Origin of the sequence: Nocardia colli, from assembly GCF_008704205.1 — a bacterium.
Taxonomy (GTDB): Bacteria; Actinomycetota; Actinomycetes; order Mycobacteriales; family Mycobacteriaceae; genus Nocardia; species Nocardia colli.
In genome coordinates this window covers 111643-161229 of record NZ_VXLC01000029.1, presented here as the reverse complement: position 1 = coordinate 161229, position 49587 = coordinate 111643, and the positions used below count along the sequence as shown (strand labels likewise).

At 66.2% G+C, this 49587-nt stretch carries 46 protein-coding genes (1 of these 46 only partly in view); 16 read left to right on the top strand and 30 right to left on the bottom strand.

The features are described 5' to 3' along the window. The first annotated feature begins 799 nt into the window (after window positions 1-799). Window positions 800-1189, top strand: a complete 390-nt coding sequence (locus tag F3087_RS39550; protein WP_150407284.1) for a nitroreductase/quinone reductase family protein — start codon at window positions 800-802, stop codon at window positions 1187-1189. On the opposite strand, the gene F3087_RS39545 is transcribed toward F3087_RS39550, so the two are convergent. Beyond that, window positions 1106-2536, bottom strand: coding sequence for a glycosyltransferase 87 family protein (locus tag F3087_RS39545; RefSeq protein WP_150407283.1), 1431 nt, complete (start codon window positions 2534-2536; stop codon window positions 1106-1108). The genes F3087_RS39550 and F3087_RS39545 overlap by 84 nt on opposite strands. A gap of 322 nt (window positions 2537-2858) precedes the next feature. Between F3087_RS39545 and F3087_RS39540 the strand changes: the two genes are divergently transcribed. Genes F3087_RS39540 through F3087_RS39530 form a run of 3 tightly spaced genes read left to right on the top strand, consistent with a single transcriptional unit; the run spans window position 2859 to window position 6590 of the window. Beyond that, window positions 2859-4253 (top strand): cytochrome P450, encoded by a 1395-nt coding sequence (locus tag F3087_RS39540; RefSeq protein WP_150407282.1) that lies wholly within the window; start codon window positions 2859-2861, stop codon window positions 4251-4253. After that, window positions 4250-5497 carry a sensor histidine kinase gene (locus tag F3087_RS39535; RefSeq protein WP_150407281.1) on the top strand — a complete coding sequence of 416 codons (1248 nt, stop codon included), beginning with the start codon at window positions 4250-4252 and terminating at the stop codon, window positions 5495-5497. Before F3087_RS39540 ends, F3087_RS39535 begins: the two co-directional genes overlap by 4 nt. Next, window positions 5487-6590 carry a hypothetical protein gene (locus F3087_RS39530; protein WP_150407280.1) on the top strand — a complete coding sequence of 368 codons (1104 nt, stop codon included), beginning with the start codon at window positions 5487-5489 and terminating at the stop codon, window positions 6588-6590. The genes F3087_RS39535 and F3087_RS39530 overlap by 11 nt, the downstream gene beginning before the upstream one ends. Before the next feature lie 31 nt (window positions 6591-6621). Here the strand turns inward: F3087_RS39530 and F3087_RS46935 are convergent, their stop codons facing one another. The 3 genes from F3087_RS46935 to F3087_RS47240 form a co-directional block, all read right to left on the bottom strand. After that, window positions 6622-6867 (bottom strand): NUDIX hydrolase, encoded by a 246-nt coding sequence (locus tag F3087_RS46935; protein WP_223885700.1) that lies wholly within the window; start codon window positions 6865-6867, stop codon window positions 6622-6624. Continuing rightward, window positions 6789-7049 (bottom strand): NUDIX domain-containing protein, encoded by a 261-nt coding sequence (locus F3087_RS46930; protein ID WP_223885698.1) that lies wholly within the window; start codon window positions 7047-7049, stop codon window positions 6789-6791. Before F3087_RS46930 ends, F3087_RS46935 begins: the two co-directional genes overlap by 79 nt. Window positions 7050-7125: 76 nt before the next feature. Beyond that, window positions 7126-7257 (bottom strand): hypothetical protein, encoded by a 132-nt coding sequence (locus F3087_RS47240; protein ID WP_263407273.1) that lies wholly within the window; start codon window positions 7255-7257, stop codon window positions 7126-7128. Window positions 7258-7795: 538 nt separating this feature from the next. On the opposite strand from F3087_RS47240, the gene F3087_RS39515 reads away from it, so the two are divergent. Genes F3087_RS39515 through F3087_RS39505 form a run of 3 tightly spaced genes read left to right on the top strand, consistent with a single transcriptional unit; the run spans window position 7796 to window position 9481 of the window. Then, entirely contained in the window at window positions 7796-8137 is a 342-nt protein-coding gene (locus F3087_RS39515) for a hypothetical protein (RefSeq protein ID WP_150407278.1), read from the top strand. Further along, window positions 8106-8636: a DUF6879 family protein gene (locus F3087_RS39510; protein ID WP_150407277.1), complete on the top strand. Its 531-nt coding sequence runs from the start codon at window positions 8106-8108 to the stop codon at window positions 8634-8636. Before F3087_RS39515 ends, F3087_RS39510 begins: the two co-directional genes overlap by 32 nt. After that, window positions 8633-9481 carry a helix-turn-helix domain-containing protein gene (locus F3087_RS39505; protein WP_150407276.1) on the top strand — a complete coding sequence of 283 codons (849 nt, stop codon included), beginning with the start codon at window positions 8633-8635 and terminating at the stop codon, window positions 9479-9481. Before F3087_RS39510 ends, F3087_RS39505 begins: the two co-directional genes overlap by 4 nt. 508 nt (window positions 9482-9989) lie before the next feature. Here F3087_RS39505 and F3087_RS39500 read toward each other — a convergent pair. Beyond that, window positions 9990-10202: a hypothetical protein gene (locus F3087_RS39500; protein ID WP_150407275.1), complete on the bottom strand. Its 213-nt coding sequence runs from the start codon at window positions 10200-10202 to the stop codon at window positions 9990-9992. Between the two features lie 577 nt (window positions 10203-10779). Between F3087_RS39500 and F3087_RS39495 the strand changes: the two genes are divergently transcribed. Then, window positions 10780-12030 (top strand): DNA sulfur modification protein DndB, encoded by a 1251-nt coding sequence (locus tag F3087_RS39495; protein WP_223885697.1) that lies wholly within the window; start codon window positions 10780-10782, stop codon window positions 12028-12030. 337 nt (window positions 12031-12367) lie between these two features. Here F3087_RS39495 and F3087_RS39490 read toward each other — a convergent pair whose 3' ends face one another. From F3087_RS39490 to F3087_RS39465, 6 genes are all read right to left on the bottom strand, one after another. Beyond that, complete coding sequence (locus tag F3087_RS39490; protein ID WP_150407274.1) at window positions 12368-13129, bottom strand: type 1 glutamine amidotransferase domain-containing protein; 762 nt, start codon at window positions 13127-13129, stop codon at window positions 12368-12370. A 29-nt stretch (window positions 13130-13158) separates the two neighbouring features. After that, window positions 13159-13704 carry a hypothetical protein gene (locus tag F3087_RS39485; RefSeq protein ID WP_150407273.1) on the bottom strand — a complete coding sequence of 182 codons (546 nt, stop codon included), beginning with the start codon at window positions 13702-13704 and terminating at the stop codon, window positions 13159-13161. Beyond that, a complete protein-coding gene (locus F3087_RS39480) occupies window positions 13701-14843 on the bottom strand; it encodes a hypothetical protein (protein ID WP_191094365.1) in 1143 nt (380 codons plus the stop codon). The genes F3087_RS39485 and F3087_RS39480 overlap by 4 nt, the downstream gene beginning before the upstream one ends. A gap of 58 nt (window positions 14844-14901) precedes the next feature. After that, a complete protein-coding gene (locus tag F3087_RS39475; RefSeq protein ID WP_150407272.1) occupies window positions 14902-15321 on the bottom strand; it encodes a FixH family protein in 420 nt (139 codons plus the stop codon). Next, window positions 15318-16871: a hypothetical protein gene (locus F3087_RS39470; RefSeq protein ID WP_317983956.1), complete on the bottom strand. Its 1554-nt coding sequence runs from the start codon at window positions 16869-16871 to the stop codon at window positions 15318-15320. Before F3087_RS39470 ends, F3087_RS39475 begins: the two co-directional genes overlap by 4 nt. Before the next feature lie 128 nt (window positions 16872-16999). Continuing rightward, entirely contained in the window at window positions 17000-17944 is a 945-nt protein-coding gene (locus F3087_RS39465) for a LysR family transcriptional regulator (RefSeq protein WP_150407270.1), read from the bottom strand. Window positions 17945-18026: 82 nt separating this feature from the next. Here F3087_RS39465 and F3087_RS39460 point away from each other — a divergent pair, with 82 nt between their 5' ends. Then, window positions 18027-18971 carry a Gfo/Idh/MocA family protein gene (locus F3087_RS39460; protein ID WP_150407269.1) on the top strand — a complete coding sequence of 315 codons (945 nt, stop codon included), beginning with the start codon at window positions 18027-18029 and terminating at the stop codon, window positions 18969-18971. A gap of 2 nt (window positions 18972-18973) precedes the next feature. Here the strand turns inward: F3087_RS39460 and F3087_RS39455 are convergent, their stop codons facing one another. The 14 genes from F3087_RS39455 to F3087_RS39390 form a co-directional block, all read right to left on the bottom strand. Then, entirely contained in the window at window positions 18974-19639 is a 666-nt protein-coding gene (locus F3087_RS39455) for a VC0807 family protein (protein ID WP_150407268.1), read from the bottom strand. A gap of 17 nt (window positions 19640-19656) precedes the next feature. After that, complete coding sequence (locus F3087_RS39450) at window positions 19657-20286, bottom strand: TetR/AcrR family transcriptional regulator (protein ID WP_150407267.1); 630 nt, start codon at window positions 20284-20286, stop codon at window positions 19657-19659. A gap of 294 nt (window positions 20287-20580) precedes the next feature. Further along, complete coding sequence (locus F3087_RS39445; RefSeq protein ID WP_223885695.1) at window positions 20581-21420, bottom strand: helix-turn-helix domain-containing protein; 840 nt, start codon at window positions 21418-21420, stop codon at window positions 20581-20583. A 32-nt stretch (window positions 21421-21452) separates the two neighbouring features. Continuing rightward, the gene (locus F3087_RS39440) at window positions 21453-21989 is read right to left on the bottom strand and encodes a DUF779 domain-containing protein (protein WP_150407266.1); all 537 of its coding nucleotides are present in this window, start codon (window positions 21987-21989) and stop codon (window positions 21453-21455) included. A 28-nt stretch (window positions 21990-22017) separates the two neighbouring features. Continuing rightward, window positions 22018-23541: an aldehyde dehydrogenase gene (gene adh, locus F3087_RS39435; RefSeq protein ID WP_150407265.1), complete on the bottom strand. Its 1524-nt coding sequence runs from the start codon at window positions 23539-23541 to the stop codon at window positions 22018-22020. A gap of 82 nt (window positions 23542-23623) precedes the next feature. Continuing rightward, window positions 23624-24901, bottom strand: coding sequence for a sigma-54-dependent transcriptional regulator family protein (locus F3087_RS39430; RefSeq protein WP_150407264.1), 1278 nt, complete (start codon window positions 24899-24901; stop codon window positions 23624-23626). A gap of 60 nt (window positions 24902-24961) precedes the next feature. Continuing rightward, window positions 24962-26080 (bottom strand): TerD family protein, encoded by a 1119-nt coding sequence (locus F3087_RS39425; protein ID WP_150407263.1) that lies wholly within the window; start codon window positions 26078-26080, stop codon window positions 24962-24964. Between the two features lie 110 nt (window positions 26081-26190). After that, on the bottom strand, window positions 26191-27132 hold the full coding sequence (locus F3087_RS39420) for a GNAT family N-acetyltransferase (RefSeq protein WP_150407262.1): 942 nt from the start codon (window positions 27130-27132) through the stop codon (window positions 26191-26193). Then, entirely contained in the window at window positions 27129-28322 is a 1194-nt protein-coding gene (locus F3087_RS39415; RefSeq protein WP_150407261.1) for a hypothetical protein, read from the bottom strand. Before F3087_RS39415 ends, F3087_RS39420 begins: the two co-directional genes overlap by 4 nt. Before the next feature lie 2 nt (window positions 28323-28324). After that, window positions 28325-28996: a hypothetical protein gene (locus tag F3087_RS39410; protein ID WP_150407260.1), complete on the bottom strand. Its 672-nt coding sequence runs from the start codon at window positions 28994-28996 to the stop codon at window positions 28325-28327. An 8-nt stretch (window positions 28997-29004) separates the two neighbouring features. Next, entirely contained in the window at window positions 29005-30204 is a 1200-nt protein-coding gene (locus tag F3087_RS39405; RefSeq protein WP_150407259.1) for an ATP-grasp domain-containing protein, read from the bottom strand. Continuing rightward, complete coding sequence (locus tag F3087_RS39400) at window positions 30201-31145, bottom strand: glycosyltransferase family 2 protein (protein ID WP_223885694.1); 945 nt, start codon at window positions 31143-31145, stop codon at window positions 30201-30203. The genes F3087_RS39405 and F3087_RS39400 overlap by 4 nt, the downstream gene beginning before the upstream one ends. Beyond that, the gene (locus F3087_RS39395; RefSeq protein ID WP_150407258.1) at window positions 31142-32095 is read right to left on the bottom strand and encodes an NAD-dependent epimerase/dehydratase family protein; all 954 of its coding nucleotides are present in this window, start codon (window positions 32093-32095) and stop codon (window positions 31142-31144) included. Before F3087_RS39395 ends, F3087_RS39400 begins: the two co-directional genes overlap by 4 nt. A gap of 207 nt (window positions 32096-32302) precedes the next feature. Further along, a complete protein-coding gene (locus tag F3087_RS39390; RefSeq protein WP_150407257.1) occupies window positions 32303-33925 on the bottom strand; it encodes an acyl-CoA synthetase in 1623 nt (540 codons plus the stop codon). Window positions 33926-34050: 125 nt separating this feature from the next. On the opposite strand from F3087_RS39390, the gene F3087_RS39385 reads away from it, so the two are divergent. Continuing rightward, window positions 34051-34476 (top strand): nitroreductase family deazaflavin-dependent oxidoreductase, encoded by a 426-nt coding sequence (locus tag F3087_RS39385; RefSeq protein WP_150407256.1) that lies wholly within the window; start codon window positions 34051-34053, stop codon window positions 34474-34476. On the opposite strand, the gene F3087_RS39380 is transcribed toward F3087_RS39385, so the two are convergent. Next, window positions 34463-34714 carry a helix-turn-helix domain-containing protein gene (locus F3087_RS39380; RefSeq protein ID WP_223885693.1) on the bottom strand — a complete coding sequence of 84 codons (252 nt, stop codon included), beginning with the start codon at window positions 34712-34714 and terminating at the stop codon, window positions 34463-34465. The genes F3087_RS39385 and F3087_RS39380 overlap by 14 nt on opposite strands. Window positions 34715-34946: 232 nt before the next feature. On the opposite strand from F3087_RS39380, the gene F3087_RS39375 reads away from it, so the two are divergent. The 4 genes from F3087_RS39375 (at window position 34947) to F3087_RS39360 (ending at window position 44327) form a co-directional block, all read left to right on the top strand. Then, window positions 34947-35801: a tryptophan 2,3-dioxygenase gene (locus F3087_RS39375; protein WP_150407255.1), complete on the top strand. Its 855-nt coding sequence runs from the start codon at window positions 34947-34949 to the stop codon at window positions 35799-35801. A 4-nt stretch (window positions 35802-35805) separates the two neighbouring features. Further along, window positions 35806-37041, top strand: coding sequence for a kynureninase (locus tag F3087_RS39370; protein ID WP_150407254.1), 1236 nt, complete (start codon window positions 35806-35808; stop codon window positions 37039-37041). Continuing rightward, window positions 37022-37894 carry a PaaX family transcriptional regulator gene (locus tag F3087_RS39365; protein ID WP_150407253.1) on the top strand — a complete coding sequence of 291 codons (873 nt, stop codon included), beginning with the start codon at window positions 37022-37024 and terminating at the stop codon, window positions 37892-37894. The genes F3087_RS39370 and F3087_RS39365 overlap by 20 nt, the downstream gene beginning before the upstream one ends. Window positions 37895-38060: 166 nt before the next feature. Further along, window positions 38061-44327 carry a non-ribosomal peptide synthetase gene (locus F3087_RS39360; RefSeq protein ID WP_150407252.1) on the top strand — a complete coding sequence of 2089 codons (6267 nt, stop codon included), beginning with the start codon at window positions 38061-38063 and terminating at the stop codon, window positions 44325-44327. Here F3087_RS39360 and F3087_RS39355 read toward each other — a convergent pair. From F3087_RS39355 to F3087_RS39340, 4 genes are all read right to left on the bottom strand, one after another. Then, window positions 44274-45599, bottom strand: a complete 1326-nt coding sequence (locus F3087_RS39355) for a lipase family protein (RefSeq protein WP_150407251.1) — start codon at window positions 45597-45599, stop codon at window positions 44274-44276. The genes F3087_RS39360 and F3087_RS39355 overlap by 54 nt on opposite strands. Before the next feature lie 190 nt (window positions 45600-45789). Beyond that, window positions 45790-46677 (bottom strand): 5-oxoprolinase subunit C family protein, encoded by an 888-nt coding sequence (locus F3087_RS39350; protein ID WP_150407250.1) that lies wholly within the window; start codon window positions 46675-46677, stop codon window positions 45790-45792. Then, the gene (locus F3087_RS39345) at window positions 46674-47333 is read right to left on the bottom strand and encodes a 5-oxoprolinase subunit B family protein (protein WP_150407249.1); all 660 of its coding nucleotides are present in this window, start codon (window positions 47331-47333) and stop codon (window positions 46674-46676) included. Before F3087_RS39345 ends, F3087_RS39350 begins: the two co-directional genes overlap by 4 nt. Before the next feature lie 10 nt (window positions 47334-47343). Beyond that, complete coding sequence (locus F3087_RS39340) at window positions 47344-48621, bottom strand: MFS transporter (RefSeq protein ID WP_150407248.1); 1278 nt, start codon at window positions 48619-48621, stop codon at window positions 47344-47346. Between the two features lie 157 nt (window positions 48622-48778). Here F3087_RS39340 and F3087_RS39335 point away from each other — a divergent pair, with 157 nt between their 5' ends. Then, a complete protein-coding gene (locus F3087_RS39335) occupies window positions 48779-49483 on the top strand; it encodes a GntR family transcriptional regulator (RefSeq protein ID WP_150407247.1) in 705 nt (234 codons plus the stop codon). Between the two features lie 103 nt (window positions 49484-49586). Further along, a protein-coding gene (locus F3087_RS39330) for a GAF domain-containing protein (protein ID WP_150407246.1) crosses the window boundary here: on the top strand, window position 49587 shows a 1-nt sliver of it. The gene runs 467 nt beyond the window's last position; a 1-nt sliver of its 468-nt coding sequence is all that appears in the window; the start codon is cut by the window's right edge — 1 of its three bases falls inside, at window position 49587; its stop codon lies beyond the right edge, outside the window.

Below are 49587 nucleotides of genomic sequence, written 5' to 3'. Positions count from 1 at the left end.
CGCCAAAGATCACTACCCTTACCGGGCTCCCCCTCGTTTTCCATGCCTCTTTGAACCGGACCACAGCCAAGTAACCACGCCGGAACTCCCACGTTGCCCATACCCACTGCGGGAGGTAGGTCGGGTACCCCACCCGACGCGCCCAGCACTATCGATCATCTCTGGGAGCAGGCGCACCTGACTGCTAGGTAAAGCCAAAGACATCCCAACGCGACCTGGCCATCGAAAACTGAAGACCTACCCAGGTTTTCACTGAAGCAGTGCTGGGCACGTCGTGTGCCGTACCCGACTTACCTCCGCAGTCAGGTGCGCAGTCTCGCGTTCGGGCGTGGTCATCTGGCTGTGGTGGCGTTGTCGAGATCTCCTTCGCACACCTGATTCATCCTGTGCATACCTGATGTCGTGCTGAGGCAGATGTGCCCGATGAATCACGGGTGCGAAGCTGACCTATCTGTCGCTTGGTCGAGGCTTGCCTCGGGGTGCCCAGCCGCGGGTTCTGTGGTCGTTCACGCCGACCCCGATCCCGAACCTGCCTGCGGATGTACCACCAGCCGGCCACGCCCAAGAGCCGCACTCCCTCTCAGGATCCGCACCGAAACAGGGCCCTACAGCCAGTGCGGATCCCGAGAGCGAGTGCGGGTTCTGCGGTTGCCGTGGGATCGGTCGCACCCAGTGGCGCGTGATCCGCTTGGCCCCGATGCGCTGGGTCTGCTTGGCGTCCTTGCCGCTATCGCGTCACCTCAGTACTGTCGAGACAGAAGTACAGTATTTGTCTCATGCATCTCAAGAGGGAGACATCATGTCGAACCTGGCTACAAAACAGCAGCTCATCGCCATCATGCAGCGAAACGTCGTCAACCCGGTCGCCCAGCGATTCACCCGCCAGACCCTACTGGAAACCACGGGACGCAAAAGCGGCGAACCCCGCCTCACCCCCATCGGCGGCAGCCGGACCGGCGATCAGTTCTGGTTCGTCTCCGAATACGGCGAGAAGTCTCAGTACATCCGAAACATCATGGCCGACCCCACCGTTCGAGTCCGGTTGCGCGGTCGCTGGCACACCGGGACCGCGCATCTGATGCCCGAAGACGACGCGCGCCGCCGCCTACGCACCCTGCCGCGCGTCAACAGCGCCGGCGTATTGGTCCTCGGCGACAATCTGCTCACGGTCCGCGTCGACCTCCACTGAGTCGATCAACGCCTCGACTTCGCGCAGGGGCGAGTCGGCTTCGGCGACAGCACGATTCCCGGACTTGAAACAGAGCAGCCACACACTCGCCGCCACCAGCGCACCGACGGCCAGCAAGGTGTACGAATCTCCGAGCAGGAATTGCCAGACGTTCCAACGGTATTCCCGCCCGTTGGTCTGCGGCACATCCCAGACCAACCCCTGCGGCAGCAGCGGCAGATCCGGATCCCACCAGCCGACCCGATCGACCCGCATCGGCCAGGCGAATACGAAGAGATAGAGGACCGCGGGCACCGCGATCCGCACCGCGATCGAACGATCACGCAGCGCGCGGAACACCCACATCAGCGCGGGCACGATCCACACCCAGTAGTGCGTCCAGGAAATCGGCGAGGCGAGCAGCATCACGGTCGCCGCGAGCAGAGCTCCGAGCAATTCGTCGCCGCGCAGGTAGGCGACCCGCGCCGCCGCGATTCCGATCAGTCCGAGCAGACCGGCGACCACCAGCGAGGAACTGCTGTCTTCCCAGGTCGACCATTGCAGCCGACCGAACAGCCCGTTGATCGATTGATTCTGCACATAGGCGAAGCCGATCCGGTTCTGCGACGTCATCGTCGTGGTCCAGAATTCGAGCGCCTGCGCCGGCCGATACCAGAAGCCGATCGCCACAGTGGCGGCGAAAGCGGCACAGGCCGTGGCCGCGGCTTTGAATTGCCGGGTGATCAGCAGATAGACGACGAAGACCGCGGGCGTCAGCTTCAAGCCGGTCGCGATGCCGATGAGAATGCCGCGATACCAACGGTTCTTGGGTATGGCGAGGTCGGCCAGGACCATCGCCATGAGAATCACGCTGAGCTGTCCGAATTGCAAAGTCTGCTGGACCGGTTCGAGCCAGAGCCCGGCGGCGGCGACGGCGATCGTGATCGCGACCAGCGCGAGTCCGCGCCGACGACGTTGCAGTACCCCGGCGCTCCATACGCTAATTCCGAGCGACATCAACGTCATGACGGTGACGCCGGTGCCGACGTAGTTGATCGGGAACTGTGCCAATTCCGCGCAGATCCACGCGGCGAATACCGGATACAGGAAGGGCAATCCCAGCGGCCCGCGTCCGTCGTACAGCAGCTCGGGATGTAGCGCGGCCATCGAGCCGCCCCACATGTAAACCTGCAGGTCGACCTGGTGCCAGTACATATCCCAGTTCGGCCGGATGAATACCAGCCAGGCGCCGACGGAAAGGCAAGCGAACACGATCGCGGCACTCAGCGCCGCGAACTTACGCGAGGTACGAGGCTTCTCGATCGCACCGGCACCGCGCTGTTCGCCCGTTTGCAGCATGACAGCCATGGAGTTGTTTTTCCTTCATCAGGTGAGGCAACACACGCAGACCAGCAACTGTTTAGCTAAACTAAGAGCAATCATCCTATCACTTAACTCACGAGTGTCGCGCGCCCCGAACTCCATGGTGTGGAACGCATCTCACGAATGCTGCCGACCTGCGAAAACAGCGCACTTTCGGCTTCCCGACCCCAATTCTGCGGGCATGACTACAGGCCGTCGCCCAAATACGATCCGGCACAGACAGACTGCTCGTCAGACGTCCTGATCACCGGGCGGCGGGGCTGACGAATCGCTCTGACTTCGATGACGACCACGGGAGGAATCGTCAGTGAACGATGATCGGGCGGGGGAAGTCGAGCACCTGGACCACGGACGTAGTGGTGTGCTCGGATTGGGTACGACGCTGCGCTGGTTCCGGGATCCGCTCGCGGTGATGGGCCGGCTGGCCGAGGAACACGGGCCGGTGGCCGGGTTCCGAATCGGGATGTTTCCGGCGGTGCTGGTGACCGGGCCCGCGGAGATCAACGAGGTGCTGGTGTCGCGGGCCGGGGAATTCCGGCGAGCGCGAGCGGTGACGGGAACGCTGTGGCCCGCGCTGCGCGAGGGTTTGATCATCTCCGAGGGTGAGGTGCACCGGACGCAACGCGCGATGGTCGCGCCGCTGTTCACCGCGCGGCGGGTGCCGAAATACGTGGACGTGATGGCGACCCGCATGCACGCGCACCTGCGCAGATGGCAGGCGGCGGGCGAGGTGGACCTGCTCGCCGGGGTGCAGGCGATGATGCACGACGTCGTCGCCGGGCTGCTGATCGATGAGCCGCTCGACGAGCACCAGGATGTGGTCGACGCGGCGACCCGGATCTTCGATTGGGAGATGCGGGCGATGTCGCGACCGATCGTCGCGCCGTTGAACATTCCGACGAAGCGCAATCGCGAGTTCATTCAAGACCTTGCCCTGGTTCGGGATTGGGCCGCGCGAGCGATCGATGTGCGCCGCCGCAACCCCGATCGCCACGACGACATCGTCTCGGCCCTGCTCGCCCAGCGCGATCGCGAAGGTGCGCCGATGAGCGAGGACCGGCTGGTCGACGAGGTGATCAACCTGTGGGCGGCCGCGCACGAGACCAGCGCGGACGCGATGTTCTGGACCACGTACGCGATGTCACGCCATCCCGCCATCGCGAACCGTGCTGCCGCAGAGGCGGATCGGGTGCTCGGCGGTGCGACGCCGACGGCCGCGGATCTCGCCCGACTCCCCTACTGCCTCCAGGTGTTCAAGGAGTCGATGCGGTTGTATCCGCCGTCGCCCGCGTTCCTGCGTGAGGCCGCGGGCGCGACCCGGATCGGCGACTACGCGATCGACGAGGGCACGATCGTGTTCGTCGCCCCCTACGTGATGCACCGTTCGGCGCGGCAATACCCGGACCCGCTGGCGTTCGACCCCGATCGATTCGCGCAGGAGGCGGACCGGTCGTGGGAGCGGATGTCCTACTTGCCGTTCGGCGCCGGCGAGCACGTGTGCATCGGTTCCGCCCTCGCCTTGCTCGAGGGGCAGATCTTCACCGCGCTGCTGCTCAACGGCGGCTCGGTGCACATCGACCGCAACGTCGGAATGAAGTTGACGATCAACCTGCGCCCGAAGCGGGAGGCGCGTGCGGTGTACGTGCCGCGGCGGGTGTCGGGCCGCGAACTGTCGAAGGTCGAGGTCAGCGAACCGCGATGACCTCGATGTCGCCGTCACTGTTCGGCCGCGTCGTGGCCATCCTGTCGGGTCGATGTAACCGGCAGACCTCGATCGGCCGGGCGGCCACCGACCGGATCGATCGCATCCTCGCCTTCGCGCTCGGCATCGGCGTGTGGATCTTTGGCGCGGGCGATGCCGCCGAGATGGCCGCGCAGTCCCGGCATTTCCAGACCTGGTGGACCGCCGTCGCCATGTTCGGGGTGTTCGGCACCGCGCTACTGCTGGCCGGGACCGCGCTCTATGTCGAGCAATCCGTCGTCCGGATCATCGCGGCGACGCACGCGGTGGTGTTCGCGGTGGCCGTCGGGTTGTCCGGGTTCGCGGTGCTGCCCGGCCAGATCACCGACGACGTGGCCTGGATCTATCGGCTGGTTCCGCTCGGCGGGGTCGCGGCCACGTTGGCCTGGCGCAGGTCCACGACCTCGATCTATGTGGTCGCCGTCGGGTTGCTCGCCGCGTCGTCGACCGGTCAGGCCACCGGCGACCTCAGCTGGACCGAGTTCACGCTCACCTCGCTGCGCATCCTCGGCATCACCGTCACCTTCGTCTACATCACCGAGACGGCGCGGCGCGCGGCCCGGCTGCTCGACAAGGAGCAGGCGCGCGCCCACCATCAAGCCTCACTCGCCGCGGCGGACGAGGCGCGGGCCAGCGAGCGGGCACGATTCGCCGGTGTGATCCACGACAAGGTGCTCGCCACCTTGCTCGACATGTCCCGCGGCGGTTGCACCACCATGCTTGCGCGCCAAGCCAATCAAGCCCTCGGCCAGCTCGCCGCCATCGGCCGCGCCAACGACATGTGCACCGACCTCGAGGCCATCGAGATCATCGCGCGCGAAGTGGTCGGCGCCACCGAAGCTCAACTGCGCGTGCAGGTTCGCCACGACTACAGCTCCGCCGACCTGCGCATCGAATCCGCCGCCGTCACCGCGCTCGCCCAGGCCGCCGCCGAGTCCGTGCGCAACAGCGTGCGGCACGCCGACGTGCCGGGGCGAACTGTCGCAAGACAATTGACGATCGTCGCGCGTGCGTGCGGCATCACGGTCGTCGTCGAGGACGACGGCGCCGGATTCGATCCCGCGCTCGTCGCGGCCAACCGGCTCGGCCTCACCGTCAGCATCGTGCAGCGGATGCGCGAAGCCGGCGGCCTCGCCACCATCGACTCCCGCCCCGGTGCCGGAACCCGAATCATCTTGGAGTGGAGCGCACCTGATGACACGTGACGACGGCGACCTGAGCCGGCTGCTCAGTGAACACCGCTCCACGATGGTCACGATCATCGCCGTCGTGCTGGCTACCGACGCCGCCGTGGTGATTCGTTCGGTGCGCAAAGCGGAACTACCGATCACGGTGGCGTTGGTCGCTGCCGCCGTGATCATCGCCGCGGCAACGATTGTCGTGGTGCTCGATACCGGGAATCCGATCCACGAGTATGCGGCGGTCTTCGTCGCGTCCGCGGGTGCCATCGCGACGTTGATCGCCAACGAGCATGTGACGGCGGAACTTCACGCGCATACCAGCGTGTGGACCGCCTATACCGCGGGCAGTGCGTTGGCGATGCTCGTGCTACGCGGCCGAAATGTCTTGGCCTGGGCGGGAACTGCGGCAACCTGGTTCGCCGTGGTCCTCGCCGCCGGCGGTGAACCGACCGCTTACGTGCAAGCCGTTGTGCCGCTGGTCAACGTCGCCATTGCCGCCGCGTTCGCCGCGATCATGCGCTCGCTCCGTCAGCTCGAAATCGAGTCGACCGCCCGCGCGGTAAAACAAGCCCGCGTCGACGCCCAAAACGCCGAACGCAAACGCCAACTCAACCGCCTAGATCGTCGCGCGCGCCCGATGCTCGAACGCATCGCCGCCGCAGTCCCCTTCCAAGCCGACGAACGCGAAGAATGCCGCCTACTGGAAGCCGAACTCCGCGACGAACTCCGAGCCCCCCAACTCTCCACCCCCGAATTACTCGCCGCAGCCCGCGGCGCCCGCCAACGCGGAGTCGAGGTAATGCTCCTCGACGACGGCGGCCTGGAAACCGCCCCACCCCTCCTCTGCACCCGCGTCCGGCAAGTCGCAACCCTCGAACTGGACAAGGTCCAAGACGGACACATCACCGTACGAGTCCTCCCGCCTGCCCGCCGCTACCTCGCCACCGTCCTGGTAGACGGACAGAACGGAAACAAACGCATCGAAATCGATTCTGCGGGAACAGTAACCGTCACCCTCGACCGCATCGCGACAGGTCGACCCGACGACTCAGGAGTATCGCTGCCAGCACCCGACCTGCTCACCGAACTCCCACCCGTCCACTCACCAGACGCATAATCGTCTCAGTGCCATGTCGCAGCAGGCCGACCTACGCGCCCTCCGCTGCTGAGAGCTGGGCGAACCAGACCGAGATAGATCGCTTGTAACCATCCGGCATGTTCAAGCCAGCGATCTCACCTTCACGAAATAAGCCAACTTCTTTGTGCTCGTGCGACAAGACCGGCTCGGCGTCGGTATCCGGATAGCAGCCGTAAGTCACGATAAAAACGTGCCTCTCAACCGATGCGATGTAGTAGATCCACGAATCGAGAATTGGCCCGGCAGTAACAGCCACCGCGTCTCCTCGGCGATCTCCCGAGTCACACACTCCTCAGGCGACTCGTCAACCTCGATCCGGCCACCCGGCAGTTCCCACTCGCCCCGCTCGTTCTTCAGCAGTAATACCCGCCCACCACGAACCACCACGCCCTTAACCGATACCGAATACAATTGCGGCACATAACCGGACCCAGTCATGGCGCGACTCTAACCGCAGCCATCATCGGCCGGTCCACCATCGCGTGGACACTCTCCAGATCCGTTGCCGGCGGCTTCATGCGCCGTCTCCGAGGAACGGCGACGCGTACGACCGCGCATAGGTGTACTGCGGAGACACGGTGATCACGTCACACACCCGCACAACCCGCTCCGGCACCTTGCCCCCGAAATGCTCCGCGCTAGGCACGACAACTGCTTCAGCCCCAACCGACCGAACCACATTCAGCAACCGGTCAACCGGCGAGTCGGTATCCGGGCCGAAGACCACGGTCTTAGCCAGCTCATACCCGAGTCGCTTTGCCAGACTGCGGATCTGGGTCTCATGCCAGGGCTGGGACGTTCCGGAAACATCACGGCGTAAGTATCCGATCGCGGTAGGTCGTTGCCTCACCGCTCAACCCCGCTCATCGCGAAACCAGTTCTACTGCTTAGCCATTCCGCGGCTAGCGCATCGTTGAGCATCAATGTGGGTGCGGCAAGGACCATGGGTTGCATTTCGGTATGCGGCACTGTGACCCCTGATGTCGATGTTGGCGGGCAACTCGGGACCAGGTCGGCACCAGCCCGAGCTCTACCTACGACGCTAGAAATCCGAGGGCAGCGCGGGCGACCGATTTGCCAATACTTGCCAGGATGAACCGAACAATCTGTGAAGCATGCCGACTCGAGCGACCATCTAAGCAGTGCCTGCCGAACACGGCAGCCAGCAAGAGAGGATCGCGACCATGCGCTTGGAGTTCCTCGGCAAAGGTGGCTCAGATCGGAACGGATGCCCGTCCCTCTACGCCACCGACCAGCAGACGTTCGTTGTGCAAGGCTGGCGGACCAGTCGGCCCGAGACGATCGAAATACCGCATTTGCTAACCGGATTCGCCGATCCGGACACGTTCATCGGTGCGGTGATGACCGACACCGGGCGCGGGACGTTCACTCTCACGGGTCGACCGATCACCGACCCCGAAATACTGGGCCAACTGGAATTGGCCGAAGATGAGACTGTCATCGAAACGGCAAAGATGGAGAGGACGTTTTACGGTGCAACTGCGGCAAGGCGACCCATGGCCTGACCTGTTCCGCGCCTGCCAGCATGAAGCGTTCCACTTGGAGCTCAGGGACTCGTACGCCGAACCGTACGAGTCCGAGCCCTTCCGCAGATTCCTGGAAGGCGAGCCGGAGCTGTCCGACCCATCGCCCGAATGGCGGGCCCTTGTACGGGAGACGACCGCACGGGGTGTTGCGATGAGCCGGGTTCGGGTAGTCACTGTCCCGCTCACCGACTACCAACGCTGGCTATTGTCGGTAACCCACTACAACGTTGATGCTGGCGACGATATTCGTTACGTACCAAGGCATCTCGTCAAGGGTGACGATGTCCCGCAAGACGATTGGTGGTTGTTCGACGGTCAGCTGGTCGTATTCAACGTATCCGACGAAGAAGGCAAACCCACCGACCCGGTAAGCACCACCGATCCGGGGATCGCGGAATACTGTCGAACTGTGAAACAACGACTCTGGCAGTTGGCGACACCGTTCGCAGAGTTCAACGGCGTGCACGGCGGGCAGTGACCGATAGCGTCCACGAAGCGCGGGAATCACTCGGTCTGCGGCTCAGGGAGATTCGCCGGCACGCCGGATTGACCGCCCGCCAGCTCGCCTCCATGGCGGGCTGGCACGAGTCGAAAGTATCGCGTTTCGAGCGTGGCATCAGAAGTCCATCCGAAGCCGATCTGCGGGCATACTGCGAGCACACCGGCGCAAACGATCAACTCGCCGATCTGATCGCCACGCTGAACAACGTCGACATCGCGTACGTCGAGTGGCGCCGCATCCTGAGCTCGGGTACCAAACGGCGACAACAGATCTCGGTGAAGCTCGCCGAGAAGACGACGCTGACAAGGATGTACCAACCAACCATCGTCCCGGGCATCCTGCAAACAGCAGAGTACGCGGAAGCGATCCTGCGGGACGTGGTCGAGTTCGAACAGATACCAGACGACGTCGAACAGGGTGTCGCCCAACGCCTACAACGGCAACAGTTTCTCTACAAGGGCCAACGAAAGTTCTGGATAGTCCTCGCCGAGCAAGTCCTCTCCACCACCGTGGGTGACGACGACGTGATGGCTGGGCAGCTGGACCGACTCCTGGCCGTAATGGGTTTGCCGCGTGTGGCATTCGGAATAATCCCGGCACACGCAATGCCACCCTTGACCGCCCCCAACTTCATCATGTTCGACGACCGCGTAGTGATGGTCGAAGGCATCAGCGCCGAACAAACCATCACCCAACCCCGCGAGATCGCCGCCTACGCCCGCACGTTCAACAGACTGGCCAGGCAATCCGTGTCAGGAGACGCCGCCCGATCAATGATCAGAACAGCACTGATCAAACGCCGCAGCACGGAGAACTCATAATTCGGCGACGTCAAGCAGCCGTTTAGACTCGACACCACCGCACCAAAGAATCGACACCTCAGAACGCTCGAATAACGAAATCCGCTACTAGACAATCGACCACGGGAACGGGTGTTGGACTCCCGACCGATGCCACCATGATCGGCCGACCGACCACTAGCCCGTAGGACCGCGGCGTCACCGCGCTGGACACAACCGAACTTCTTGCACAGCAGCCCCGCTCGGCCAGCCAGTCGTCAGAACACGATCGCGTATGAAGTCGGTGGGACGATACAGCAGATACGCCTCGGTCAAACTATGTAGCGCGACCACACAGGCTCGACAGACTACGACCCCTAGGAGTCAGTAATGCCTGGTAGATAGCGTGTTTTGTGCACGAATCGACTTGGACTGCACACCAGCAGAGTGTAACGTTGACCAGGTCTGGCCTAGCGGCCAGACACAGCGAGGGCCGGCGGCGTAACCAATCCGGCCCCCGTGTCAGTGAGCTGAAATGATCGTGGGCTTGCTATCCGAAGATCATATTCAGTGCTCTAGCTGCCAGCTCGGCGGTCTCGTGGACCGTCGAGCTCGCGGTAATCTGATCGGCAAGTTTGACGATCAGGCCGACAACGCCGATTACCAACCCCGCGACCTCAAGGCGACTTTTGAGCTTGCCTCCCTGTCTCCTAGTGTTGTTCCGCCTGCGGCGGAACGCATCCGGCGTCGGGATCTCCTTCACCGGGACCTCCATCTGAACTCGCAGGGAACCTGTCGCCGAGTGGCGGCAGGCGACACCACCCTGAGTCACACACGGAGGCCTCGGCTGCCGCCACTCGGAGCGGTTCGCCCGTTTCTGACCCAACGAACAGGTCAGTGCGAGTTGAGATTTCAGCGTTCAGACATGACTTCATCTGAACGTTGGCGAGTGTACATGAACTGACCGATGATCGGTAGAATTCAGATCTAGCAAGTACGCAATCGATGTCGCCAATCAGAACGCCAGGAAGTCATGACAGAGGCAATCCTGCACAAGAATCCCATCGAGATGATGCAACCGCGGTTAGCGATCCGAGCGCTTACCGCGGCGAACTCGATCAAGACCTCCATCGCGATTGAGGTACCAGTCCTGGAAATCCCCAGGTGAGCGGAAACCTCTGAGTTGCAACCGACCTGTTGGTACTCAACTTGCGGCAGGAGGTCGATCTGCGGCGGCAGTTTTCACCCAAATTACCTAACCGCGGTTGGCCACGTGCTGCTATCCTGGTGCCCGATCCAGTGGTGTCGATGGCCAAAAACAGGCCCCGGAAGGGACTTACGTGTCACGCGAGCAGCTCAAGCCCGTCTCAACAGGTTTTCCCATCAAGCTGATGCCAGTACGCGACCACGTCGCGATCGGTGTGGTGGACATAGAGAACCTCTTGCACATGGTCAACGACCCCATGAAGGTCGAACAGGATGCCGCCCGTGACGCGAAAACCGGTGCGGAACAAGACGGATACGCGCGGATGCGTGCTGAAGTCCAACGGGTGATCGGAACTGCCGCCAGCCCCAAATCCAAGAACATTGCCCACTACGCTGCGTACATCGGCGAAGGGCTAAGCGGCGAGTTTGGCGACGCCTGGTCGATCCCACCCGTCACGCTCTGGTGCCCGCGTCCCCTTGTGATCGAGGAGAACGGCTCCGCATTCCTTCCGATCCGCGATGGACTCATCGCAATCGACGGCGAGACTCAGATCACTGCGTTGCATCGAATCAGGAGGAACGCCAAGACGTACGGGCTGGAGGAGGACGGGTTAGATCAAGCAATCGTGGCATTTGAGATCTACCACGGCATCAGCACACTGTCGGCTCGTCAGATCTTCCACGACCGCAACCTGAAGGGCGTGCCAGTCGACAAATCGCTCGCACTATCAATGGATATGCGCGATTTCGCAACCGGCGTCGCACAGGCGCTCGTGGACGGCACGGTCGTGGAGATAGAAGGTGAGTCGACACCGCTAAACAAGCTTGTCCTCACCGGTAAGCGGCAGGTGGCCTCGAAGTCCGCTGAATGGATGACCCTGTCGGGCGTCCGCACCTTGGTTGTGACAACGATTCTCGGTAAAGCGGGCATCCACGCGGCCTCGGGAGACGTCGAGATTGACGACCTCCCCGATGGTACCGATATGAAGGTTGTCAAAAGGGAGACCATTGAGAAGCTGAGCGTCATCCTTCAACAGTTCACAGACGAATTCCAGGCGAAGTCTGCAATCTCGTCCCCAGCAGTGCTTGCGGGACTAGGAGCGACAATCCACCACTCAATGTCGTGGTGCGTCAACGATAGACTGTCCGACGAGGATCTGTCATTGCTCCTCTCCCCGATCCGATGGGAGCGCGAGTTGAAGTACTGGGGAGGCATCGCCGCCAAAGAGACAGGCAGAGGAGTTAGCTGGGCTGGCGGCGCTCGCGACTCTGGCCACAAGGTCTATGAAGCGATCAACAATCCGGATTCCGAAGTTGGCTTGCGGATTCGGGGAGTTAACGGTGCGACGCAGAGCAGTAATCAAAATACTGGCCAGTTGATCTGAATGCATTCGGATATCACATACCGCGCCAACAGAATCGAACTATAGCCCAGCTTATAAGCGAGACTCTATACAAATCAAGGCATCTGAGGGTTCCGATCATAGCGGACCCAGCGACAGATCCGTCGCAGCCTGCAATGTAGTGCATCCCCCTGAGCTTGGCGCTATGCAGACCCCTTGGACTTGCCTCTCCGGACTAAATACAGACGCCTGCAAGCACCGCAGCAGCCGGGTCGTCCGAGGCAAAACTCTAAACTACTATCCCCGCCCAAATAGACTACTCTTCGGCTGTCGGTGTTACCTCGGTAGACCTTTGATTGACTGCCAGGTCTGTCACCATTCAGCGTGAGGCATTTCGGTTCTCTAGCACCAAGTCTCGGTACTCGGTGGCGAGGCGGTGGCAGTCGCCGGGCCAGCGGGCGGAGATGTAGTTGCGGTCTCGGACTGTGAAGCCGCGGTTGGGGTGGGTTGGGGAGTCTCGTTGTGGGAGTAGGGGGCCGCGTTTGAATTGGTTGGGGTTGCGTAGGGCGGCTGTGACTTCTGCTTGGACGGTTTGAGGGTAGGTGCGGTAGTAGGTGCCTAGGCGAAGGCGGGTTAGGTTCCAGGCGGAGAGTTCTAGAGTTGCTGTTACCGCGGTGGTTTGGCGGTCGTGCAAGACTGACAGGCCGGTTGCAGGGTCTATAGCTCTGGCGGCGAGCAACACTCCGTGGCAAACGGCGGCTACTGGTTTTTCGGCGAGTAGAGCTCGGGCGAAAATGGTTTGGGCTGTGGCGGATTCGAGCATCGATTTCATGCCGGGGGCGTGGCCGCCGGGGACTACTACGCCGGTGACTTCGGAGTCGATTACGTCGGAATAGGCGAAGGGGGATTGGAAGTGGGGGTCTTCGCGCATTCGGTCGTAGGCGTGGAGGGCGGCGGGGCGGGTCATGAGGAGGGGTGAGAGGAAGGAGAAGCCCTTTTCGACGAGGCGGTCGTCGGCCAGGGCTACTCGTCCTTCGGGGGTGGCGAAGCGGGCGGGGATGCCGGCGTCCTGTAGGGCTGCCCACGGGACCGCGGATTCGGTGGGGTCGTAGTCGTGGTCGGGCAGCAGGAACAGGATCATTTATGCAGGGTAGCCGGAGGGTTGCCGGTTTAGAGGGGTAATGGTTGGCGGGCGGGGCGGGTGCGGCGCCAGCAGACGGCGAGGAAGGCGATCAGGCCGAGCAGGGGCAGGGAGGCGATTGTCCAGCTCAGGGGCAGGGGCGGGCCTGGCTGGTCGGCAACGTGGATGCCGTCGAGGGTGCCTTCGCCGTGGCCGAGCGGGCCATCGAGGGTGAAGATGAAGCTGTAGTTGCCGGGGTCGTTGATGGCGAGGATGTCGAGACCCCAGGAGTCGCGTTTGCGCGGGTGGCGGACGAAGGGGGCGCCGCGTTTCCAGGAATGGTAGGCGGGGCCGGCGATGCGATATGTCCCGGATTTGTCGGCGATGCCGCCCTCCGGCATGAAGGTGAAGTCGAGGGACTTCATGGCGCGGATGGGCCAGGTGGAGAAGCCGACGGTCATGGCGTAGGGGCCGACTTGGACGCGTTCGGTGTGCACGATGTCGACGGGGGCGTAGGCGGAGGCGGGGGCGATCGCGACGAAGGAGAGGGTGATCGCCGCCAGCACGGTGAGGGCGAGCTTGCGCAGTGTGGTCATCGGGCGATCTCCGTTGCGGGCGCGGGCAGCATGCGGGTGAAGCGGCCGGCCAGGAAGCCGGCGAGGAGGCCGAGCGGTATGGCGACGACGGTCGACAGCACGACGTCCTTGGCCGCGATGCCGGAGAAGAAATGGGTGATCTGCAATTGCACCGGAAAGGTAAGTCCGACAACGACACCCGTCACCAGACCGGCAACCAACACGATCTTGTTCGGGTCGTAGCCGCGAGTGCGGGCGAGCAGGAACAGACCCTCCACGGCGACGGCGGCGATGATCAGGAACATCGGCATGATGGCGGGCAGCGACGGCGGACGAGACCCGAGACCGTCGCGCAGCGGCAGCCCGATCGACGACGCGTACACCTCCGCGGCCCACGGCGAGAACCACCACAGGATCGCCTGGATGAGCCCGAGGGCGAGCGCGATGGCGATCGCCGCACCGGGCCGGGCCAGCGCGGCGGCACCGAGGACGAGCAGCATCGGCCCGAAGAACAGGACGCCGAGGATGGTCGAGTCGATGGGCAGTTCGAAGTTGTCCAGCGCCTGGGTGAGGATCGGGGCGAAGGTGATCATGATCGGGATGGCCAGGACGATGCCGAACTGACCCCAGCGATGATCACGATGCGACGCGAAGACCATGATGCTGCCGATCATGGTGAGCGTGATGGACAGGAACAGCGCGACGTGCGAGGGGGTGTTCAGCACCGCGTCGAAGCCGTAGATCGAATGCCACTGCATATCGAGCAGGCCGTAGAGCAGGAACAACGCGGCGCCTGCGCCGGCGACCATGTAACCGAGCGGGGCGGTGAGGTTGCTGCCGAACACGCGGATCGGGGCGCCACCCATCGCGGGCACGGGCCGTCCGGCGCGCTGGGCGAAGGTGGCGATGAGCACCATGGCGAGGCTGGCGAAACCGGAGATCGCGCTGCCGGAATACAGGAACAGGTGCGGCAGCGTGAAGAAGGTGTCGGGGCCGACGTCGTTGTGCCACTGAATATCCCAGCTGAGACCGATCAACGTGACGGCGGTGCCGACCAGCACGCCCCAGGACCCGGCGCGGGCCGCCGCACTGTTGTCCGACACGGTCGCCGGGGGCGCGCCGCCGCCTTCGATCGTGCCGGACGCTACTGAGCTGTTCATGACGAGCGGTCCCTCCTGTGTCGTGCTCCTGTGGTTCGTGCCGATACGCATGCGACCCTCAGCCGCCGACCCACAGTGGCAGGGTGACTTGGTCGATGCCGTGGTGCGCGTCGATGGACAGGCGCAATTCCCAAGGGCCGGTCATCATCAGCGATACCGCCGTGGCGTGGAAGCGACCGGAACCGTTGGCAGCGGCTGGAACTGACGCTCCGGCGTGGCCCATGAGCGGTTGGATCGCTTGAATCTGTACTGCCGCATGGTCTACCGGGGAGCCTGCACGGTCGGTGACGGTGACGTCCACGGCCGTTTCACCGAGTCGAAGACTGTCGATGGTGACGGTCACGAGATGTTGGGCCGTACCGGTTTTCAGCACGACGGGAGTGCGCGGGTTCGGCCAGACCAACCAGCCGATGACGGCGATCACGACCACGACGACTACTGCGCCGGCAATACGCAGCGACCGACCGGATGTGTTCATCGGTGCTCCCTCTGTGCCGCAACGACATCGAGCACGACAGGAACGGTGAGCACGGTGTAGTTCCGCTCGACTTGGATCCAGAGCCGGTATCGCCCCGCGACGGGGAACGTGAAAGTGAACGGAACATCGGGCCCGTACGCGGCCACGGTCTCATCGGGCGGGCTTTCGCCGTTGACCGGCGGCATGAGCATGACCCCGCGTCCTGCGGCGGCGTCGCCACTCATCCCAGGCATGTCATGCATCCCGGCCATGTCGTGTCCGCTCATTCCCGGCATGTCCGCCATCCCGGTCATCGATGTCGGCCCCATCGAGTGCGCATGCCCCCAGACGGTCGAGTTCTGCACGGCCGCAGCGATATCCGCAGCGCCATCGGGCAGCGGACCGGCCATGATCAGGTGGCCGACCATGCCGAGCCACGGTTGCAGATCGGACTTGTCCCCGATTTCGGCGGTGACGGTCGTCGGTTTTCCGACCACCGCTTCGGTTGTCCGCACCGTGATGGAATTTCCGGCGAGAACCATCGACGCGGACTTGTCACTGCCGCCGAGATGCATTGGGGTGCTGGATGTCTGAGGCACACCACTCGCATCATTCGGCAAGGCGGTGAATCCGGTTGCGGCACGAACCATCTGGACACCACCACCCCGCCGAGCCAATTCGGCCGACAGCGCGTACCGACCGGACTCGGCGGCGGTCAAGTGAACCTGATAGCGGCCGGGCCCGGTTCGAATCGGATGTAGGTGCGACAGTCCACCACTCGGAGAAACCATCAGCAGATGCATGAGCGCACTGTCGTGCACGAGCAGGTCGTCCACAGACGCTCCGGTGGCCGCATCGATCAGCACGAGATCGAGATCCCCTGCCCGACCGGCGGTTACCGAACCCTCGACGGTGAGAATGACCGGCGGACGAGAGAAGTCCGAAATCATCGGCTGGTTCAGCGAATACGGATCGGTGACGTTGCCGACCGTGGGATCGAGCTGACTGCCGGGTTGCGGCGGCAGCGGCAACGACGCCGAGAGCAACGCGGCGGTCACCGACACCGCGACTCCGGCGACCATCCCACCGGCCGGAATCAACGCCCACGCACTGCGCCGGGCCCGCATCGCGATCAGCACCGAAACCGGCAGCAGCACACCGGCGATCAGGAATCCGACATAGACCAACCGCTCCGGTGGCGAGGTGACCTGCGCGGGCACGACGAACGGGATTCGCGCCACCCGGGTCCCATCGCCGACGGCCAGCTCCCAAGGACCTGGTCGATCCATGTCGAGCGTGGTCGAGTACATCCCCGGCTCCGCACCGAGTTCGACAACAGCGTCGGCGGTGGGCGCTCCCGGAGCGGGCAGGTCCGAGTCGGCTCCCGTCGGCGTCACCGCGAGCGTGAGCTTCCCGGCGGCCGTGCCCGCATGCGTGACGACGTCCACGCGCAACGGACCAGGAACACTCGTGACCCGCCGGAGCACGATCGTCAGTTCCCGATCACCGAGCGACTGGGCCACCGATAGATCCGCGCCCGCCGCCGCGGAGTCGGCGAATGCCGGTGCCATCCCCACCGCCGCGAGCAGAATCCACAACCCGGCGACGAGCAGGACTCGGCAGCGAGCGGCGCGGGCGATAGACACGGCCCTCATCGTATGGAATTGGTCCCATGAGTTCATCACCTCATCAGGGGATCTCAGCTACCCCTCTGGGGTGATGCCGTCGTAGGGGAAGACCCGGAGAATGTCCGGCCGCCGCGGTCGCCGGCCGCTTGCCGAAGTAGTTCGAGGAAGGTGGCCAGCGGCGGCTGGGACTCGGTTCCGGCTTTGACGATCACGACGATCCTCCTCGTCGGGACCGGACCGACAACCGGGCGGTAGACCGCCGACGTCGTCGGAATGGCGCCGAGCGCGAGACGCGGAATCAACGTCACCCCGAGGCCCGCGGCGACGAAGCCGACGGCCGCGGCATAGTCGTGCGCTTCCACGGCGAAGTCCGGGCTGAATCCGGCCGCGCCGCAAGCCTTCAGCATTGTCTCCCGGCAAAGAGTGCTCGGCCATTCGTTGTCGATCCAGCGTTCCGATCGCAACTCCCCCAGCTCGATGACCTCCTGCGCCGCGAGCGGATGGGCAGGCGGCAGCACCGCGACGAAGGGATCGTCCAGTAGTGGCAGGACGCGCAGACCGGCGGGAACGCGCACGGTGTCGTCGATGACCATGATCTCCGCGTCGGCGGACTCGTTCTCGGACAAGCCCTTTCCCAGCCGGAGCGCTACTCGCACGTCCGGATGCCTCAGGCCGAGTTCCGACACGACGGGCGGAATGAGCACGGCACCCGCGGTGGCGAAGTAGCGGACCGTCAGGCGCTGCGACTTTCCGGCCCGCAGGTCGGCGAGCGCGGTTTCGGCGCGGGCGACCTCATCTTGTATCCGGCGGGTGTGGGCGGCGAGCAACAGTCCGGCCTCGGTCGGCCGGATGCCGCGTCCGTGCCGCTCCACCAACGACATTCCGGTCTCCCGTTGCAATGCGGCGATGTGCTGACTGATCGCGGACGCCGTGTAGCCGAGCCGCGTAGCCGCCCCTTGGATCGAGCCGTTTTCCACGACCGAGCGGAGCACTGTCAATCGATGCACGTCGAGCATCGCAGAATTCTACAGTCATGCTTAAGCATCCGTAAGAAATCATCGCTTGTGCTGTCGTATAGCCGGACACCAAGCTAGCGACATGAAGATCCAATTGGGCATCATCGGCCTCGGCGCGATGGGCACCGAGATGCTCGACGTGGCTTACCGGCATCCTGATTTCGAGGTTGTCGCGGCCGCCGATCCGAATCCGGCTGCCGTCGAACGGATTCGCGCCCAGCATTCGGTCATTGACCTCGGCCGAGACCCCTCGTCCCTGGCCGAGGACGCTCGGCTCGACGCCCTCTACATCGCCTCACCACCGGATACGCACGCGGGTTACGCGATACCGGCGATGTCGGCAGGTAAGGCCGTGTTCTCGGAAAAGCCTCTGGCAGTGCGACTTACGGACGGCACGGAGATGGTCCGCGTCGCCGCCGAGACCGGTGTCGTCAATGCGCTCAACTTCACCCTGTCCGATCGTGCGGCCGCGGCCGAGGTAGGGCGAGCCGTGAATGACGGCGAGGCCGGCGACATCGTCGGCGTGGACATGCGATTCACGTTTCCCTCCTGGCCCCGAGCCTGCCAAAGAGACGCCCGCTGGGTCGCCGGTCGCGAACAAGGCGGCCTGCTGCGCGAAGTCGGTTCGCACTACGTGTTTCTCACCGACCGTCTACTCGGCCCGCTCACTCCGGTGTCCACCCGAATCCAGTACGGCACCGCCGCCGAAACCTCTGCCTTCGGCACCTTCACGGCCGGCGGAACTCCGATCACCATCACCGGCCGAGTCGCCGCGACACCGGAAACCTACGAGTGGATTCTGTACGGCACCAAGCGTTCCTACCGGATCACCGACTGGTCGCGGCTGCATATCAGCGACGGCGGTCCGTGGGCGGAAGTATCGCTGAGCGGGCCGCGCGGCAGCGAACACACCCGACTGAGTGCATTCGCCGCCGCCATCCGCGGACACCGCTCTACCCTCGCCGATTTCGCCGCCGGCCTACGGGTCCAGCAAGCGGTCGAGCATTTCCACCGGGCCGCTTCCTGAACTCAGGCTTTCAGCCCGTGCTTGGTGAGGTAGAAGTTGTGGAAGGTGATCAAGGCCGCGAGGACGACCAGCCATTGCACGGTGCTCACCAGCGGTATCGCATCGATCGGCAGCGTGTAGGCGAGCAGTACCCGCACGAACGCATCCAGCAGGAAGACCGCGCCCCACACCGCGGTCAGCACTCGCAGGTGATAGCGGAACTGGGAGTCGTTGTCCCAGCGGGCATCCCACTGCCGATACCCTTCCTCGCCGATCTTCGCCGTGACGATCGCGCGGGACGCGACGCGCATGAACGGACGCTGGGTCAGCAGCGAGCCCAGCATCCACAAGCCGAGCAGTCCGAAGATCCAGCTGTCGCGCACCATGAGCGTGCGCGGGTCCCCGGTCACCAGGGTCATCACCGACCCGAGCACGATCATGGACAGCACGAACAGCGCGAACGCATCGATGCGACGCTCTCGAATCGCATGGTAGACAAGGAGTCCCGCGATGAGCAGCGTGGGCAGGATCAGCGCCGCCCACGGGTTCACCCCGGCCGCGCGCAAGGCGTAATAGCCGCCGAGCGGGAGCACCAATTCGAGGATGATCTGGCGGGCGAGGTGGCGGCGGACCGCGGCACGTTTCTGCTGCTGGGTAGGTTCGGCGGTCAGCGTCTGCGGTGAATTCATGTCAGCTCCGGTAGTGGTCACGATTGTGTGCGGGTAGCGCGTTCGAAGAGATCGGCCAGCTCGCGAGCGCAGGCCGCGGTGTCGAAGTCGGGGTCGTCCGCCGCGCGCGCCACGGCCGCATCGCGCGCGGCCCGAATGGCGAGCCCCATGACCGCGGGATCGAAGGCCCGAAATGCCCCGGCCCGCTGACCTTCTCGGAGCCACTGCTCCTGGGTGCGGGCGATCTCGTCGACGTGTTCGATCAGGCTCACCGTCTGCGGGTCGGCCGGACGGGCATTGGCGACGATGCTGGCGAGCGCCCGCTGATGCTTGGGGTACTCGTCGAGCAGGGCCAGGTTGGCGGCGAAGTACGCGCGCAGCGTGGCCGCGTAACCGGACTCGTGTTGCAGCTTGGCCACGACGAATTCCGTGTTCACCCGGACGATTTCGTCGGCGACCTCACGGATCAGCTCGTCCTTGCCGCGAAAGTGGTACGAGATCATGCCGGTGCTGCTCAGCCCCGCCTCCTGCGCGATCTTCGCGAACGAGGTATTCGGCAGACCGTGCTCGGCCACCACCTCGATCGCCGCGTCCACGATCTGTGTGCGCCGAGCAGCCTCGGTGAACGTCCGCCCCGATTGCTTACCCGAGCCACTCTTTGCTTGCATGAGCAAAACTGTAGCCCGGTTTGCTCAGGTGAGCAAGAACTGGTTCACCTGAGCAATCAACACCCGCCGCCGACCCCCACTCCTCGGCCAGCCTCGTGACAAGCGACGCCCCAAGCCGTTCGCCCCCTACGGCCGGCCGAATCCGCACTCTCTCTCGGGATACGCACCGCCCTTTTGGGCGCATTTCGGGTGCGTATCCCAAGAGAGAGTGCGGATCCTTGGGCGCTACGGGCGTGCGGCGAGCCGAAGAACAGCGCCGGCCCGCGCGGCTACCGTGCCCCCGAGGCCGAAGACTCATGCCGAGGCCGCGTACTCCGGGTCCACCCACGCGACATCGTCGACCGACAACCACGGCGCGACCGCAACCCGATTCGGAGTCACCCCGGCGAAGGTCATGACGTCGCGATGCAGGTGGGACTGGTCCGTATATCCGCTTTCCGCCGCAACCAGGGCGGCGCTGTCCCCGCCGGCGAGCCGGTGTGCCGCGTAGTCGAAACGAACCAGCTGCGCGGCCCGCTTGGGCGTGAGACCGATCTGCGAACGGAATCGCGACCACAGCCGTTTGTAACTCCAGCCGATCTCGACTGCCAGCGGTTCGACCCGAATCCGCCCACGGTTCAACATGATTCGCTCCCAGGCGAAGGCGACCTCCGAGTCGACCGGCCGACCTGCCGCCTGTCGTCGCGCGAGTACCGCCGCCGCGATCGCGAACCGCTCGTCCCACGACTCGGCGGCATGCAGCCGCTCCCGGATCTGTCCGGCGTCGCGACCCCAAAGATCTTCCAGGGCAACGACAGTCCCGCCCACCTCCGCCGAGCCACCGAGCGCCGCGCGCGCGACCAACGGTGACAGACGGATCTGCAACAGGTCGACCTCGCGCCCGCACCCGCGCACACCGACGGGAGCGAGACCGATCACGCCGCTGCCCTGCTTGCCCGCGCCCCGCGCGTCGTCGCCGAGCCACACGTCGCCGAAATCGAGGAACACGGTGAACGCGGGGTACGGGATCAGCGACAGCTCGGCCGGCCGGTCCGCACGGCCACGAAACCCGGCCATGCTGACCCCCGGCAGGCACGAGCGGGCCGGGACCGCGATATCCACCACGGCCCCGGCAAGACGAACCGGCTCGGGCACAACGCCATGCTACGAGCCGACGCCGCCCCTGATCAGCGCGCAGGCGGCGCGGGCACCGGGCAAGCGTCCACGGCCTCCGCCACCACCTGCCCGGCATCCGGCACCGGCGGACGAACGCCGTCGGCGTAATCGGACCCGACCACGGGCGGCGCCAGTTCGAGTGCCGTGTTCTCCTCGTCGGTGAAAGCTCTTGCCCGACTGAGGAATCGCCAGCCCTCCGGCGCTTCCAGACTGAACCCGCCGCCGCGTCCCGGAACCACGTCGAGGACGAGCTGGGTGTGTTTCCAGGCCTGGAACTGCGATCCGGAGATCCACACCGGCACCGCGTCGAGGTCGGCGGACGGCAGATTCGCCGGCACCTCCCCCACCGCGAGGCGCAGATCGAGGATGCCGAGCAGGACGTCCCGATCGCCGACGATGAACTCGCCCAGCGGATAACACATCGGCGACGACCCGTCGCAGCATCCGCCGGACTGGTGCATCATCAGCGCACCGTGCACGTCGCGGAGGCGGCGCAGCAACGCCGCCGCCCCCACGGTCGCGACCAAACGGGGCGGGGCGGAACTCATCGCGCCACCACCGCCGGATTGCTCGGCATCAGAAGAATCCCATAGCCTTCGGCGCGTAGCTGACCAGCAGGTTCTTCGTCTGCTGGTAGTGGTCCAGCATCATCTTGTGGTTCTCCCGGCCGATGCCGGACTGCTTGTAGCCGCCGAACGCCGCGTGCGCCGGGTACTGGTGGTAGGTGTTGGTCCACACCCGTCCGGCCTGGATGTCACGCCCCGCGCGGTAGGCCCGGCTGCCGTCGCGCGACCACACGCCGGCGCCGAGGCCGTAGAGGGTGTCGTTGGCGATGGAGATGGCGTCGTCGTAGTCGGTGAACGAGGTCACCGAGACCACCGGACCGAAGATCTCCTCCTGGAAGATCCGCATCGCGTTGCGGCCGGTGAAGATGGTCGGCTGGACGTAGTAGCCGCCGTTCAGGTCGCCGCCGAGCATCGCGCGCTCGCCGCCGGTGACCAGCTGTGCTCCTTCACCTTTGCCGATCTCGATGTAGGACAACACCTTTTCCAGCTGATCGTTGGACGCCTGCGCGCCGATCATCGTCTCGGAATCCAGCGGATCACCTTGGCGCACGGCCTTTGTCCGCAATGCGGCGAGGTCGAGGAAGCGGTCGAAGATGTCGGCCTGGATCAGCGAGCGCGACGGGCACGTGCACACCTCGCCCTGGTTGAGCGCGAACATGGTGAAGCCTTCCAGGGCCTTGTCCAGGAAGTCGTCGTCGGCGCTCATGACGTCGGAGAAGAAGATGTTCGGGCTCTTGCCACCCAGCTCCAGGGTGACCGGGATCAGGTTCTGCGAGGCGTACTGCATGATCAGCCGACCGGTGGTGGTCTCGCCGGTGAACGCGATCTTCGCGATCCGGTTGCTCGACGCGAGCGGCTTGCCCGCCTCGACGCCGAATCCGTTGACGATGTTGACCACGCCGGGCGGCAGCAGATCGCCGATGATGCTCCACAGGAACAGGATCGAGGCGGGCGTCTGCTCGGCGGGCTTGAGGATCACGGCGTTGCCCGCGGCGAGTGCGGGGGCCAGCTTCCAGGTCGCCATCAGGATCGGGAAGTTCCACGGAATGATCTGCCCGACCACGCCGAGCGGCTCGTGGAAGTGGTAGGCGACGGTGTCGTCGTCGATCTCCGACAGCGAACCCTCTTGTGCGCGAATGGCTCCGGCGAAGTAGCGGAAGTGATCGATGGCCAGCGGGATGTCGGCGGCCAGCGCCTCGCGGATCGGCTTGCCGTTGTCCCAGGTCTCGGCGATGGCGATCGCCTCGAGGTTCTCCTCGATCCGGTCCGCGATCTTGTTCAGGATCACCGCGCGCTCGGCGGCGGAGGTCTTGCCCCAGGCCGGCGCGGCGGCGTGCGCGGCATCTAGGGCGAGCTCGATGTCCTCCGCGGTGGAACGCGCGATCTCGCAGAAGGTTTCGCCGGTGACCGGGGTCGGGTTCTCGAAGTACTGGCCCTTGACCGGCGCAACCCACTGGCCGCCGATCCAGTTGTCGTAGCGAGGCTGGAAGCTCGTCGGCGACTCCGGCGAACCAGGACGGGCGTATACGGTCATCGAAACTCCTAGCGTTCACGGCGGGTGTGCACTGTGATCCACGACACTATGACCCTAACGTTGCATCACCGTTGGGAACAGGTCAGCGGCCGCCGAACTCGCGATCCAGCACGGCGATCTGCGCCGCCACTTGGGCATACAGCGACGTATCCCGCTCCAGCGAGGCCTGGTAGGCCGACCACGCGCCGCGGTCCTCGCGTCCGTCGACCGAGGAGATCCACCAGCCGAGGATCGCCGGGTCCCGCGAGGTGAGGACGGCCGCGCGCATGCGTGCGCGCAGCGATTCGCGGACCCGGACCACGCCGGGAGCCGCTGAGGCGGGCAGCAATTGGCCGCGGTAGCGCGCCACCGCCGCGCCGATGTCGCCGCGGCGCAAGCTGCGCCGCAGCTCGCCGACATCCGAATCCAGTTCGGTCAGCAGGCGATAGGGCCGTGACCCGAGCGACGCGCCGCCGAGAATCCGGCGCAGGCGCGAGATTTCGGCGCGCACGGTGACCGCGTCGAGGTCGCGTTCGTCGAGCAGGACCGCGATGTGCTCGGTCGCGAGGCCCTCCGGATGTTCCATCAGCAGCAGCAAGATCTCCGAATGCCTGCGCGACAGAGCGATTCGTTCGTTGCCGAACAGCAGCGCGGGCCGCGAGCCGAGCAGCTCCACCCGCGGCGCGGTGCGCACGATCACCGGATGTGCCCGGAGTTCGGACTCGGCGACGGCCACGGTCGCCCGGATCAGCGAAAGTACTTCCGGCGCAGCGACGCGCGGTCCGCCGGTGATGTCGATCGTGCCGAGGATCCGTCCGGTCGCCGGGTCGTGCACCGGTCCCGCCGCGCAACTCCACGGATGGACCAGTCTGCTGTAATGCTCGGCGCCGAAGATCTGCACGCAATGATCAAGGGCCAGTGCCGTTCCCGGGGCGTTGGTGCCGACCGCGGCTTCGCTCCAGTCCGCGCCGTCGACGAAGTTCATGCCGGCCGCGCGGTCCTTGGCCGTCGAATCGCCCTCCACCCAGAGCAATCGGCCGTGCGCGTCGCTCAGTGCGATCAGCAGCCCGGTGTCTTCGGCATCCTCGACCAACAGGGTCTGGACAACCGGCCGCACCGACGACATCGGATGGCTGCGCCGATACCGCTCCAGTTCGATTCCGGTCAGTGACGTCCGGCCGATCTGCCGATCCGGATCGATACCGTTGCCGCGGCTGCGCACCCAGGACGCCTCGACCACCTGCCGGATCGAGGCCGGGGCCTCACCTCGCTCGACAAACGATTCGTGCGCGGCCGACACATCGGTGCCCACCTGTTCGGCGTCTTCGTCCGGGCGCAGCGCTACCCACGGATTCGCTCGAATACCCGCACCGCTGCCCACAGCTCCATACTCCTCGGCAAATCCGCCCCGATCAATGCGCCGTTGCCGAGCCGGTAGCGGTCAGAGATAACGGGCGACCTGTTCGGCGGCTTCGACCGGATGTCCGGCCTGGATCGGCGCGCCGACGGCGTGGAACTTCCAGACGTCGGCCTCGCGTTGCACCTTGGCCACGACCATGCCGGTGTGCCTGCCGCCGACGCGCAGATTGCCGCCGGTGAGTTCGACGTCGGTCTTGCCGTCGACCAAGCGCCAGAATGCGTTTCGCACTCGTTCGAAGGTATGTCCGGCATAAGAGGTGACAACGAAAACGACCGTCGATGCTTCGGCGGACAACCGGGTCAGGTCGACGTCGATCATTTCGTTGTCGCCTTTGCCGGAACCGGTGAGATTGTCGCCTTGATGACGGACGGACCCGTCTTTGGAAGACAATTGACCATAGAAGGCGGCGTCCATGAGTTCGCGTCCGGAAAAGACCAGGGCCGACGCGTCGAGATCGATATCGACCTCACGGAGCCCGAAGCGGCCGGGTTCGCGGACCGGATCCCAGCCCAATGCCATTTTCACATGCGACAATTCGTTGCCGTCCGCTTTACGCAGTGCCAATTCGGTGGCGAGGCCGAGCAAACCGGTATCGGGCGCCTCGACCGGCGGTTGCGGCGCCGGGGATTTCGGTGTGCGCCCGACCGCGACGCCGTGCGCGGTGACCAGGGCGGCGAAACCGCTGTGGTAGCCGTGGCCGAGCGAACGCAGCCGCCAGTCGGGGTCGTGCCGGTCGAAGTCCATGGCGACGACCGTCGACTCGGAGCCGAGGCCGGTGATCAGGTAGTCGCACAATCGGTTTCCCGCGACATCATCGATGCGCAGCTCGGGGGCCGCGTAATTGCCGAGGCTGTCGCGCTGGTCGTCGAGTGCGACGACGATGCGCACGTGTTCGATATCGGCGGGAATCGCGCGCAGATCGATCGCCAAGGCGCTCGGCCGCCCGTCCTCGCCGGGCAGCAATCGTGCGCCCTGGCCGAGCGGCTGGTTGTAGAAGACGAGATCGGCGTCCGCGCGCACCATGCCGTCCGCGGTGAGCAGCAGCGCGGACAGATCGACGGCCGCGCTGTGCCGGACCGAGACAATGAGGTGCTCGGCTTCGAGCACATTTACCTGCCCCCGAGCCAGTTGCACGGTCATTCATCACACACTACAAAAACAATCGGCGAATACCGGGAACGGCACGCGTCTATTACTGCGGTTGAATAACGCGACCGAAGATTCAGGGTGGAAACGACGAATCGACGCGATTACCAGGCGACGCCGACGGCGTAGCGGGATACCAACCGGCAGCCGAGCCGTTCCTTGACGTCGGGCAGTCCTTTACCCCAGATAAGTCCCTGCTTCCCCTCCGCTACCGCCCAGCCGACGGTCCGGCGGAATGCGTCGAAGTACAGGTGCTTGCGGCCGCCCTCCTCCACCGGCAGCGCGCCCCATCGGTGTACCAGCGGCCAGGTCGGATGATCCAGAATCGTGAAGGCCGCCAACAGGTTTCGATCCGAATCGTGGTAGTGCACGGCCAGCACGTCGGGACGGGACAGCAGCCGGTACAGCCATTCGTCCGGCATGCGCGGCGCCCGGCCCAATCCGTCGTACTTCTCCTCCGTGCGACGGAACAGGCCGACGAGCTGATCGGCGTCCAGGGCCTCGGCGGGGCCGTGGCCGGCGATCAGGTCGTGGTCGCGGGACAACCAGCGGGCCTCGGCACGCAGGCTGCGACGGCGATTCGAGGACAGGGTGCCCAGCCAGCCCGACTCGTCCGGCCAGGCGATGGGGAGTACCGCGGTCGGGTTCACCTCCCGGGTGACCTGCACGGCACCGAGGCCGTCGGCCTGCTCGCGATCGAGCTCGCGCCACAGGGTGGCGAGCACCGCGTGCCGGTAGCGGGTGCGCAGTCCCCCGGCCAGCACGCCGAACAGCTCGGTCTGCCGCGCGGGATCGGCCACCCACCAGCCCGGTTGGCCGGTGCTGCCGGGTGCGGCGACGTTGGCGAGACCGAGCATCCAGCGGGCCGCCGCCATGGCGACGATGTCGGCGCCCTCGTGCACGACCACGATGCCGAACCGGGTGCCGGCGACGGCCAGCACGTCCCATGCCCAGGTCGCGCGGAGTCCGGCCGTCGCGCGCAGCACCTCCCACCAGGGCGGTTCCGGATCACGCCGCGGGTCGAGGATGTCGAGTCGCTGTTTCATAGCGCCTCCCGCGCCTTGATGTTCGTCCGGAGCCTCGGCAATGTCGTCGCGGCGAGCACGGCGTAGGAGGCGACCAGTACCCAGAGCGCCGCCGGTGGTCCGTGCGCGGGCACCAGCAATGCGGCCAGCACTACTACTGCGCCGAATTGTGTTGCGGCACTTGCCGCGGCGATGGTCAGTTCGCGGCGGCCCGCGTTCTCAAGGATGAACAGCGCGAGGCTGACCACCGCGTGGATGGGAATCTCGAAGCAGAGGAGCAGGGCGATAAGTGCTGCGGCGGAGAGGTTTCCGGCGAGCGCTGCCACGACGGCGCAGCCGAGCACTCCGGAGATCAGCGCCGCCGTCAACAGTCGCCGCGCGAGGTCGATGCCTGCTTGCCCGCCCGCACCGCGCAACCGCAGCGACGATACCGGCTGATAGATCCGCAGCAGGTAGAGCGTCAACGATCCGACGACGCTCGAAATCAGCAGTGCCAGATACAAAGTGGTGCTGCTGTCACGTTGATCGCTGAGGGCGAGGACCGCGTACAGCACACCGACGCCCGCGCTGCCCAGTGGCTCGTACAGCCCGAGCATCAATTCGGCGCGCACGATCGCGGCGGTGACTCCGCGTCGCGAGCGGGTCGGCAGCGAGGGCGCTGCTCCCCTGACCGACCATGCGGCGACGCCGAGTGTGACCACGACCAGCAGAGTCAACTCGCCCGCCGGCGAAAGGCCACCGACCGCAACGGCTACCACCGAGGCGGCGAGCAGGACGGCCAAGACCAGAAAACCTCGGCTGTCCCGCGTGGGCCGTCCCGCAGCGCGGTGTACGGCGACGGCGACGGTCATGAGCCCGACGCCCGCACTCCAAGCCGCCGCCAGCGGATAGACCACCACCGACGATCCGGCCGTCACGACCACCAGGAGCACGGCGATCACCAGGGGGACAGCTGCCGTGAGCAACGCGGTCCGCACCACCGCAGCGGCCGTATGCGGCAGTCGCGGAACCAGTTTCAGCACCGCCTTCTCCGGCCCCGAGCTGAGCAACGCGATCCAGGCCGTCGCGCCGACCGCGCTCGCGTACACCGCGAAGCTGTCCGCGCCCCAAATCGCCAGCAGCCCAAGCGCTATGCCGTGGTAGGCGATGCGGAATCCGCCGCGGCCGACGACGAGCGACACCACGGTCCGAGCCGCGGGCAGGGTCGACACCATCAACGCGTACGGCCGGCCGCTCGTTGCCGGACGCTCGCCGGGCTTCGCCGCACACTGCCCGAGCGCCGAAGACCGCCGCCGATCCGCTGCCAGAACCGGTCCGGGAGAAGCACGATCGCCCCGGCGAGCAGCAGGTGCACGACGATGAACGCCAGCGCCTCGTTCCGGCTGGCGACGTGGCCGAGCCGCACCGTCATGTGATCGGCCCAATCCCAGCGGTCGGCGAGCGGCCTGCCGCGCAGCAGCTGGAACGCGAGATCCTCGATGCCCGAGAGCATTATGAGGATTCCGGCGTAGCTGACCCGGCGCGTCACCGCGGGTAGCGCGCCACCCAGCCGGAGCATCAGGGCCAGGCAGAGGATCAGCAACGGGACCAGGATTCGCATCCAGGAGTACAGGCGGTTGAAATCGTCGTCCAGAGCAGCGGCGAAGATCTTCGGGACCAGGAAGCAGAACACGACGACAAATGCGCCGAGCGCGCATATTTCGACCAGTCGGCCACGCCGGAACCAGTGCGGTTGCAGGCTGGCGATCGTCTCGGCGGCCAGCACGAACGGGATCAGCGAGGCCAGTAACGTCCAGATGTTCTCGATGCTGTGCTGACGGCCGGATACCCACCACACGAATCCGGCGGCGACCACCGCCAGGGTCGCCAGGATAGTGGTACGCACCGCGGGACTCATGCCGCACCGCTCAGGTCGAAGCGCAGGGTGGCGCGAATGGACGCGGCAGCGGCGGCTGCCTGATCGGGGTCATCGGCGACAACTACGAAGTGCCCCAGCTTATTTGCCGCATTGTGGTACGGAAGTACCTCTTGTCCGGCGCTCGCGAAGAGGACCAGCTCCACCAGTTCCGGGACGGCCGAGGCAGCGTCGGCACCGATGACTTCGGTGACCACGCCGGGATGGTCGGTATAGAGGACCTCGGATATCGCTGCGCGCGAACAAGTCTGGGTTACGTCGGCCGGGTCGCCGGTCGCCGCGGCGATCGAGGCCGCAACGGTATCCACGCCGTAGGCGTGCCGGACCAGCTCGCCCAGTCCGTTGCCGCCTACTCGAGCACCCATCTCGATCAAGCGCATTCGGCCCGCAGGATCGATCAGCAGGTCGATGGTCAGTGGACCTCGTTCATAATCCAGCTCGGCGACCAGCGCGTTCAACACTTCGGTCAGCTCCCGTTCTTGTTCGGCGGCGAGGTCGGCGGGCACCCGATGTGCGGTGGTGACGAAGTGCGGTGCGGGGGTCATTGTTCGCGCGCTCACCCCGACGAACGCGATCTGCCCGTGGTCAACGAATGCCTCTGCGCTGTAATGGGTTCCGGCCAGGTATTCCTCGACGATCACGCCGCCGTCGCTGGCGAATCGCGCTGCCTCCCGCGCCGCGGCCGCGATCTCGGACGCGTCGTCGCACACCTGGATGCCTCGACTGCTCTGCGCGTCCAGGGGTTTCACCAGCACCGGAAACCGCAGGGCCGCGGCCTGAAGCGCCAGTTCGCCGTCCGCGACTCCGGCGACGTAGCCGTAGCTCGCGAAACCCAGTTGATCGCACACCGCGCGGAAGCACGACTTGTCCTGCGACGCACGGACCGCCGCCGCGGACAGATCGGGTAGCCCCCACTGCTGAGCCAGCTCGCGCTGAGCAGGCAGTCCGGTGTCGCTGGCCGGCGAGAGCACGCCGACGATATCGGCGCGCCCATCCAGTTCCGCCGCGATGAGCTTCGGGTCGCGAATACTGGCGAGCACGAACTCGTCGGCCAGTGGTCGCGCCACGGTATCGCCGCGCCGGTCGACACAGATTGTGCGATACCCGAGTTCGCGGGCGCGACGATAGGTGGACGCCGAACCGTCTGCGCCACCGAGGATCACCAACGTGCCCGTCATCGTGCACTCCCGCCGACGCTGATCCGCTCCAGTTGCAGCCGATCCGCCGCGTCGATGGCGAGGTCGGACTCGCGCACGTAGTACAGCGCGCGGCCGTCGCGGCTCGACGCCATGACCGAATAGCGCAGCAGCAGAGCCATTGCCGGAAGCATCGCCAACTGCACCGGCAGCACCGCCGCGGCCGCCCCGAACACGCCTAGTAACAGCAGCGCGACGATCACGCCGACGCACAACAAGAATGCGGCCCCGGTCGCCAACGCAGTCGAATGCCCGACGTAGAGATCGAGCGCATGCCGAGCCAGCCGGAGAACCGTGAATTTGGACGATCCCGCTCGACGCGCCTGATGCGCTGTCCGCACGGTGACATACCGATCGGTGACCGCAGGCAGCGATGCCATGAAATATGGTGCCGGGCGGCGTAATTCGACAATCCGTCGGGCGACACCGGTACGCACCAGCCGGAACGTCGTCGCACCCGGCGGCAATTCGATGCCGAGAACACGGCGGGCGATCAAGTCCGACACCGCCGATCCCCACCGCCGCAGCACTGGATCGTCGCGCTGATCACGGACCCCGAAGACCGCGTCCACCCGATCCGACGCCGCATCGATCAACTTGTGCGCCTGATTCGGATGACCCTGGAGGTCCGCATCCACGTGCAGCACCCACGGTTTCGTCGCGTACTTGTAGCCCGCCGAGAACGCGGCCTCGAAGCCGAAGTTACGGGCGAACGAGATGTAGTGCACCCGTTCGTCCTCGGCCGCGATGCCGGTGATCAGCGACAGCGTCGCGTCGGTGCTCCCGTCGTCGACGAACAGGACCTCGACGTCGTGCCCACCGAGCTCGCCCACGATCGCCTCGTGCGCCGCAACGATATTGGCTTCCTCGTCCCGGCACGGGACGACCACGGTCACGCTGAACATCGCGAACGATGCCGTCACGCCGTGGCCGTCTCGCACGGTTCCGGCGCGACCCAGTGGGTGCCGCGGGTCTCGATGAACCATTCGATGGTGCGCCGCATGCCGTCCTCGAGCGGCAGCAGCGATTCGGGGTCGACGCCGATGGCGGGCAAGGTCATCGGATCCGCCCGGACGGTGTCGCCGGGGATCTCGCCGGGCCGCATCGGCAGGTCGACGATCGGCACGCGCGCATAACCCAGCTCGACGCACTGGTCGATGATCAACTCCGCGACCGACCGGATCGATTGCGATCGACGCGGGCCGACCTCCATCACCGCATCGGGCACCACGCCGTCGCCGGCCGACTCCAAAGCCGAAACCAGCACGCGTGCAACGTCGCCCACCCACACCATGTCGGAGAGCTGGACTCCGCCGCCGTAGAGCTCCACCGGCATGCCGGACAGCGCACGGCAGATCACCGCCGGGGTGAACTTGCGCACCTTGCCCTCGCCGAACGGCGCGGCCGCGGTCTGCCTGGGCCCGTAGGCGTTGACCACCCGGACATTGGTGACGCGGGTGCCGCGATAGGCGTTGAACATGTGCACGAAGCGCTCGACGGCGGTCTTGGAGATGGAGTAGCTGTTGTTCATCCAGTGATTGCCGACGCAGATGTACACGCCGGGCAGCTCGTATTGCGCGACCGCTTCCAGAAAGTTCAGCCCGCCAACGAGATTCGTCTCCGCCGCCGGGCGCGGCTGCTTGATCGTCTCCTGCGTGCCGAGCACGGCGGCGAGGTGGATGATCCCCTCGCAGTGCGCCGCGAGTTCGGTCATCGAGGTCGAATCGCGGATGTCGCCGAGCATGACCTCGTACGGATGCCGGCGTGCGTGCCGTCGATGGTCGAAGATCACCGGCTCGTGGCCGCGGCGCACGAGTTCTTCGCAGACATAGGAGCCGATGAATCCCGACCCACCTGTGACGCCGACCTTCATTCTGTTGTACCACCTAGCGCTATCTATCCGGCTATCCGTCGGTAGTGCCGACAAACTAGCCGCGTGTGTCCACATTATCCGGATTTTGTCCCGATCCGCGCAGCCGCGGATGACGCGCACGGAGATGTGCGACACAGCCTAGAGAGCGCCGAAAGCCGCCGAAAGCCATAGTTTTCGGGGGGTTCCGATCACGCCGAGACCGGTCGGTCAGCGAGGTGAGCGCACCTCCTCGGGATGCTCGGCGACATGTTTCTTGGCCGCCGGATAGTTGGCTTTGCCGCTCGGTTGCCGCATCACCTCGTCGACGATCCAATAGGCGCGCGGCGCTTTGTATCCCGCGACCTTGGTGCGCACGTGCGCGTCCAACTCGGCCAGATCGAGCCGAATTCCCTTGCGCGGCGCGATGACCGCGGCCACCGAGGCGCCGAACCGCTCATTCGCGACGCCGACTACCAGGGCGTCGAACACGTGGGGCGACGACTTCAACGCACCCTCGACCTCTTCCGGAAACACCTTCTCGCCGCCGGTATTGATGCACTCCGAACCGCGACCGAGCAGGGTTACCGTGCCGTCTTCCTCATAGCGGGCGTAATCGCCGGGCACGACGTAGCGCGTGCCGTCGATCTCGATGAAGATCGTCTCGGTCTTCGCCGGGTCCTTGTAATAGCCGATCGGCACATGTCCGCGCCGGGCGATCCGGCCGACCGCGCCCGGCCGCACCTCGATCAGCGCACCGTCGTCGTCGATGAGCGCGGCCTGCGCGTTGAACTTCACCCGCGGCCCCTCGGTGTGGTCGGAGTCCTTGGTGACCACCGCCAGTCCGGTGCCGCCGCTCTCCGAGGACCCGATCACGTCGGTGATGAACAGATTCGGGAACAGCTCGAGGTACTGCTGCTTGATCGAGTGCGAGAATAGCGCCGCGTTGCTGCTCAACGCCCAGAGCGACGACACGTCGTACGTCTGCTCGCGGTAGGCGTCCAGCAGGGGGCGCGCCATCGCGTCGCCGGCTACCGCCAGCACGTTCACCCGGTGCCGCTCGACCGCCTGCCACACCGCGTGCCCGTCGAACTGCGGCACGTAGACGACGGTGCCGCCGGAGTTCAGCGCGATGAACGACGCCCACTGCGCCGCACCGTGGATCAGCGGCGGCAGCGGCGCCATGACGATCCCGGCCGGACCGGATTTCGCGCCCTCGGCCAGCTCCCACTCGTCGGTGACGTATTCACCGGTGACGTGGTTGATGCCGCCGCCGAGGGTCCGCCACACGTCCTCGTGCCGCCACATCACGCCCTTCGGGAAGCCGGTGGTGCCGCCCGTGTACAGCAGGTAGAGGTCGTCGGAGCTGCGCGGCGCGAAGTCGCGCACCGCCGCCTCGCCGGCCAGCGCGGCCTCGTACTCGGTGCCGCCGTAACGGCCGTAGTCCCGGTCGGTGCCGTCCTCGATGACGATGACGTCGGTGAGCAGCGGGGTGTGCGGCAGCACCTCGGCGACCACGTCGGCGTAGGCGCGTTCGTGCACCAGCGCCTTCAGGTCCGCGTTGTCGGCGATATAGCGGACCTCGTCGGCGACGTAGCGGTAGTTCACGCAGACCACGGCCGCGCGCAGTTTGTAGGTCGCGAACATCGTCTCCAGCGCCTCGATGGAGTTGCGCGAGTAGACGCCGACGTGATCGCCCTTGCCGATGCCGCGGGTGGCGAGGTGGTGCGCCAGCTGGTTCGCACGGTTGTCGAGCTCGCGGTAGGTGATCTGGCGGTCCCCGCAGATGACGGCGATGCGGTCGGGCACCGCGTCCACCGCGTGTTCGAGAAGGTCAGCGACGTTGAAGGCCATGGGAGTCAAAATAGAACTGGTTCTAGTTTTTGACTATGAAACTGGCAGTGGCAGACCAAAGTTGGCAGCTTCCTGTCAGGTTCGGCCCGAATCCCGGACACCGTAGATCAACATAGGCTGGGGGCATGTCGATTCAGAGTCAGCTCGAACGAATCTTTGTGGGTCTCAACGCATCCCTGTATCGGGTCAGCGGCGGGAAGCTCGGCGGCAAGATGGGGCAGGCGCCGATCCTGTTGCTCAACACCGTCGGGCGCAAGTCGGGTCAGCGGCGCACGTCGCCGCTGCTGTACCGGCAGGACGGCGACCGCTACCTGGTCGCCGGGTCACATCGCGGGGCCGCGACGCATCCCGGGTGGGTGCTGAACCTGCGCGCCAATCCGGAGGCGGAGGTCGAGATTGGGAAGAAGACGATCCCGGTCACCGCCACCGAGATCCCCGCCGCCGAGCGCGACGCAGCCTGGGCCGAGCTGGACGCCATGTACGCCGGTTACGCGGACTACCGCACCAAGACCGACCGGACCATCCCGATCTTCGCGCTCACCACCCGCTGAATCGGGGCGGCACGGCCCGCGACTCGGAGAGTATGCCCAGCTCGGCCGCGCGCACGCCGAGCTGGAAACGCGTCGCGACACCGAGGCGCGTCATGATGTCCGCGACATATCTGCGGTAGGTGCGCAGCGACACCGAGAGCCTGCGCGCCGCCGCCTCGTCCTTCAGTCCCGTACTCAGCACGGCGACGACGGCGAGCGTCAGCGCATCGAACTCCGTGAGCTCTCGGCCGTCGCGCATTTCCCCTCCAAAGACATCGTGCATTCCATTCATGGAATACACCGTCGACGCCGGCCGCAGTACCACCAATCCCGCTGACCAGACATCTGGGGATCCCCATCCGACCCGCAGCGGGCCACATTCCCCCAGGTGAGCGGTGCGACACGGGCGTAGCTATGACACTCACCTAGCGTTCGTCACGTTGGTGTCATACCGTGGGGTGAACGCAGCACCCGACCGATGGGGATCTCGCATGACCGTCGAGCAGAACACTCGCGCACTCGAACAGGACATCGTCACCGACTTCAGTTCCCGCCTGAGTTATGGCGGGTATCTCGACCTGCCGACGCTGCTCAGCGCGCAGCACCCGGTCAGTCGGCCGCAGCACCACGACGAATTGCTGTTCATCATCCAGCATCAGACGACCGAGCTCTGGCTCAAGCTGATCCTGCACGAAACCCGTGCGGCGCGTGCGGCTTTCGAGGCAGACGACATCGGAGTCGCGCTCAAGTGCATTGCCCGGGTGAAGCACATCCAGAAGACGCTCACCGAGCAGTGGTCGGTGCTCGCGACATTGACGCCGACCGAGTACGCCCAGTTCCGGGACTGCCTGGGCAACTCGTCGGGGTTCCAGTCGTATCAGTACCGGGCCGTGGAATTCATTCTCGGCAACAAGAACGCGTCGATGCTGAAGGTATTCGAGGCGGATCCGGTCGCGCACAAGGAATTGCACACGCTGCTGCACGAACCGAGCCTCTACGACGCGTTCTGGCAGCACGCGGCGCGGATCGGGCTCGAGGTGCCCCGGTCGACGCTGGATCGGGATGTCACGAAGGCCTACGTTCTCGATCCCGATCTACTCCCGCTGGTGAAGTCCATTTATGAAGCCCCGGAACACAATTGGTCGGTCTACGAGGCCTTCGAAGAGCTGGTCGACCTGGAGGAGAACTTCCAGCTGTGGCGGTTCCGGCACATGCGCACCGTGCTGCGCACCATCGGCACGAAGCGCGGCACCGGCGGGTCGAGCGGGGTCGGGTTCCTGCAGCGCGCGCTCGACCTCACCTTCTTCCCCGAATTGTTCGCGGTACGCACCGAGATCGGACGTTGACGACATGACCACCGCCCCGGAAGATTTCCCCACGCGCGCAACGGTTCTCGACACGGCCGACCCGCTGCGCGACTACCCGAGCCGCTTTCTCGGCAGCGAGGATCCGGAGATCGTCGCCTATCTCGACGGCAACTCACTCGGCCGGCCCACCCGCGCGACCGCGGATCGCCTCGCCGCCTTCGTCACCGAGGCGTGGGGTGGGCGGCTCATCCGCGGCTGGGACGAGCAATGGTTCGACCTGCCGGTGCGGATCGGCGAACGGATCGGCGCGTCGATCCTCGGCGCGGCCGCCGGTCAGACCATGATCGGCGATTCGACCACGGTGCTGCTGTACAAGATCGCCCGCGGTGCGCTGGGGTTGCGCCCCGGGCGCACCGAGATCGTGCTCGATCGCGACAACTTCCCCACCGACCGCTACCTGCTGGAGGCGATCGCCCGCGAGCTGGACCTGACGCTGCGCTGGATCGAACCGGAGTTCACCGGCGGCGTCACCGCGCAGGACGTCGCCGATGCCGTCTCCGAACGCACCGCGCTGGTCGTGCTCAGCCACGTCGCCTACCGGTCCGGATATCTGCTCGACGCCCCCGCGATCTGCGCCGCCACCCATGATGCCGGCGCTTTGCTGCTGCTCGATCTGTGCCATTCGGCGGGCGCGGTGGAGATCGAACTAGATTCCTGGGGAGTCGATTTCGCCGTCGGCTGCACCTACAAGTATCTGAACGGCGGTCCCGGCGCGCCCGCGTTCGCCTATGTCCGCACCGAGCATCTCGCCGATTTCACCCAGCCGATCTGGGGGTGGATGGGGCGCGAGAGCCCGTTCGAGATGGCGCAGGGATATGTTCCGGCGCAAGGGATCCGGCGGGTGATCAGCGGCACGCCCGCGATCATCGGCATGCTGCCGATCGAGGACACCCTCGACCTGATCGACGAGGTGGGCATGGCGGCGGTGCGGACGAAGTCGGTGGCCCTCACCGAGTTCGCGCTCGAACTCGTGCGATCCTGGTTGGTGCCGCTCGGCGTCTCGGTGTCGTCACCGACCGACCCGGACCGCCGCGGTGGCCACGTGACGATCGACCACCCCCAGTTCAAGGAGATCACCGCACGATTATGGCAACGCGGCGTCATCCCGGATTTCCGGCCGCCCCAAGGCATCCGGATCGGCCTGAGCCCGCTGAGCACCACCTACGCCGAGGTGCTCGCCGGGGTGGCGGCGATCCGCGATGAACTCACCGCGCGCTGACCTCGCGGGCGCGGTCCTCGACGATATCGATTCGCGGCCGGGCAGCGCGACCTCGCTCGCCCGGACCGTGCTCGGCGCCTACGTCCGCGATCTCGGTGGCTGGATCGCGATCGCCGACTTCAGCGCACTGCTGGCCGGGCTCGGGGTGCCGGAGCAAAGTACCCGGACGGCGGTCACACGGCTGAAGAGCAAAGGGGTGCTCGACGCCGAATCTCGCGGTGGGCGCAGCGGATACCGGATCACCGACGCCGCGGAGGCGATGTACTCCCGCGGCGATCCGCGCATCTTCGGGTTCCGGCAGATGGCCGACGGCGATGCGTGGCACCTGATTTCGTTCGGCATCCCCGAATCCCAGCGGGCCGCACGGCATCAGCTGCGCCGCCGGCTGTCCTCGATCGGCTGCGGGACGGTCTCGGCCGGACTGTGGATCTGCCCAGAATATCTGGCGGCGGAGGCGTCCGCGATCGTCTCGGCGCTGGAGCTGGACGAGTACGTGACCTCTTTCCGCGCAACGGAACTCACGGTGCCGGGCACGCTGCGCGCGGCGGCGGCGCAGTGGTGGGACCTGCCCGCGCTCGCCGAGCGGCATCGCGCGTTCCTCGATCATCACCGCGACCTCGTCGCCCTCGAAAAGCTCACCGACCGAGCGGCCTTCGATCGCTTCGTGCCGCTGCTGGACGAGTGGCGGATCATCCCGTATCTCGATCCCGGCCTGCCCGAGGAGATGCTGCCCGCCGACTGGCCCGGGCTGGACAGCGTGCGGCTGTTCGCCGACGCGCAACGGCGTTGCCTGGAGCCGAGCCGGCGCTGGGCGCGGGCCGGAATCGGCGCGGAAATAAACGTAGGACGATAATCCTCGGAATTCGAAATCTCTTGGCACCCAGTACCGTAATGTACTGCTCCGCGCCGTGCGACTGGGCTGAGCACGTGCGCTTATAGCTGCTTCCCATCGGTGGTAAACCCCGCGGCGGCGTTGTAGCATCAGGCCCCTTTGTCACTTCGTATGGCGGGACCAGAGCTTGACCAGTGGTATTCAGCGGACCCCCTCGGCCGCTCGGCGTGCGCGTTCCCGCCGGACCTCGGCGTCGCACTCACCCACACTCGCCGCGCTGCTCGCCTCGGCGGTGGAGCGCAATCCCGACGGCGTCGCAGCGGTGTGCGGGGACAGCTCGATCACCTACCGCCAACTCGACGCGCGCTCCGCGCAATTGGCGCGCACGTTGCTCGCCATGGGAGCCGGTCCGGAGACGGCGGTCGTGGTGGCGCTGCCCCGGTCGATCGATTCGGTGCTCGCGGTGTGGGCCGTGGCGAAGACCGGGGCCGCGTTCGTGCCGATCGATCCGGGACTGCCGCGCACGCGCATCCAGTTCCAGCTGACCGACTGCGCCGCCGAAATCGGGCTGACCACCAGCGAATCCGCGCCCGCGCTGCCGGCCGGGGCGCGCTGGCTCGCGATCGACGATCCCGAGTTCGTCGTGCGCACCTCGACGGAGTCGACCAACCCCATTTCCTATCTCGATCGTCCTGCGCTGCTGCGGATTTCGAATACCGCGTACGTGATCTACACGTCCGGTTCGACCGGCCGGCCGAAGGGTGTCGCGGTCACGCACGCCGGGCTGGCCGCGTTCTGTGCCGAGCAGATCGCCAGGTACTCGCTCACTCCGGACGCGCGCACCCTGCATTTCGCGTCGCCGAGCTTCGACGCCTCGGTGCTCGAGTTGCTGCTCGCGGTGGGGGCGGCCGCGACCATGGTGATCGTGCCGCCGACCGTGTACGGCGGTGCCGAGCTGGCGAGTCTGATCGCACGGCACCAGGTCAGCCATGCGTTCATGACGCCGTCGGCGCTGGCCTCGCTCGAACCGACCGGGCTGGATCTGCTGCGCGTGGTCGTCGTCGGTGGCGAAACCTGTTCCGCGCCACTGGTTCGCCGGTGGGCCGCGCCCGGTCGCCGGTTCTTCAACGGCTACGGCCCGACCGAGACCACCATCATGGTGGCGATCAGTTCGCCGCTGTCGCCGGATCGCCCCGTGACCATCGGGTCGGCGCTGTCCGGCATGAACTGCCGGGTGCTCGACAAGCGACTACGCCCGGTCGGGGTCGGTACCGCGGGCGAGCTGTATGTCTCCGGGCCCGGGCTGGCTCGCGGCTACCACGCTCGATCCGGGCTGACGGCGCAGCGTTTCCTGGCCGACCCGCACGGTGCGGCGGGCACCCGGATGTATCGGACCGGCGACATCGTGCGCCGGGGCACCGACGGCGAGCTCGAATACCTCGGGCGCAGCGACGATCAGGTCAAGGTCCGTGGTTTCCGGATCGAGCTCGGCGAGATCGAATCGGTGCTGGGGCGGCAGTCGGGGGTGCGGGCGGCGGTCACCGTCGATAGGCGGACCGCGGCGGGCGAGACCACGCTCGCGGCCTATGTCCAGGCCGAGCCGGGTCATCTGCTCGACACCGCCGATCTGACCAGCGCGTTGGCGCGTCTGCTGCCGCAGTACATGCTGCCCACCTCGATCACCGTGCTCGACCGGATTCCGTTGACGCCCACCGGAAAAGCGGATCGGGCGGCGCTGCGCCTGCGCGCGATCGAGCAGCTCGCCTGCCGGTCGCTGTCCGGTCCCGGCGAGGAGCTGATCGCCGAGGTATTCGCTCGAGTCCTGGGCCAGGATCAGCTGGGCGCGGACTCCGATTTCTTTGCCTCGGGCGGTAATTCGCTGCTCGCGACGCAGGTCGCGGCGCGGTTGAGCGAGACGTGGCAGGCGCGGATTCCGACCCGGTTGCTGTTCGATCATCCGACGGTGGCGGCGTTGGCGAAGGCGATCCAGGCGCAGCGGTTCGACAAGGGGCGGCCGGCGTTGCTCGCCCGGTCGAGGCCGGAGCGGGTGCCGTTGTCGCCGGCGCAGCTGCGGTTCTGGTTGCGCAATCAGTTCGATCCGGAATCGTCGGTGGACAACATCGGCTTCGCGCTGAACATGTCCGGCGATCTGGATATCGCGGTCTTGCGGGCAGCGTTCACCGATACCGTGGCGCGGCACGAGATTCTGCGCACGATGTATCCCGCTGATGCCACCGGGCCGCGGCAGCTGGCGCTCGAAACCGACAGTGTCGTTGCCGATTTCGCGGTCGAGGAGATGCCGACCGCGACGCCGGACGCGGTGGCCGAGCGCATCCGGGCCATCCTGTGGCGGGGTTTCGACGTGGCGAGCGAAGTGCCGCTGCGGGTTCGGCTGCTGCGGACGGCGAGCGAGTACGTGCTGGTGTGCGCGGTGCACCACATCTGCGCCGACGGTTCGTCGCTGGCCCCGCTGGCCCGGGACATCGCGCTTGCCTACACCGCGCGGTCCGCGGGAACCGCGCCGATGTGGCGGCCGCTGGAGATCCAGTACGCGGACTATGCGCTGTGGCAGCAAGAGTTGCTCGGTTCTCGCGAGGATCCGGATTCCATGCTGTCCCAGCAGCTTTCCTACTGGACCACGGAGCTGGCCGGGCTGCCGGACGAGCTCGATCTGCCGACCGATCGGACCCGGCCGAGTACCGCGTCGCTGCGGGGTGCGGCGACCCAGCGGCCGGTGCCGGCCAGCCTGCACCGCGAATTGCTCGCGGTCGCACGCGACCACAAGGCGACGCTGTTCATGGTGATGCGCTCGGCGCTGGCCGTGCTGCTGTCCCGGCTGTCCGGCAGCGCCGATGTGGCCATCGGGGTGCCGATGACCAATCGGGCCGAGGCGGCCCTGGACGAGTTGGTCGGCATGTTCGTCAACACGACGGTGTCGCGGACCCGGATCGATCTCGGCGAGAGCTTCGCCGCGCTGCTCGACCGGACGCGGGAGCGGGATCTGGCGAACTTCGCGCACTCGGAGGTGCCGTTCGAGCATGTCGTCGATGCGGTGAATCCGGTGCGGTCGCCGGGGCGGCATCCGCTGTATCAGGTCGGGTTCGCGTTCCAGAACTTCGGCAAGGCCAGCCTCGAGCTGCCCGGTCTCACGTTCTCCGGACTCGACGTGGATACCCGGACGGCGAAGACGGATCTGCATATCGCGGTGGTGGACGAGCATGCCGACGACGGCACGCCGGGCCACATCATCATTCGATTCAACTATGCCACCGACCTTTTCGACGAGCCGACGGTGCTGCGGTTCCTCGATGCCTATGTTCGGGTGCTGCATCAGGTGGCCGCCGATCCGGGCGGCGCGGTCGGTGACATCGATATGGTGCATCCGGATGAGCGGCGGCTGATCGAGTCCTGGTCGGCCGGAGCCGATCATGCGGTCGCGCCGGAGACGCTCGGCGCGGCGGTGCAGCGTCATGCCGAGGCGACGCCGGATGCCGTCGCTCTCGTCTTCGGGTCGGCGACGCAGACCTATGCGGAGTTGCGCGACAGGTGTAACCGGCTGGCGCGGTGGTTGATCGGGCAGGGTGTCGGCCCGGAGTCGGTCGTTGCGGTGGCCATGCGCCGGTCTCTCGATCAGGTTGTGGCGCTGTGCGCGATCGCCGAGGCGGGCGGTGCGTGGGTGCCGATCGATCCGGATCATCCGGCCGAGCGGATCGGGTATGTGCTGGATTCCGCTGCGCCGCAGTGTGTCTTGACCACGAGTGGAGACGGGTTCACCGTCACGGCGGCGCACGCCGTCGACACCCTCGATCTCACGCATCTGGATTCCACACCCGTGCGCCAAGACGAGCGACGTAGGCCGTTGCGCGGTGCGCATCCCGCGTACGTCATGTACACCTCCGGATCGACCGGACGCCCGAAGGGTGTCGTGATCAGCCACGAGGCGATCGTCAATCAGCTCGACTGGATGCAGCATCGGTACGGCGTCGGTGCCGCCGACATCTATTTGCAGAAGACCCCGGCGACGTTCGATGTATCGCTGTGGGGCTACTTCCTGCCGCTGCGCGCGGGTGCGCGGATGGTGATCGCCGGGCCGGACGATCATCGTGATCCAGCGGCGCTGTGCGGGTTGATCGCCACGCATCGGGTCACGCTCACCGATTTCGTGCCTACCATGCTGACCACGTTCGCCGGTCACGCCACCGGCGCCGAAGTAGCTTCGCTGCGTGCGGTTTTCGTGATCGGTGAGGCGCTCGCCCCGGAGACGGCGCGGGCGTTCGACGCGATCAGCCGCGCCGAGGTGCACAACCTGTACGGCCCGACGGAGGCCGCGGTCAGCATCACCGAGCACCAGGTCGATCCCGCCGATCCGGCGGCTACGGTGCCGATCGGTGTGCCGGAATGGAATTCGCGGGCCGTCGTCCTCGACGCGCGGTTGCGGCCGGTGCCGGTGGGTGCGGTCGGCGAACTGTATTTGGCCGGAGTGCAACTCGCGCGCGGCTATCACGGCGCGGCCGGGCTCACCGCCGGACGGTTCGTCGCGAACCCGGCCGAACCCGGTGCGCGCATGTATCGAACCGGGGACCTGGTGCGCTGGAACACGCGCGGGACGCTGGAGTACCTCGGACGCAGCGATTTCCAGGTGAAGGTGCGCGGGCACCGCATCGAGCTGGGCGATATCGAGACCGCGCTGCTCGCCAATCCTGCCGTCGCTCAGGCGGCCGTCGCCGTGAAGCCTTCCGAGGCCGGTGATCGTCTCGTCGGCTACGTGGTCGCCGCGCCCGATGCGGTGATCGACCCGAATGCACTGCGGCAGTCGGTATCTCAGGCGCTCCCCGCCTACATGGTGCCGTCGGCGGTGCTGCTACTCGATGCGTTGCCGGTCAACACCAGCGGCAAGCTCGACCGGGCCGCGCTCCCCCAGCCGGTCTTCGTCTCCCGGGACGGCGTCGCGCCGTCGACCGACCTCGAACGGGCCATCGCCGAGGTATTCGCCGAGGTCCTCGACGTCTCCCCGATCGGGATCACCGACGACTTCTTCGAACTCGGCGGCTCATCGCTGATGGCTTTCACCCTGCACCAACGGCTTTCGGCCCGGCTCGACTACGCGGTGCCGATGTCGGCACTGCTCAGCACGCCCACGGTGGGTGGCCTCGCCGCCCATCTCACCGGCACTGCGGAGCAGACCAAGGCGGCCACCCCGGCTGACGATGCCGTCCTCGACGCCGGAATCGATGGCCACAGTTGCCTGCCCGCGCACTCCGGCCCACCGCGCGAAGTGCTGCTGACCGGCGCGACCGGCTTCCTCGGCGCCCACCTGCTCCGAGAACTGCTGACGCGCACCGACGCCCGGGTGCTCTGCCTGGTTCGAGCCGATACCGCGGCGCAAGGTGTCGATCGGATCCGGCGGGCGCTGCACCGTTATCGCCTGTGGGACGACACCGTCGCAGCTCGGATCGTCGCTGTCCCAGGCGATCTCAGCGCACCGCGACTAGGGCTCTCCGAAGCCGACCATGCCCGGCTCGCCGAGACCGTGGACGTCATCCTGCACAACGGTGCCCGCGTCAATCACATCGACCCGTACGCACGGCTACGCACGGCCAACGTCGAGGGAACCCGGGACGTACTCCGCCTCGCGACGACACGACGGCTCAAGCCGGTGCATTTCGTCTCAACCCTCGGCACCACCGTCCCCACGACGGAGGCACCGGGAGTGATCGAAGAGAACGCCCGGCTCCGGGCCGACCAGCTCTCCGACAACGGTTACGTCACCTCCAAATGGGCTGCCGAAGAACTGGTCCGCCAAGCCGGCGAACGCGGCATCCCGATCGGCATCTACCGTCCGGGAACCATCAGCGGCGATCTGAAAGCCGGCGTGAACAGCGCCGACGACTCGTTCTGGAACATGGTCCGCGCCGCCGCGATCCTCGGCCTGGCACCGGATGTCGGCGACGCGACCGTCTCCCTCGTCCCGGTGACCTACGTGGCCCGCGCCATCGTCGAACTCGCGCTCCGGCCACGTTCGGAATCCGTGTACCACCTGGTCAACAAGACCCCGGTGACCGTGGGCGACATCTTCACCTGCCTGCGCTATCACGGACTCCCGGTGACCATCGCCCCGCTCGATACCGTCCGCGCCGCGCTCGCCGAGGAATCGCAGCGGCGCAACGCGATCGGCGACGATTCACTCGTTCGCGCCGCCTTGCTGAGCACCAACTACCTAGGCCTGGCGAACCTCGACTGGGGCGACGCGCACACCCGAAAAGCCCTCGCCGACACCGGGATCGACTGCCCGCCGATCACCGAAGCCGGACTCGACGCGTACATCCGGGAGTTCATCACCTCCGGCTTCCTGCCGTCCGGCCCTACTCCCGGAGCGGTGCTCCGCCCCACCGACGTGCGCTCAGCAGGTGGTGGGACCGGGATCGCCACCGGCGAGAACGGCGGTCAGCCATAGCAGCGACGGTTCGTAGCCGACCAGTTCGGCCGAAATATGTTCTGTCGCGGGAACTCTGAAGAAGCGGAGGTTCGCGCCCGCGGCACAGTAACGCTGCACGACGGGCTCGATGGCGGCGATGGGGATGATCGGGTCGGTCATGGAGTGCCACATCGCCACCGGGACGTCCGGGGTGTCCGCGTAGCCGAGACTGTCTCGATGCAAGACGTTTTGAATGTCGGGGTCGAGGAACGCCTTGGGGTCCTTCAAGTAGTTCTTCAGCGGCCGCCAAGCGCCGGTAGCGGCCGCGGTGTAGAGGCAGCGGTTGTCGATGTCGTGGACCAGGGTCATGCCGTCGGCGGTGAGGAACTTGTCGAGCGGGATCAAATCCGGGTATTCCCTGGACAATCCGATCAGCCAGATCCAGCCGACGAAATCTGCCTGGCCGGCCAGACCGGCGCCCGCGTCCATGGCGAACATGGTCATCGCGTGCTTGTCGCCGGGAACGCCGCCCTGGGCGCTGCCCTTGATCGGTAACTCGGGCGCGTAACTGCGGTGCAGTTCGGCGGCCCAGCCGGTGGCGCTGCCGCCGCCGGAGTAGCCCCACAGTCCGACCGGGGAATCGGCCAGGCCCAAGCCGCCACGACGGGTCGCGCGGACACCATCGAGGACCATTCGCCCTTCGCTCGGTGCGAGGGTAGTACTGGTCTTGCCGTTGAAGTCGGGAACCGACACCGCCATGCCCTCGCCGAGGAACTGGAGTAGCAGCTGGGTTTCCTTCATCGTTCCGGCGCGGACTGTGTGCGACGGGTTGCACGCCGGATCCAAGCCGTCGATCGCCTCTTGATAGGAGATGACCGGGCGCGGGCTGGGGCCCAGCCACGGGATGCCGGGGATCATGACCGTGGTCGCGGTGACGATCGGGCGGTCGCGGCTGTCGGTGCTGCGGTACAGGATCTGTTCGGTGTGCACCGGCGGCCACGGCACGGCCAGCAGATAGCTGGTCACCACGCGTTTGCGGATCACGTCGCCGTCGGCGTAGCGGTCGAGGTCGGCCGGGTCGTCGTACCACCGGTCGTCCTTGGGCATGGGCACGGGAATGACCGAGTAGATGTCGGTTTCGCGGGGCAGCGGCGGGAGCTGGTTCTCGTCGGGCCGCACCGGCCAGGCGGGCTGAGTGCCCACCTGGCCGGTGTTCGGCAGATCCGGTCCGGCGGTGGCCGGAGCGGCGACCGCGAGAGACAGAGCGAGCGTGAAACCTACGGTGCACGCGGCACGACAAGCACGGAGCACGGGCGGAGTACCTCTCAGGCGAAGATGACATCGAAGCCAGAAGCCGCTGCAGCAGCGGCCGCCAACCGGGACACCATCGAGCGCCCGACGGACCGAAAGAGGGTCTCAGTTCACACGACGGTCCGCGGACCTGTCACTACGCAACCGGCCAGGGTTTGCCCGCTGCCGCTGTGCACAGTGCATAAGCCGGTCAGGCGGTGGCCGGGCGAAACCGCAGGTGCTGGCCGGGGCGTAGCTGCGCGAGCAGGTCGACGTCGGCGGTGACGACGGTCCCGATCACCGGGTAGCCGCCGGTGATCGGGTGATCGGCGAGGAACACCACCGGTTCACCGCTCGGCTGCACCTGGATGGCGCCGAGCGGCATGCCCTCGGTGGGCAGCTCCTTGTCGTTGATCCGGGTCAGGGGCGTCTCGTCGCCGACCCGGGCCAACCGGACGCCGACCCGGTCGGCTCGGTCGGTCATCGCCCAGGTGCCGGTGAACAGCGACTGCGGATCAGTGAACCAGTCGTCTCGCGGCCCGAGTTGCACCCGGACGGTGACAACCCCGGGGTTCATCGAGAGCACCGGCGCCACAGCAACATTCGGCCACGGCAACTCGTCCGCCGCGCCCGCACTCAGCTGCTCGCCTTCGGCCAGCGGCTCCGGGCCGAGTCCGGCGAGGGTGTCCCGGCTGCGCGAGCCGAGCACCTCGTCCGCGGCGATGCCGCCGCGCACCGCGACGTACACGCGCAACCCGGCGGCGGCCAGGCCGAGCCTCAGCCGCTGCCCGGTGCGCAGCGCCAGCACGGACGCGTTGGCCTGCGCCACACCGTCCACGGTGATCGGCGCGTCGGCACCGGTCACCGCGAGCAGCACCGGCGCCTCGGCGACGAGTTCCAGTCCGCCGAGCAAGGTTTCGATGCCCGCGGCGTCTTCCGGATTGCCGACCAATCGATTCGCCAGCTTCAGCGAACCTCGATCGGCCGCACCGGAAACCCCGACGCCGACCGAGAACCAGCCGGGCCTGCCGAGGTCCTGGATGGTGCTCAGCGGACCCGCGTCGAGAACCCGCAATACGGTGCGACAAGTCGAACTCATTGCGCCCCTTCGTCGATGAACCGGACCCGGGTGCCGGGGCGCAGCAGCGACGGCTCGGCCCGGTCGAGGTCCCACATCCGGAGGTCGGTGGTGCCGATGAGCTGCCAGCCGCCGGGTGAACGCCGAGGATAGACGGCGCTGTACCCGTCGGCCAAGGCCACCGAGCCCGCGGGCACGGCGGTCCGCGACTCCGTGCGGCGCGGTACGGCCAGTCCGGATCCGCTGGATTCGAGATAGCCGAAGCCCGGGGCGAATCCGATGAACGAGCACCGCCACACCGCCCGGGTGTGCGCGGCGATCAGTTCGGCGACCGAGATGGCCAACAGTGCCGCAACACTTTCCAGATCCGGCCCGTCGTAACGGACCGGGATGACGCACACCGCCTCCGGTTCCGCCTCGACCGCTCCGGCACCCTGCACACTCCGGAACAGTTGCCGCAGTCGCTCTTCAACGGCCCGAACGTCTGCGGTCTCGCCGGTGGTGACCAGAACGGTCTGCGCCGCGGGCAGCACATCGTCTACGCCGACCGGCAATTCGCGCCGCAGCAGGTCGATGAACGCGACCAGATCGGCGTGCCGGTCGGGCGCGACGAGCAGCGACCGGTCCCCCGCGGGCAGGATACGCAGCGGTGCCGTCGGCACGGTGAGCGCGGACATCGATACCCCCTCAGGCCAATTCGCGGCCGCGGGTCTCCGGCAGGCCGAACAACGCGATCACCGCGAGGACGTAGCCGAAGGCGCCGAACATCATCGCACCGGCCAGTCCCAGCGTCGTGGAGGCCAGAAACCCGACGACCGTGGGGAATATCGCGCCGACGCCGCGACCGAAGTTGTAGGTGAAGCCCTGCCCGGTGCCGCGCGACGCGGTCGGGTACAACTCGGACAGGAACGAGCCGAAGCTGGAGAAGATTGCGGCGGTACAGAATCCGAGCGGGAAGCCGAGGATCAGCACCATGGTGTTCGCGCCCTCCGGCACCTGGATGTAGGCGACCATGAAGGCGACCGACAACACGGCGAAGAGCTGGATGGTGCGTTTGCGGCCGATCCGGTCTGCGAGGATGCCGCCGGTGACGTAACCGAGCAACGCGCCGCCGATCAGCATGAACAGATAGCCGCCGGTCCCAACGACATTCAGATGCCTGCTCTTCTTCAGATAGGTCGGCAGCCAGGTCGCGAGGGTGTAGTAGCCGCCCTGCACACCGGTGGCCAGCACCGAGGCGAACAGCGTCGTCCGGACCAGATCGCGCCGGAAGATCGCCGCGAACGAACCGGCTCGCTTGCCCGCGGATTCGCGCCGCTGCGTGACGGTTTCGGAGTCGGTCAGGTTGCGCCGCACCCAGATGATCAGCAGCGCGGGCAGCGCGCCGGTCCAGAACAGCACCCGCCAGGCCAGATCCTCGCTGACGAACTGGAACACCAGGGTGTAGACCAGCACCGCCAGGCCCCAGCCGACCGCCCAGGCGCTCTGTACATAGGCCACCGTCCGGCCCCGATATCTGGTCTGCGCGTACTCGGCGACCAGGATCGCGCCGGCCGCCCATTCACCGCCGAAGCCGAGGCCCTGGAACGCGCGGAAGACCAGCAGCGTCTCGAAGTTGGGCGCGAAGCCGCACAGCACCGTGAACAGGGTGTAGGTGGCGACGGTGAGTTGCAGCGTGCGCACGCGCCCGATCTTGTCGGCCAGCACGCCGGCCAGCGCGCCACCGAGTGCGGACACCAGCAGCGTCACCGTGGTCAGCAGGCCCGCCTTGCCCGAGCTGATCACGAAGTAGGAGGAAATGGCGCCCAGCGCCAGCGGCAGAACCTGGAAATCGTAGGCATCCAAGCCATATCCGCCGAACGCGCCGAGGAAGGCCTTCTTGCCTTTGGCGCTGAGGGTGCGGAACCAGTCGAAGGGTTGCGACTTCTCGGCGGGGTCCACCGGGAGGTCTGTGGAAAGGCTCATGGATGCCTCGCAATGCTCGAGCTCAGGAGAGCGACGTACGTCACAGTAGCGTACGGATCGTTGAACGATTCTGCAATCCTAAAGTTGGATCGTCGGCTGGCCATTCGATCCCTGAGTTATGCTCGAACGGCAAAGCCACTGGTCCGCGGAGGTTTGGATGACGACACCGGTAGATCGGCCCGATCCCGTCTACACGGCCCTTTCCGAACACAAGGGACTGCTCACCCGGTCCAGCCGGAGTTCGCAGACCGCCGACATCGTTCGCGCGAGCATCCTGGACGGGTCACTGCGGCCGGGTCAACGGTTGTCCGAGCCGGATATCTGTGCGGCGCTGGGTGTTTCGCGCAATACGCTGCGCGAGGCGTTCCGTTCGCTGATCGAGGAGCGGCTGGTCAACCACGAGCTCAATCGCGGTGCGTTCGTGCGCATTCCGACCTCCGCGGATGTCGCGGAGCTCTATCAGTGCCGCCGGGTCGTCGAGGGCGCGGCGGTGCACGGATTCGGCAGCGATCAGGACCCGGCCGAGCTGACCGCCGCCCTGGCGCACGCGGACGCGTGTGCGACGCAACAGGATTGGACCGGGGTGGGCACGGCCGACATCGACTTCCACAAGGCGATCGCCGCGCTCAACCGGAGCAAGCGGCTGGATCAGATGATGGCGAGCGTGTGGAACGAATTGCGGCTGGTGTTCCATGTGATGGCCGATCCGCTCACCTTCCACGAGCCCTATCTGGCCCGCAATCACGAGATCTACGCGGCGATGATCGCCGGACGGTCCGTCGAGGCGGAGCGGATGCTCGCCGACTACCTCACCGACGCCGAGTCCCATATCCGCGGCGCGTACACCCAGATCGTCGCCTGACCCCTCGGTTCGTCGCAGTGTGAGCGCAATCCTGGCGACCGGAGGGTTCGCCGAGGAGAGTGGGACGACTTGTCCCGCGTGTCTCGTGCCGAGAGAGGTCGTCA

Coding starts and splice junctions, on each gene's coding strand:
- F3087_RS39550 (WP_150407284.1), top strand. CDS start 800: ATGTCGAACCTGGCTACAAAACAGCAGCTCATCGCCATCATGCAGCGA.
- F3087_RS39545 (WP_150407283.1), bottom strand. CDS start 2,536: ATGGCTGTCATGCTGCAAACGGGCGAACAGCGCGGTGCCGGTGCGATC.
- F3087_RS39535 (WP_150407281.1), top strand. CDS start 4,250: ATGACCTCGATGTCGCCGTCACTGTTCGGCCGCGTCGTGGCCATCCTG.
- F3087_RS39530 (WP_150407280.1), top strand. CDS start 5,487: ATGACACGTGACGACGGCGACCTGAGCCGGCTGCTCAGTGAACACCGC.
- F3087_RS46930 (WP_223885698.1), bottom strand. CDS start 7,049: ATGACTGGGTCCGGTTATGTGCCGCAATTGTATTCGGTATCGGTTAAG.
- F3087_RS39515 (WP_150407278.1), top strand. CDS start 7,796: ATGCGCTTGGAGTTCCTCGGCAAAGGTGGCTCAGATCGGAACGGATGC.
- F3087_RS39490 (WP_150407274.1), bottom strand. CDS start 13,129: ATGATCCTGTTCCTGCTGCCCGACCACGACTACGACCCCACCGAATCC.
- F3087_RS39485 (WP_150407273.1), bottom strand. CDS start 13,704: ATGACCACACTGCGCAAGCTCGCCCTCACCGTGCTGGCGGCGATCACC.
- F3087_RS39480 (WP_191094365.1), bottom strand. CDS start 14,843: ATGAACAGCTCAGTAGCGTCCGGCACGATCGAAGGCGGCGGCGCGCCC.
- F3087_RS39475 (WP_150407272.1), bottom strand. CDS start 15,321: ATGAACACATCCGGTCGGTCGCTGCGTATTGCCGGCGCAGTAGTCGTC.
- F3087_RS39470 (WP_317983956.1), bottom strand. CDS start 16,871: ATGGCACCGGCATTCGCCGACTCCGCGGCGGCGGGCGCGGATCTATCG.
- F3087_RS39465 (WP_150407270.1), bottom strand. CDS start 17,944: ATGCTCGACGTGCATCGATTGACAGTGCTCCGCTCGGTCGTGGAAAAC.
- F3087_RS39460 (WP_150407269.1), top strand. CDS start 18,027: ATGAAGATCCAATTGGGCATCATCGGCCTCGGCGCGATGGGCACCGAG.
- F3087_RS39455 (WP_150407268.1), bottom strand. CDS start 19,639: ATGAATTCACCGCAGACGCTGACCGCCGAACCTACCCAGCAGCAGAAA.
- F3087_RS39450 (WP_150407267.1), bottom strand. CDS start 20,286: ATGCAAGCAAAGAGTGGCTCGGGTAAGCAATCGGGGCGGACGTTCACC.
- F3087_RS39440 (WP_150407266.1), bottom strand. CDS start 21,989: ATGAGTTCCGCCCCGCCCCGTTTGGTCGCGACCGTGGGGGCGGCGGCG.
- adh (WP_150407265.1), bottom strand. CDS start 23,541: ATGACCGTATACGCCCGTCCTGGTTCGCCGGAGTCGCCGACGAGCTTC.
- F3087_RS39425 (WP_150407263.1), bottom strand. CDS start 26,080: ATGACCGTGCAACTGGCTCGGGGGCAGGTAAATGTGCTCGAAGCCGAG.
- F3087_RS39420 (WP_150407262.1), bottom strand. CDS start 27,132: ATGAAACAGCGACTCGACATCCTCGACCCGCGGCGTGATCCGGAACCG.
- F3087_RS39405 (WP_150407259.1), bottom strand. CDS start 30,204: ATGACGGGCACGTTGGTGATCCTCGGTGGCGCAGACGGTTCGGCGTCC.
- F3087_RS39395 (WP_150407258.1), bottom strand. CDS start 32,095: ATGAAGGTCGGCGTCACAGGTGGGTCGGGATTCATCGGCTCCTATGTC.
- F3087_RS39390 (WP_150407257.1), bottom strand. CDS start 33,925: ATGGCCTTCAACGTCGCTGACCTTCTCGAACACGCGGTGGACGCGGTG.
- F3087_RS39385 (WP_150407256.1), top strand. CDS start 34,051: ATGTCGATTCAGAGTCAGCTCGAACGAATCTTTGTGGGTCTCAACGCA.
- F3087_RS39380 (WP_223885693.1), bottom strand. CDS start 34,714: ATGCGCGACGGCCGAGAGCTCACGGAGTTCGATGCGCTGACGCTCGCC.
- F3087_RS39375 (WP_150407255.1), top strand. CDS start 34,947: ATGACCGTCGAGCAGAACACTCGCGCACTCGAACAGGACATCGTCACC.
- F3087_RS39370 (WP_150407254.1), top strand. CDS start 35,806: ATGACCACCGCCCCGGAAGATTTCCCCACGCGCGCAACGGTTCTCGAC.
- F3087_RS39365 (WP_150407253.1), top strand. CDS start 37,022: ATGAACTCACCGCGCGCTGACCTCGCGGGCGCGGTCCTCGACGATATC.
- F3087_RS39350 (WP_150407250.1), bottom strand. CDS start 46,677: ATGAGTTCGACTTGTCGCACCGTATTGCGGGTTCTCGACGCGGGTCCG.
- F3087_RS39345 (WP_150407249.1), bottom strand. CDS start 47,333: ATGTCCGCGCTCACCGTGCCGACGGCACCGCTGCGTATCCTGCCCGCG.
- F3087_RS39340 (WP_150407248.1), bottom strand. CDS start 48,621: ATGAGCCTTTCCACAGACCTCCCGGTGGACCCCGCCGAGAAGTCGCAA.
- F3087_RS39335 (WP_150407247.1), top strand. CDS start 48,779: ATGACGACACCGGTAGATCGGCCCGATCCCGTCTACACGGCCCTTTCC.